Raw genomic sequence first — 57417 nt, 5'->3', positions numbered from 1 at the left:
CCACGTCTTCCGGTGGCTGCCCGGCATCGACTTCATGATCGTCGAGCGCAGGGACCACGGCATGATGGCGTACAACGGGGTGAAGATCTTCCTCCAGAAGATCTCCTTGCCGCCCTTGGCGGGGCGGGGTGCGGCCGTGCCGAGCCGCTGGGACATCTTCTGCTGCGAGTCGACGAGCAGGTAGTGCTCGGCGTTGTGGCGCAGCCACCCGAAGAAACCGCCCGAGGCCATGTCAGGTCAGCCCTTCTGCGCGTTCGCGACGCCGTTGGTGGCGGCGACGACCATGGGTTCGTTGAGCGCGCCGATCGCCGGCGAGTAGACGTTCTCCATCGTCGACATGTCGGTGAGGGTCAGGCCGACCTTGACGGCCTGCGCGAGGAAGTTCGCGCGCTCCTTGATGCCCTCGCCACCGCCGAGCAGCTGGGCGCCGATGAGGCGCAGCGTGCCGGGCTCCGCGAGGAGCTTCACCTTCACCATGTTGACGCCCGGGTAGTAGCGGGCCCGGGAGATGCCCTGGGCCTCGCCCTTGACGTACGCGATGCCCGCCGCCGCGGCCGAGGTCTCGTTGAACGCCACGCCACCGACGACGGAGGCGCCCGCCGCGGTGCTCCACGGGACGCGGACGGCCTTGTAGGCGCGGTCGCCACCGGCGGCGTTGGTGCCCGCGACGCGACCCTCGGCGTAGGCGTGCGAGGTCGTCAGCCCCCGCAGCGGGGCGTCCCCGCCGCCGTGGGCGACCTCGGCGACGTCGCCCGCGGCCCAGACACCGGCCACGGAGGTCCGCATGTGGTCGTCGACGACGATGCCGCCGGGCCCGACGGCGATCCCCGCCGCGGCGGCGACGGAGGTGTCGGCGGCCCGGTTCGTGGCGACCACCACGAGGTCGGCCGGGAGGTCGCCGTCGGAGGTGCGCACCGTGCGCACGGCGCCGCCGTCGCCGACGAGCTCGGAGACCGTGGTGTTCAGGTGCAGGTGCACGCCCATCTCGGTCCAGCCGTCCTGGACGAGCGCGGCGAAGTCGGGGTCGAGCAGTGAGGGCAGGACCTGCCCGGCGGACTCGACGACGTGGGTCTCGACGCCGCGCTTGGCCAGCGCCGTCACGATCTCCAGTCCGACGCCGCCCGCGTCGACGACGACGGCGCTCTTGGTCCGGGCGATGACCTCGCGCCATTCGGAGACGCTGCGACCGCCGCTGACGTGGAAGACGCCCTGCAGCTCACCGCCGGGTACGCCCGCTGCCGCCGGACCGGTGCCCGCGGCGATCACGAGGTTGTCGTAGGAGACGGGGGCGCCGCCCACGGTGATCGTCCGGCCCGCGGTGTCGATCGCCGTGACGTCGGCGCCGAAGTGCACGGCCACGCCCGCATCGAGGTAGGTCTGCGTGTCGGCGACGAGCAGCTTCTCGAAGTCCTCGACCTCGGCCTCGTCGGCCGGGATGCCGGCGGAGCCGTACACCGACTCGGCCTCCCGGGTGTAGACGACGACCTCCGCGGACGGGTCCGCGGTCTTCACACCGGTCGCGGCGCCGAGGCCGGCCGCTCCTCCACCAATGATCACTGTCTTGCGCGGCACGCGGACCCTCTTCCACCGGTCTGACGACACTGCCTCTGGCAGCATTCACTATCGGAGACGGAAAGCACCATACTCAACGCTCGGGTGATGTCAATCACCGGGTCGAGGTGCCCTTACCTGCGACGACCCGGGTCTCTGGCGGCGACGATCACCCACCGTGATCCATCTCGATCCGGCCATCCGGCTCACCCGGCCACACCGCGCGCTTGGACGAGCAGCTCCTGCTCGGCCCGGTCGAAACCGGCGGTCCGCGCGGCGGCGTACGCCGCCAGTTCGTCGAGCTCGGCGCGCAGCCGCGACACCATGTCGGCCACCGCGGCCTGCGCCGCGCCACCCTCGGCGCGCCGCGACGCCACGATACTGACCGGGTCCAGCACCCCGGACAGGTCCTCCCCCGCCAGGCCCCAGCTGCGCCCGGTGTGTGCGACGGCCGCCTCGTCGATCATCGCCCCCGTGATCTGGGCGCCCGGGACCCCGGCCCGGCTGGCCGCGCGCACGGTGTTCCCGACGACGACGTAGGCCGTTCGGTAGTCGACACCCAGCCGCTGCACGAGGTGCTCGGCGAGGTCGGTCGCCTGGGTGTATCCGCGGTCGAGCTCCTCGCGCATGCGCACCGGGTTGACCTTCAGCGTGCGGACGACGCCGCTGGTCAGCCGGGTGATGCGCAGGCTCAGGTCGAGCGCGCGGGGCACCTCGCCGTAGGCGAAGATCAGGTTGTCGCTGCGTGCCGACGGGCTCTTCGTCACCGCGAGGAAGCCCGTCAGCCGGCCGATGACCACGCCGTTGGCGCCGCGGATGATCGACAGCGCGTACGGGTTGCGCTTCTGCGGCATCAGGATGCTCGACCGGGTGTAGGCATCGGCCAGGTCGACGAAGTCGAACTCGCTCGAGGAGAAGATCTCGAGGTCCTCGGCGAGCTTGGAGAAGTTCGACAGCAGGCTCGCCGCCGTCGCCAGGATGTGCACCAGGCCGTCGACCTGCCACATCGCGTCGCGGGTGTGCGGGATGACCCCGCGGAAACCGAGCGCCGACGCGACCGGGCCGCGGTCGTCGAGCAACCGGGTGCCGTTGACACACCCCGCACCGCCCGGCGACGAGTCGACCCAGTCGAGCTCGTCGAGCAGCCGTCGCGCGTCGCGCACGGCCGGGTAGACGAACGACAGCAGGTAGTGACCGAACGTCGACGGCTGCGCCTGCTGCAGGTAGGTCTGGTCGGGCAGCAGCGTCGAGGCGTGGGTCTCGGCCGTGGCCACGGCGTCGCGCGCGAAGGCCACGGCCTCCTCCACCAGCTCGGTGAGCTGACGGCGCAGGTGCAGCCGCAGCGCCACCCTCGCGGCCTCGCGGCGCGGCCTGCCGGCGTGCAGCCAGCCCGCGACGTCGCCGATGCGCGAGACGAAGAAGTGCTCGCGGGAGTTGTACGGCTCGCCGTGCGACGGGTCGTACGGGAAGTCGTCGGCGTCGACCTCGGTGACCTCCAGCAGCAGTGCCAGCAGCTCGCGCGCCGCGTCCTCGGGGACGATCCCGCGGCGGCGCAGGTCCAGCACGTGCGCGATGTCGGCGAGGTTCAGCCCGCGGTGCAGGAAGCTCGCGTCGGCGTTCTCCAGTGCGAAGCCCGACTCGACGAGCTCGGGGGCGGGACCGGTCTGCGGGAAGCCGAGAGCGCGTCCCGCGGACCGGGTCGGGGTGGTCATGCTGGTCCTTTCAGCAGGGAGCCGACGGCGGGCAGCAGCCCGCCGGTGTGCCACCACAGGACCGGGCCGTCGGCGGGTGGGTCGACCAGGTCGACCACCGCGGAGAAGGCCTCGGCCCCGTACGTCTCGTCGAGCAGCAGGCCCTCGGCCCACAGCGCCTCGCGGGCGTGGGCGCGCTCGCGCTCGCTCGCCGTGCCGAAGCCGGGGCCGCGGGCGTCGACCAGCGTCAGTGCGCCCGGATCGGGTGCGGCGCAGCCCAGCAGCGCGGCGCAGCCCGCGGCGAGCTCGAGCACCTTGGCCCGGATCTCGTCCAACGGGCGGCTCACCGACACGCCGAGCACCGGCACGTCGAGCCCGACGGCGGCCAGTCCGGTGAGCAGGCCCGCGACGCTGCCGCCGGAGCCGACGGGCAGCACGATCAGCCCGGGCCGGACGTCCGCGGCGGCGAGCTGGGCGGCGACCTCGGCCGCGCCCGCGGCGAACCCGACGGCGCCCAGCGCCGTGGAGCCCCCGCGCGGGACGCCGTAGGCACTCGCGCCGAGCTGGGCGACCCGGGCCATGACCTGCTCGTCGACCTCCTCGCGGACGCTGCCGCCGGTCGGCACCAGGGTGGCGCCGGCGGCCGTCGCGAGCGCGAGGTTCGCCGACCGCGGATCGCCCCAGACGTGCAGCTCGCAGGCCAGCCCCGCGGCGCGCGCGGCCATCGCGGCCGCGGCGCAGAAGTTGGAACCGGGCCCGCCGCCGGTGACGAACACCCGCGCGCCCTGCTGCACCGCGGCGCCGACGAGGAACTCCAGCGGCCGGGTCTTGTTGCCCGCCACGCCGAAGCCGATCAGGTCGTCGCGCTTGACCAGCAGCGGGCCGATGCCGAGCGCGGCCTCCAGCCGGTGCGCACGCACCAGCGGCGTCGGTCCGGCCGCCAGCGGGAACCGGGCGAGCTCGGCCCACGGCAGCGCGGTGGTCCTCACGAGGCCGCTCACGCCCACTCCTCGGGCTCGTCGGAGCGGGCGGCCTCGGCCCGCGCGACCACGACGTCGACCATGGCGGCGGCGGCGTCGACGGCGGGGCCGTTGCCCCACGCGCGCACCTGCTCCGCGGTGGCGAGCCCGCGCGCGACGAGGCCCGCCGACAGGTCGGCCCCCTCCTCACGCAGCACCTCGTGCAACGCCTGCTGCGCCCGGTGCTTGCCGATCTCGGCCGACAGGCCCGCCAGCACGCGCTCGGACTCCAGCCCGCCGCCGTAGCGGCCGACGTTGGCGGCCATGGCCTGCGGGTACACCTCGAGACCGTCGAGCAGGGCACGGCCCAGCCGCAGCGCCGTCGCCGTCAGCTGGCAGACCTCCGGCAGCGCGATCCACTCCGCCTTCCAGGCCCGCCCGTCGCGCTCGTGCCCCGCGACGAGGCCCTCGACCAGCACCGCCGACGACGACCGCGCCAGCCGGGCCAGCGTGTCGAGGTGCTCGGAGCCCTCGGGGTTGCGCTTGTGGGGCATGGTGATCGAGCTGACCGCGCCCGACGGCGCCGCCTCGGCCAGCTCGCCGATCTCGGGCCGCGCGAGCTCGTAGACCTCGGTGCCGATGCGCGCCAACGTCCCGCAGACCATCGCGAGCACCGTGCCGAACTCCGCGACCCGGTCGCGTGCGGTGAGCCACGAGATGCCGGGGTCGCCCAGGCCGAGCTCGGCGCAGAACCGCGCGCGCAGCTCGGGACCGTCGGCACCGAAGAAGGCCAGCGCGCCGACCGCCCCGCCGAGCTGCCCCACGACCCAGCGGGGCCGTCCCTCGCGCAGCCGCTCCAGGTGCCGGCGCACCTCGTCGGCCCACGAGGCGACCTTGAACCCGAACGTGATGGGCGCGCCGGGCTGGCCGTGCGTGCGGCCGGCCATGACGTCGTCACGGTGCCGGCGGGCCAGCCCCAGCAGCGACGCCTCGATCGCGCGCAGGTCGCGCCACGCGATGGCCCCGACGTCGCGCATGACGATGCCGAACCACGTGTCCGAGACGTCCTGGACGGTCGCGCCCATGTAGACGTGCTCGCGGACGTCCTCCGGCAGCACCCGCAGCAGCCCGCGGATCAGGCCCAGCGTGGAGTGGGAGGTGGCGCGGGTCTGTTCCGCGACGTAGTCGAGGTCCAGCGACTCCACCTTCGCCGCGGCGGTGATCGCCGCGGCCGACGCCGCCGGCACGATGCCGAGCGACGCCTGCGCCCTGGCCAGCGCGCCCAGCTCGTCGAGCCAGGTCTGCAGCATCGCCTTCTCGTCGAAGATCCCCGCCGTCTCGGGCGTCCCCCACAGGTGCGCGTAGAGGGTGGACGAGCTCAGACGGGTGCCCACGGGGGATCCTCCTGTGCGGCGAGCAGGGCGAGTGCCTCGCGGATGTGCTCCAGCGACGCCCCCCACGGGACGCTGGCCCACCCCGGTCCGGACTCGACGTGCTCCTCCTGCAGGCAGCACTTGGTGAGGACCATGCCGCCGTCGGCGGGCGGCTGCGCCTCCAACGAACGCTTGGGGCAGAAGTCCACACGCGGCGGGTCCTCGCCGTAGAACCAGTGGTGGATCTGGCGCGACCGCTCGCAGCCCAGCAGCGTCCAGTCGGCCTTCGGGGGGTGCTCGTCGAGATAGGACACCGTCGCGCCGGGCACCTCGCCGCCGGAGCCACGGCACGGCAGCAGGTAGTGCTCGTCCGGGCGCTGTGCGGCAAGGTCGGCCAGGTCGACCAGCTCGCCGACGAGGTCCATCGGCGGCAGCTGCTCGGACACCGCGAGGATGCGCCGGGCCTGGTCGAGCAGCTTCGCCGGCTCCGGCGGCACGACCTCGCGGACACCGACGTGGAGCATCCGCGGCTCGAGCACGAAGCTGATGTGCGCGTAGCGGCCCTGGATCACCGCGACCCGCGCGTGCGGGGCCCGTTCGCGGGCGCAGCGCACCAGGTCCGACGGGATGCCGGTGTCGACCGACTCGTCGACCACGAACGTGCACTCGTCGGGACGCGCGAGCATCGTGACGGCGGTGACGGGCGAGAACAGCTCGCCCTGCGTGTCGTGCTCGACGTGCAGCAGCGCGACCTGGGAGAAGTCACCCTGGCGGCGCGCGACGACGAACCGCGTCCGGCGGTAGGCGTCGCGGCCGGTGAGGTACTCGCGCAACGCCTCCTCGGTGAGCGGGACGTCGTCGGGGACCGGGGTGACCGACACTCCGCGGTACCGGTTCGGGATGAGGTTGGGCCCGCGGAACCCCGCGACGGCCGGCGTCGGGCGCGCCGCGGTACCCGCCGGGTCGGTGGCGGGGTCGGGCCCGGCAGCGGGGTCGGCGGCGGGGTCGGCGGCGGGACCGTCGTGCGAAGCCGTGCGGGACAGCGGGATCCTCCGGGTGTCGGCCGCCGTCACGCGGTGTCCGATCCGGCTTCGTCGCGGCGGACGACGGCGGCGGTGTCCGAGCGCAGCCCCAGCCGCAGCGTCTCCGCGGACAGGACGTCACCGACGGCCACGTTACCGAGGTTGACGTCGGCGCCGAACCGGCGGACGAACCACGCCTGCTGCGACGCCTTGGGCGCCTCGAACACGATGCGCGTCACGCCGACCGCGCCCGCGACCGCCTCCACGACGTCGGGCCGCACCCGGCCGGCGGCGTCGAACGTGCCCACGGTGCCGCTCTGCCGGCCCTCGGTGACGACGAGCCACGCCCCCGCCTCGAGGTCGGCCACGGCCTCGCCCGGCCAGGTGCGCGCGGCGAGGACCTCGCCGGGCGCCTTGTCGCCGACCTCGGCCAGCACGGTGAAGTCGCGCGCCGCCCGTCGGATCAGGGCGCCCTTCTCGGCGAGGCTCATGTCGACCGTCCCGCGCGAGACCTCGACGTGGGAGAAGCCCGACTCGCGCGCCCAGGCCAGGCACGCGTCCGCGCGGCCCTGGGCCCACGCGATCTCCAGCAGCGTGCCGCCGAGGCAGACCGCGACGTCGTGCGCGGCGAGCAACGCGATCTTGTCGCCGAGGGCCGAGTCGACGTAGGCGGTTCCCCAGCCGATCTTCCAGATGTCGATGTGGGCCGACGCGGACGCCAGCAGGTCCCGGGTGGCGAGGACGCCCGACCCGGGATCGATGACGTGCGTCAGGCCGGCCACCCTCGGCTTGACCGAGCGCGGCGGGAGGTCCAGGAAGTCCGGCGGCACCGGCGAGGACACGTGGTCGGGCGGGATCAGCTGCGCACCAACTCGATGACGGTGGCCAGGCTGGACGCCACGTCCGCGGCGGCACCGGTCCCGGCGATGCGCCTGCCGACGATGTCGACGGCGAGGCTGAACGCGCGCTCGGCACGGTCCGGGAACACCCAGTCGTGGGTCGCGGCGAAGTCGAGCCACCCGGCCGGGCCGATCACGGCCTCGTCGGTGTAGTCGAGCTCGTGCCAGGTCACGGCCAGCTCCAGCAGCGCGAGCAGGGCCTCCGGGTCCCGATCGACGGCGAGCAGCAGCTCGTGGTGATCGGGGTAGCGTGCGGCGGCCGGGCACTCGCCCCGGCACGTCATCACCTGGATGGGCGCGTGAGCGACGGTTGTCATCGACAGCTCCCCGTGTTCGATTCCGGCGTGTGACGGTGGCCACCGTGCACCATGCCGGTTGCACCGGTGTTGCAGCAGTTCGGAGGAGGTATTCGTGGGAGCCACAGAGCGTACCGTGCACGCTCGCTGGAGCGGCGGGTTGCGGTCGGTCGTGGACGCCGGCGGCTTCGAGGTCGTGTCCGACGAACCGACCGGGGTCCCCGGCGGAACCGGAACGGGGCCGCAGCCGACCGAGCTGCTGCTCGCGTCCATCGCGTCGTGCTTCACCACCGCCGTCGCCTACAGCGCCGCCAAGCGCAACGTGGCGCTGTCGGGGCTGCGGGTCGACGTCACCGGCCGCTACAAGGGTCCGAGCTTCGACGCGTTCCGCATCGACGTGCACGCCGACGCCCCGCAGGGCGAGGAGCTCGACAAGCTCGTCGAGGCCGCGAAGCGGGTCTGCTACGTGACGCGGACGCTCGCCTCGCCGCCACAGCTCGACTACACGACGTCGTCGGGTTCCCCGGACGTCGCGCCCGCGGCGTCGGGGACCGGGCCCGCCGCGTCGTCGAGCGAGGCCGCGGCCGGCTGAGCGGCCGCCCCGGCGCGTGCCGCCACGGCACGCAGCGGCAGCCCCAGCGCCGTGGCCGCCGCCACCACGTCGTCGTGCTCGGGTTTGCTCCCCCACGGACCCGTCTTCACCCGCACCCGGTGCCCGCCGACGTCCACAGTGGTCGTCGTGCGCGGCAGGGCGACGCGGTCGACGCTCGTCCGGCGCAACCCCAGCGATCCTGTCTCGGCCAGCACGATCCGCTCGCACTCCGCGACCGCCGACGTCGCGGCCAGCACATGGACCGTGTGCGCTGGCCGCGACTTCTTCATGACGACGGGCGCGACCCAGGCGTCGGCGGCGCCCGCCGTGAGCAGCCGCTCGACGAGATGGCCGAGCACCTCACCGGTGACGTCGTCCACATTGGTCTCGAGATGGACCATCCGCTCGACGGTCCCGCCCTCGCGCCCCGCCGTCGCGGGCGCGGGCCCCGTCGGCCGCACGGTCGCGCCCGCGGGCCGCGCGATCGTGTCCCCGGTGGCCGCGGCGCGCTCGCGCGAGGCCGCGATCCGGAACGCGGCCATGGCCGCGGAGAACCCGGAGTCGATGTTGACGACGGTCATCCCCGCCGCGCACGACGACATCATGGCCAGCAGCGCGGTCACCCCGTCCAGGGTGGCGCCGTAACCGATCGACGTCGGCACGGCGATCACCGGCGCCCCGACCAGGCCGCCGACGACGCTCGGCAGCGCCCCTTCCATCCCCGCGACGCACACGACCGCGTCGGCCGCGGCGATCTCGTCCCGGACCGCGAGCAGCCGGTGCAGGCCCGCCACGCCCACGTCGGCGAACCGGCGCACGGTGAGCCCGACGGCGCGGGCGACCTCGGCGGCCTCGGCCGCGACGGGTCCGTCCGACGTCCCGGCCGAGACGACGGCGAGCACGAACCCCCGCGGCGCCGCGGGCCGCCAGACCAGGAGCCGACCGGCCGGCACGTGGGCGCCCCCGGCACCGACGTCGGCGAGCACCGCGTCGGCGACGGCCGGCTCCACCCTGGTCACCAGCACCGGGCCGGTGTTGGCGGCGAGCAGGCTGTCCACCACCGCGACGATCTCCGCGACGGTCTTCCCGGGGCCGTAGACGACCTCCGGCAGGCCCGTCCGCGCCTCGCGGGCGGTGTCGGGCCGGGAGTGGCCCAGGTCCTCGAAGCCGTTCGTCACGACGATCCCGCGACCGCCGGGAGACCCAGCAGCACGTTCATCCGGCCGCTGCGGAATGCCTGCAGGTCGACGGCGCAGAACGCGAACCCGGCCCCGCGGACCGCGGCGTCGATCTCGGCGCGCAGCGTCGTGACCCGCGGGTACTCCGCCTCGGGGACCTCCAGCCGCGCGACGGTCCCGTCGGCGTGCGCCCGCACCCGGCAGCTCGCGAACCCCAACGCGCGCAACGCCTCCTCGGCGGCCTCGATACGTGCCAGGACCTGCTCGGTCACCGGGTCCCCGTAGGCCACGCGCGACGAGAGGCACGCCGCCGCCGGCTTGTCGGCCGTCTCCAGGCCCAGCAGCGCGCTGACCGCCCGGACGTCGGACTTGGTGAGCCCGGCGTCGACGAGCGGCGCCACCGCGCCGCGCAGCGCGGCCGCGCGCTGGCCGGGGCGGTGGTCGCCCAGGTCGTCGAGGTTCGTGCCGAGCGCGATCGCGGCCCCTGAGAGCTCCGCGAGCGGGACCAGCGCGTCGAGCAGCGCGGACTTGCAGTGGAAGCACCGGTCGCCGGAGTTCGCGACGTACTCGGGGCGGTCGAGCTCGTCGGTCGCGACCTCGACGTGGGTGATGCCGTGGCGACGGGCGAAGTCGCGCGCGGCCCGGCGTTCGCGCGCGGGCAGGCTGGCGGACACGGCCGTGACGGCCACCGCGGCGGGTCCGAGTTCCTCCGCGGCGACGGCCGCGACCAGCGCGGAGTCGGCGCCGCCGGAGTAGGCGACCAGCAGCCGGGGCTCGGCGCGCAGCCGCGTGCGCAGGGCCTCGAGCCGGGCGGCCGGACCGTCCTGTGGCGTCGCGTCGGACATGCACCCACCTCCCGCATTCACTGTAGTGACCGGCGATCACCCGGCCTGCTCGTCGCCGTCGGCCGGGGACGGCCCGGTCGCGCAGAGTGGTCGCCGTCACTGGAAGTAGGCTCCGCCGAATCCGAGGTGCCGGGCACGGTCGCTCCCTCGCCTCCCGGCGAAATCCGGGTGGTCGGCCGACGCGCAGGTAACCTCGACACGACGAGGGGGGTGACCTGCGGTTGGACGATCTGGACCCACGCGACCGCGAGCACCGTCCGGACAATCCGCCCTCGTCGTCCGGCCCGTCGCCGTGGCCACGCCGCGCCGAGCGCGAGCAGGCGCAGCGCAACGAGCTCTGGGGTCGCACCGGCGCGCCGCGCACCCGCCGTACCGGTGACGCTGTGCAACCATTCGCGAGCGGACCGGACGCGTCGGCGGGCCGCCGCCCCGGACCCGGCCGGCCCCGCCCGCCCCGGCCGCCGGACGAGGGCACCCCGCCCCGCCAGAGCGCCGACGGCGGACCGCCGCGCACGCCCGACAACGGACCGCCGCGCACGGCCCACAGCGGACCGCCGCGCACGCCCGACAGCGGACCGGGCGGGCGCCCGGGGGCCGGCGGTGCCGCCCCGCGTCGACCCGGATCCGCGCCCGCCGACCGGCCGCCCGCCGACCGGCCGCCTGGCGCCCCGGGGCCCGACCGCTCGCCCGGTGCCCCGCCGCCCCCGCCGCCCGACCGGTCCCCCGGCGGCCCGCGCCGGCCCGCCGACCCCGCCCGGCCGGCGGGCGACGGCACCCCGCGGCCGCCCGACGCCCCGGCGCGCCGCGCCGACGGGCCGAACCGCCCCTCCGGTGCCGCCGCGCGGCGCGGCCGCCGGCCCGGCCCACAGCGCCCTCCCGGCCCACTACCGGGCGCCGACGACGCGCGCCCGACCGTCCCGGCGCTCTCCCGGGCCGCCGTCCTCCCGGACGACGGTTCCGGCACCGACACCGGTGCCGACACACCCGGGCGCGGACCGGGGAGCCGCGCGGCCGCCGTCGACGACCAGCCGACGTCCCGCGTCACCGACGGCCCCGCCCGCCGCGACGGCCCCGACGCCGACCGCCCGGCCCGCCCGGAACGGCTCCGCGGGGCCGGTCCCACCCGGCCGCCGGCGCGCGCAGGCACGCCCCCGGCCCGGACCGGCCCCGGCGGCCGCCGCCGCGGCCTCGGCGCCGCACTCGGCATCACCGCGGCGTCGACGCTCGTCCCGGGCTCCGGGCACCTCATCCTCGGCAGGCGCCGCGCCGGGACGGCGATCCTCACCGTCTTCCTGCTGGCGATCGCGGCGCTGGTCACGCTCGCGCTCGTCGGACGCTCGACGCTGATCGAGTCGGCGCTCTCGGCGCGGGTGCTGGCGGGGGTCGCCGTCGTCGTCCTGGCCGCCGCGCTGGGCTGGATCGTCGTCATCGTGCGGACGTGGGCGCTGGCCCGCCCGCCCGGGATGAAGACCGGCCAGCAGGCGCTCGGCACGCTCGTCGTCGTGGCGTTGTGTCTGGTGGTGGCGGCGCCCTTCGGCTTCGCGGCCGACATCGCGAACTCCCAGCGCAACCTGCTCAACGAGCTGTTCAAGGGCGGCGGGACCAGCGCCGAGGAGGCCATCAACAAGCCGCGGCTCAACGTCCTGATGATCGGCAGCGACGCCGGGCCCGACCGGACGGGCACCCGCACCGACACGATGATGGTCGCGAGCATCGACACGCACACCGCGAAGACCATCCTGTTCGGCCTCCCGCGCAACATCCAGCGTGCCCAGTTCCCGCCGGGGTCCCCGATGGCGGAGCGCTTCCCCAACGGGTTCCGCGACCCGCGCGACCCGCTCTCCGGGAACTACCTGCTCAACGCCGTGTACGCCTACGCGCACCAGAACCCGGGGGTCGCGCCCGCGGGCCCCAGCGCCGACCCCGGCATCAACCTGCTGATGCAGTCGGTGACGTACATGCTGGACCTGCCGCTGGACTACTTCCTCGAGGTCGACATGGAGGGCTTCTCCGCCCTCATCGACGCGCTCGGCGGGGTGACCGTCGACGTCGGCCCGGTGCCGCTGCCCATCGGCGGCGTGCTGCCCGACGGCCGGCACGTCCGACCCGACGGCTACATCCAGCCGGGGGTCCAGCGGCTCGACGGCGAGCAGGCGCTCTGGTTCGCCCGCTCGCGCCGCGACTCCAGCGACTACGACCGGATGGGCCGGCAGCGCTGCCTGATCCAGGCGGTGCTCGACCAGAAGAGCCCGGCGTCGCTGCTGTCGAACTTCCAGACGGTGGCGAAGGTGGCCACGCAGAACATCGACACCAACATCCCGCAGGCGCTGCTGCCGCACCTCGTGTCCCTGATCGACGACAAGGGCGTGAACCTCAGCAGCGTCACGTTCGACCCCACGCTGCCCGACCCCAACGAGCGCGACGGCCACTTCAACCCGGGCGCGCCCGATCCGTCCTACATGCGCGAGGTCGTGGCCGCCTCGATCGACGGGAAGCCGCTGCCCGCGCCGACGACGACGCCCACGACGTCGCGGTCCACCCGCTCGGCCGCGCCGACGACCGCGCCGACGACGACCCCGCAGTCCACCGCTCCGGTCTCGCTGGCGGCCTCGTGCTCGGCCTCGGACAGCCCGCAGCCGCCCGCGACGCGCTGACCTGGGGATGCTCGACGTCCCACGGTCGGGTGGCGCGACGGGCCGCATCCGTCCGCTGAGCGCATCGGAAGGCCCGCGAATCGCACCTGAGCAGGGGTTCTCGGTACGTCGTCGGGCCCTTCTGCCAGTCTGTGCGGCGAAGATGAGCCCTGTTCGACCTGGACGGGGACTTCACCGAGTAGAGGAGTTCGACACATGGCACTGCCCACGCTGACTCCCGAACAGCGTCAGGAGGCCCTGAAGAAGGCCGCCGCCGCGCGCACGGCCCGCAAGGAGCTGCGCGACGCGATCGCCCGGGGCGACGAGACGATCCCCGCGGTCCTCGACCGCGCGAAGTCCGACGCGATCGTCGGCAAGACCAAGGTGGCGGACCTGCTGAAGAGCCTTCCGGGCTACGGCCCCGCCAAGGTCAGCGCGCTGCTGGAGAAGACCGGCATCGACGCGTCCCGCCGGGCCGCGGGCCTGGGCGACCGGCAGCGCCAGGCGCTGCTCGACGCGCTCAAGTGAGCTCCGGCCCGGCACGGCGGCACGTCCGCCGCGTCGGGCCGCTCGCTCGTCCGCGCCGGGTCCCGGTTGCGGCGCCGTGCACAGCCGTTGGCAGGCTGGGCGAGTGGAACGTTTCGTCGACGTCGCCGACGGCGTGCGGCTGTGGTCCGAACGGCTGGCCGGGCCGGCCGGGGCCGACCCGCTGCTGCTGATCATGGGCGCGAACGCCTCCGGGCTCGCCTGGCCGGAGACCCTGCTCGCCCGGCTCACCGCGCACCATCCCGTGATCCGCTACGACCACCGGGACACCGGCCGCTCGACCTGGGCGTTCGACGAGCAGCCCTACTCCGTCGCCGATCTCGCCGACGACGCGGTCGCCGTCCTCGACGCCTGGGACGTCGAACGCGCGCACGTGGTGGGGATGTCGATGGGCGGCACGCTCGTCCAGCTCCTGCTGCTCGACCATCCCGACCGCCTGCTGTCGGCGACGCTGCTCTGCACAGCCGCGCTCGACGCCTGGGACGTGCCGGACATGCCCGGTCCGTCCCTGTCCCTGCTGCGGATGTGGCAGGAGTTCGACGACCCGCGCGACGACGCGGGCGAGCTCGCGTGGCGCGTGGAGCACTGGCGGCTGCTCAACGGCACCACGATCCCCTTCGACCCCGACGAGTTCCGTGAGCTCGAGCGCCGCGTCATCGCGCACACGGGGCGGCCCGACACCCCTGGTGCCCACGCCAGGGCCGCCCAGGACGGCCTGGAGCGCGCGGCGGAGCTCGGGAGCGTGACGGTGCCGACCCTCGTCGTCGAGGCGCCCGACGACCCCGTCAACCCGCCCCCGCACGCCCGCCATCTCGCCGACACCATCGCCGGCGCCGAGCTGACGACCGTCCCGGGCATGGGACACGCGCTGCCCGCGGCCGTCGTCGACCCGCTCGCCGACGCACTGCTCGCCCACACCGCGGGCGTCCGCCGCTGACCGGGCGGGACCGATGGAGCTGGGACCCGCCGACCCGTTGCCCGCACGACCCGCCCGCGTACTGGTCGCGGGCACGTCGGGCTCGGGGAAGACGACGCTGTCCGCGCGTATCGCCGCGCTGACCGGTGCACCGCACGTCGAGATCGACGCGCTGTTCCACGGCCCCGGCTGGACCCGGATCCCGACGTTCGTCGCCGACGTCGAGGCGTTCAGCGCGCAGCCGGCGTGGGTCACCGAGTGGCAGTACTCCGCCGTCCGTGACCTGCTCGCCGACCGCGCCGACCTGATGGTCTGGCTCGACCTGCCCCGCGCGACGGTGATGCGTCAGGTCTCGGTGCGCACGATGCGGCGCCGGCTCGGCCGCGAGGTCCTCTGGAACGGCAATGTCGAGCCGCCGCTGCGGACGATCCTCACCGACCGCGAGCACATCGTGCGGTGGGCCTGGGACACCCACCACAAGACGGCGCTGCGGATCACGGCGCTGGCCACCCGCAGGCCGACGCTGCCCGTCGTACGGCTGCGTCACCGCCGGGACGTCGACCGCTGGGTCGACGGCCCGTTGCGGCGGGCCGCCGGCCCGGCCTGAGCCGGTCCGGCGGGAACTGTCGGACCCCGCCGCTAACATCGAACACATGTTCGAGACGACGAGCGGGGTCGCGCCGGTCGCGCGGTCAGTCCTGCAGCAGTGCCTCCGGCACGTCCACGAGGCGGCTGCGCACGTACTCGCCCAGGCCCTTGGCCTGCGGGTCCGGTCGCGTCGTGGAGGCGACGCCCTCGCCCAGGATCCCGTGCACCACCACGTTGAGCGCTCGCAGGTTGGGCAGCTCGAACCGTTCGATCCGCAGGTCGGCGGCCTCGGGGCCGATCAGCCCGCGGATCGTGTCGACGTCGAGGTGGGCCGCCATCCAGGCGTACCCGGCGTCATCGCGGGCCCAGAGGCCGATGTTGGCGTTGCCGCCCTTGTCCCCGGAGCGCGCCGCGCACACCGTCCCCAGCGGCACCCGCCGGGTCGGGCCGTCGGGCACCGCGCCGCTGCCCGGGCGGGCGCCGGCCGCGGCCCCGGTGGGCGCCGTGACGTCCGCGGGCCCGGTCGGCGGGTCGGCGACGACCCGCCGCGTCCCGTCGGGCAGCACCACCGTCTGGGTGACGGCGCTGCGCGCGACGGTGGCGGGCCGGTAGATGCCGAACGCCGACTCGCTGGAGGGCGGGGTCGTGGTGTGGAAGCCGGGGTAGCCGGCGAGCGCGAGCTCCATCGTCGCGTTGGAGAACGCGCGGCCGACCAGCCGCGGGTCCTGGTCCTTGACCGTGACCCGCAGGTGCGCCGTCGCCTGCTCGTTCGTGGGGGCGTCGGGTTGGTCGAAGCGCAGCAGCCTGACGTCCACCTCGGCGAACCGGTCGCGCCCACCCAGGATCCCGAAGAGCATCTCCTCGGCGAAGGCGGCCTTCTCCTCGATGTCCAGGCCGGTGAGGACCATGGTCATCGAGTTGCGGTAGCCGCCGTTGTCGTTGAGCGCGACCTTCAGGGTGTCCGGCGGCGCGCTGCCGCGGACCCCCGAGATGCGGGTCCGGTGCTCGCCCTCCTGCTCGAGGGTGATCGTGTCGAAGTGGGTGGTGACGTCGGGGCCGAGGTAGGCCGGGCCCTGGATCTCGTAGAGCAGCTGCGCGGTGACGGTCCCGGTGGAGACCAGGCCGCCCGTTCCGGGGTGCTTGGTGATCACGGTCGAGCCGTCGGCGGCCACCTCGGCGATGGGGAAGCCGGGGTAGCGGCGGTCGGTCACCTCGGAGAAGAACGCGTAGTTGCCGCCCGTGGCCTGCGGCCCGCACTCGATCACGTGCCCGGCCACCACCGCGCCCGCGAGCGCGTCCCAGTCGGTCGGACCCCAACCGTGCCACCAGGCCGCAGGCCCCACCACCAACGAGGCGTCGGTGACCCGCCCGGTGACCACGACGTCGGCCCCCGCGCCGAGGGCCTCGGCGATGCCCCAGCCCCCGAGGTAGGCGTTGGCCGACACGGGCTTCCCGGCGACCGGCGGGACGATCGCGCCCAGGTCGCCACGCAGGTCGTCGCCCTCGACGTGGGCGACGGCGACGTCGAGACCGAGCTTGGCCGCCACCTCCCGGATCGCGTCGGCCAGCCCGGCGGGGTTGAGCCCCCCGGCGTTCGACACGATCTTGATGCCGCGCTCGAGGCAGGTCCCGAGGATCTGCTCGACCTGGGTGAGGAACGTCCTGGCGTAGCCGAGCGCGGGGTCCTTGGCCTGCGCCTTGGCGAGGATCAGCATCGTCAGCTCGGCGAGGTAGTCGCCGCAGACGACGTCGACGGGCCCGCCCTCGACCATCTCGCGCGCGGCGTTGATGCGGTCGCCGTAGAACCCGGAGATGTTGCCGATGACGATCGGCCTGCGCGGCGTGCTCATGCGAACTGTCCCGGCTTGCGGCCGGTGCCCGCAGCACCGGCGAAGGCCTGCGCGAACGACATCCACTCGTTGGCCACCGGACCGGTGATCTGCAACGCGGTGTCGTCGCGGTGTCGGCGCTGGGTCACCGCCAGGCAGAAGTCCAGGGCCGGTCCGGTGACCCGGTCGGCCGCGCCCTCGGGGCCCCACGTCCACGTGGAGCCGTCCGGCGCCGCGAGCTCCACCCGGATGGGCGCCTCGGGCATCGCGACGCCGTTCACCGCGTAGCTGTAGGCGCGGGCACCGATGCCGATGTGGGCCACGTGGCGCAGCCGGGCCGACGGCTCACGCGTGACGCCGACGGTGTCGGCGATGTCCTGGGTGTGCGCCCAGGTCTCCATGAGCCGGGCGGTGAACGACGACGCGGCGCTCATCGGCGGCCCGTACCACGGGACCCGCAGGGCCGGGTCGAGCCCGCGGAAGGTCTCGATCAGCCGGGTGCGCTCGCCGTCGAACCAGCGCAGCATCTCCGCGCCCGTGAGGTCGCGGTACTGCAGGGCGACGGCGTCGGGGTCGATCGGCGGGGAGTTCTCCAGGTCGGCGCGGAACCCGTCCGGGTCGACGGCCGACTTCACCGCCGTGGCGTCGAAGTGCGCGAGGTGGCTCACCTGGTCGGCGATGGTCCAGCCGACGGCGGGGGTGTCACGTCGCCAGTCCGGCTCCGACAGTCCGGTGAGGATCTCGCGCAGGACCGCGGTCTCGGCCGTGATGTCGTCGGCGAGCGCGTCCATCGACACGGGCATGGCCTACCGTCCCTTCCACTGCGGGGTGCGCTTCTCACGGAACGCCGCGGGGCCCTCCTGGGCGTCGGCGGACATGTACACCGGCTCCCAGATCTCCTCGGCCCTGGCGTAGGCCTGTTCCATCGGCAGCTGCGCCGACAGATAGGCGGTGCGCTTGCTCGCGAGCACCGACAGCGGCGCGTTGGCCGCGATCCGCTTCGCGAGGTTCTGCGTGTGGTCCCGGAGATCGGCGAGGTCGACGACGTGGTTGACCAGGCCGAGCTCACGGGCCCGGTGCGCGTCGACGGGGTCGCCGGTCATGAGGATCTCCAGCGCCAGCCGCGGCGGCACCAGCCACGACAGCGGCGCCGCCCACGGCGACCCACGACCGACCTTGACCTCGCTGACCGCGAACGTGGCGTGCGTGGCGGCCACCACGAGGTCGCACTGCTGGGCCAGCAGGAAGCCGCCCGCGAACGCGACCCCGTTGACCGCGGCGATCGTCGGCTTCGGGACGTCGATGTTGCGGCCGAACTGCGGCAGGAAGTCCGGCGGCGGGACCTGCAGCGAGGTCTCCGCCATCTCCTTGAGGTCACCGCCCGCGCAGAACGCCTTCGCGCCCGTGGCGGTGAGGACGAGGACCTTGGCCGAGTCGTCGTCGTTGAAGGTCCGGATGCCGTCCCAGAGCCCGTCGCGCACCGCCTTCGACAGCGCGTTGCGGGCCTCGGGCCGATCGATCGTCAGCCAGCCGACGCCGTCCTCGACCTCGTAGTGGACCGGTCCGGTCACGGGAACTCCTTGCGCAGCTCGGGGCGGTTGAGTTTGCCGGAACCCGTGCGCGGCAAGGCATCCACGATCTCGATGCGCCGCGGACGGTGGATCCCGCGCAGGTCGGGGTGGGTCGAGGCCCACTCGGCGATCGACTCCGCGGTGACGCCCTCCTTGGCGGGCACCACGATCGCCGTCACCTGCTCGACCCAGCGCTCGTGCGCCGTGCCGATGACGGCGACCTCGGCGATGTCGGGGCACGCCGCGAGGTGCTCCTCGACCATCTGCGGGAACACGTTCTCCCCGCCGGAGATGATCATGTCGTCGATCCGGTCGACGTAGTAGAGGTAGCCGTCGGCGTCGGCGGACATGAGGTCACCGGTGCGGAACCAGCCGTCGTCGGACCACTTCTCCGAGCCGGCGCCGGGCTCGAGGTCGGGCCGGTTCCAGTAGCCGGGTGTGACGGCGTCGCCGCGCACCCACAGCTCACCCACCTCGCCGGAACCCGGCTCGATGTCGGGGCCACCCGCCGGCGGGACGAGCCGGGTCTGCACGACCTGGGAGAGCGGCCGCCCCATGGAGCCGGTCCGGCGCTGCTCGCCCGGCCGGTAGCTGATCGCCAGCCCGTTCTGCTCGGTCTGCCCGTAGATCTCCACGCCGTGGATGCCGGTGCCCTCGGCGAGCCGCTCGATCGGGGTGTTGGGCGTCCTGGAGCCGCCGAACATGCAGATGCGGAACGAGTCGAGCACGACCGGCGAGCCGACCGTCCGGTTGCCGACGTCGATCAGCATCGTCGAGATCAGGCCGCCGTAGGTGGGACGCAGGGTCGTCGCGAGGTCGAGCCACACCAGCGGGTCCCACTTGCCCATGAACGTGATCCGGCCCCCGCGCAGCAGCGTCGGCAGGCTGACCAGGTGCAGGCCGCCCACGTGGAACAGCGGCATGCAGTTGAGCGCGTGGTCGTCGCCGGTGAGCTCGTACCAGTCGATGACGGCTTCGACCTGCGCGGTGACGTTGCGCTGGGTCTGCCGCACGCCCTTGGGCACCCCCGTCGAACCGGAGGTGTACATGATCAGCGCGTCGTCGTCGTCGTAGCGCGGGACGACGTCGGTGGCCGGCTCGCTCGCCGCGACCGCCGCGGTGAAGCTCCCGTCGGGCCCGGTCGTGAGCAGCCGGACGGGCGCGTCCCCGAGCAGGTTCTGCAGCCGCGCCACGTCGCCGGGCAGCGCGACGACGGCCGTCGCGCCCGAGTCGAGGATCGCGTGCCGCAGCGGCGCGTCCGGGAACAGGTAGTTGAGCGGGACGCCGACACCGCCCGCCTGCCACACACCGAGCAGGCCCGGTAGGTAGTCGAGCGTGTTGGGCAGGAAGAACCCGACGCGCTCGCCGGGCTGCAGCCCCTCGCCGAGCAGGTGCGTCGCGAACCGGGCTCCCGTCTCGGCGAACTCGCGGTAGGTGAGCGTGACGTCGTCCAGCCCCGTCGCGATCCGCTCGGCATGGTCGGACGCGCTGCGGCGCAACAGCATCGCGATGTTCATCGACGATCCTCCGTCCTCCGGCGACTCTGCCGGAACGCCTCGAAACCCTCGGTGGCGGCCTTCGACCGCAGTGCGGCCGCCTGGCTGACCGCCTCCAGCTCCAACGAGCTGCGCAGGTCGCTGTCCAGGCTGTGGTTCACGAGCTTCTTCGTCAGCGCGACGGTGTAGTCGGGCATCGACGCGAGCTCCGCGGCCTTCGCCACGGCCGTCGCGAGCGCGGCGTCCGGGTCGGGCTCGACGATGTTCGCGATGCCCCATTCGAGGGCGCGGGCGGCGTCGATCTCCGGCGCCAGCAGCATCAGCTCGCGGGCCCGGTGCACCCCGACGATCCGCGGCAGCAGGTAGGCGCCGGCGACGTCGGGGACGATGCCACGCCTGGCGAACACCTCGCACAGCCGCGCCTCGGCCGACATCACGACGAGGTCGCAGGCCAGGGCCAGGTTGATGCCGCCGCCGTAGGCGACCCCGGACACCGCCGCGACCACCGGCAGCCGCGACTCCCAGATCTCGACGACGACCCGGTGGAACGCGCGCATCATCGTCAGCAGCGCGGTGTCCTCACCGGAGATGGCGCCGAGGATGTGGTCGACGTCCCCGCCCGCGGAGAAGTGCCCGCCCGCGCCGGTCAGCACGACCGCGCCGATCGTGGAGCCCTCCGCGGCGTCGCGCAGGGCCTCCTCGATCTCCCCCACGGTCTGCGGGGTCAGCGCGTTGCGCCGGTCGGGCCGGTCCATCGTCAGGATCCGGACCCGGCCCTCGTCCTTCACGTCCACGTGGCGGTCGGTCACGACACCCGCTCCTTCTCGTCCGCGCCGCGTTCGGCGAGCAGATGACGTTGTAGCTTCCCGGTGGTGCTGCGCGGGAGCTCGGCGGCGTCGACGAACTCCACGAAGTGCGGCCGCTTGAACGCCGCGAGCCGGTCGCGGCACCAGGCGACGACCTCCTCGCCGCTCACGTCGGCCCCGGGGGCGCGTACCACGACGACCTTGACGGTCTCGCCCCAGCGCGGGTCGGGGACCCCGTAGGCGCAGACCTCCTCGACCCCGGGGTGGCCCGCGATCGCCTGCTCCACCTCGGCCGGGTAGACGTTCTCGCCACCGGTCTTGATCAGGTACTTCGCCCGGTCGACGTAGGACAGCGTGCCGTCGTCGTGCCGGACGAGGACGTCGCCGGTGTGCAGCCAGCCGCCCGCGAACACCTCGGCGGTGGCCTCGGGGTCGTCGAGGTAGCCGGCCATCGTGGTCGGGCCGCGCACGACGCACTCCCCCGGAACCCCGACGGGCGTCTCCTGCAGCTGGGCGTCGACGATCCGGACCTCCATCAGCGGGGTCGGCATCTTGCGCAGGTGCGGGTCCTCGCCGGGCCCGCTCCAGCCGTGCGCGAGGACGTAGCTGGTCTCGGTCTGGCCGAACGCGTCGTTGAAGTCCACGTCGAGCGCCGCCGTCAGCTCCTTGACGACCGTCGGCATCATGTTGGCGTACCCGATCACGAACCGCAGCGTCGACAGGTCGTAGTCGGTGCGGCGCTCGTGGTGCAGCACATCGGTGATCACGCCGGGCAGCAGCAGCGTCCACGTCAGCCGGTGGCGCTGGACGGCCGCGAACATCGTCTCGGTGTGGGCGGTGGCCAGGGCGCAGAAGATGCCGCCGGTGAGCAGCGTGGCGTTGAGCGACTCGTCGCCGCCGGTGTGGAACAGCGGCAGCCAGCCCACGAACCCGTCGTCGGGGGTGAGCGAGTACCACTGCGCCAGCCGCAGCGCGCGGATCGCCGCCGCCTGCTGGGTGATCATGGCGCCCTTGGCCCGGCCGGTGGTGCCGGAGGTGTAGAGCACGTTGTGCACGTCGGAGGGCTGTGCGACGTCGGCCGGCACGTCGCCGTCGGCGGGCAGCGCGGAGTAGGGCTCGAAGCCGGCGGCGTCGCCGGTGTCGTCCATGCAGTACCAGTGCCGCACCGACGGGCAGCGGTCGCGCACCGCCGCGGCCCGGTCCGCCCCGAGCCCCGACGTCACGAACGCGACGGGTCGGGCCACGCCGACCGCGTGCGCGATCTCCTCGGCGTGCCACCGGATGTTGAGGGTGATGGCGGTGACGCCGAGCCGCGCCAGCGCCACGTAGAGCTCGACGAACTCGGGCCGGGTCTCCGACAGCACCGCGACCCGGTCGCCGTGCCGGACCCCGCTCGCGGCGAGGCCCGCCGCCAGCCGCCCGGCCCGCTCGCCCAGCTCGCGGTAGGTCCACACCGGACCGTCCGGGTCACCGGTGGTGACCGCGGTGCGGTCGGCGAAGATGCGGATCGAGCGCCGGTACAGCGCGTCGAGGGTCGTCCCCGCCGCGGCCGCGACGAGCCCGGCCGTCACCGAACATCCCCCTGTGAGCAGCGATGGTCACCGGAGCGACCATCGCCACTCACGACACGAGTCGGCCCGGTCATCCTGCTGTCGCCTCCGCGGCCACTTCCTCCACGACCGCCAGCACCTGCCCGGTGTCGACCTGGTCACCCTGCGCCACATGGATCTCCGACACGACGCCGTCGACCGGTGCCGCGACGGTGTGCTCCATCTTCATCGCCTCCAGCACGACGAGCGGCTGCCCGGCGGTGACCTCGGCCCCTGCCTCGGCGAGGACCCGCACCACCCCGCCGGGCATCGGCGCGAGCAACGAGCCGGCGGCGGCGAACGCGTTGGGATCGGCGAAGCGCGGCACCTCGGCCAGGGCGACCGAACCGTCGGGACCGTCCACATACGACGTTCCCCCGGCCCGGACGACGCTGTAGCGCCTGCGCACGCCGTCGACCTCCAGGACCACGGCCTCGGGCCCGGCCGTCGCGACGACGGCGGTGCCCAGGCGCGCCCCGTCGACCTCGACGTCCAGCGCCCCGCGCCGGTACCGGTAGCTGACCTCGATCTCGGTGTCCCCCACCGTGTAGGCCACGCGCTGCGGCGCCCCGCCGACGTTGCGCCAGCCCGACGGAACCGCCGCCAGCACCCGGGCGCTCGCCCGGTTCGAGGCCTGGGCGGCCAGTGCGGCCGCGGCGGCGTGCCGCGCGAGCCCCCCGGCGGGCGCCGAGAGCGCGGCCGGGTCGTGGCGGGTCAGGTAGCCGGTGTCGGTGCCGCCCGCGAGGAACTCCGGCTCGCGCAGGATGCCGACGAGCAGGTCGCGGTTCGTCGTGACGCCGTGGATACGGGCGGTCGCCAGCGCGCGGGCCAGCGCGCGGGCGGCGTCGGTACGGGTGGGCCCGTGCGCGATCACCTTGGCGAGCATCGGGTCGTAGTGGGGCGAGACGACCGAGCCGTCGACGAACCCCGTGTCGACGCGGATGCCGGCACCGGCGGGGATGGCGAACGAGTGCAGGGTGCCCGTCGCGGGCAGGAAGCCGGCCGCCACGTCCTCGGCGTAGAGCCGCACCTCGATCGCGTGGCCGGTGATCGTGGCACCGGTGACCTCCGGCGGCAGCGGCGCACCCTCGGCGACGCGCAGCTGCTGCTCCACGAGGTCGAGCCCGGTGACCAGCTCGGTGACGGGGTGCTCGACCTGCAGCCGGGTGTTGACCTCCAGGAAGAAGAACCGCCCGTCCTGGTCGAGCACGAACTCGACGGTGCCCGCACCGGTGTAGCCGATCGCCTTGCCCGCGGCGACGGCGGCGGCGCCCAGCTCGGCGCGCAGCGCGTCGTCGACCGCCGGGGACGGCGACTCCTCGACGATCTTCTGGTAGCGGCGCTGGATGGAACACTCGCGCTCGAACAGGTGCACGACGTCGCCGTGGGTGTCGCCGAGGATCTGCACCTCGACGTGCCGCGGGTCGACGACGTAGCGCTCCAGGAACACCGTCCCGTCGCCGAACGCCGACGCGGCCTCACGACGGGCGCCGTCGACCGCCTCCCGCAGCGAGTCGGCGTCGTGGACGATGCGCATGCCGCGTCCGCCACCGCCGAACGCGGCCTTGACCAGCACGGGGAACCCGATCCGGTCGGCCTCGACCGACAGGTCGGTCTCGTCGGTGACGGTCGCGCCCGGAAGCACCGGCACGCCCGCGGCCTCCATGAGCGCCTTGGCCTCGAGCTTGGAACCCATCGACGCGATGGCCTCCGGCGTCGGGCCGACGAAGGTCAGCCCGGCCGCGGCGCAGTCGCGGGCGAAGCCGGCGTTCTCGGAGAGGAACCCGTAGCCGGGGTGCACGGCGTCGGCACCGGTGGCCTGCGCGGCGGCGATCACCAGGTCGGCCCGCAGGTATGTGTCCGACGGGGCGGCCCCAGGGAGCCGGACCGCCTCGTCGGCGAGCTGGACGTGGGGAGCGTCGGCGTCGGGGTCGGAGAACAGCGCGACCGTCGCGATGCCGAGGCGGTGCGCGGTGCGCATGACCCGCGCGGCGATCTCCCCGCGGTTGGCGACGAGCAGCTTCTGAATGGTCTTCTGCGTGGACATCGACGGGCTCACATCCGGAAGACGCCGAAGCCGCGACGGCCGGCGATCGTGTTGGAGTGCACGGCCGACAGCGACATCCCGAGCACGGTGCGGGTGTCCCGGGGGTCGACGATGCCGTCGTCGTAGAGCCGGGCGGTGACGTAGAAGGCGTGCGACTCGGCCTCGATCTGGGCCTCGATCGCCGCCGTGCGCTTGGCGTCGGCCTCCTCGTCGAAGGGCTTGCCCTGCGACGCGGCCGAGGCGCGCCCGACGATCGACATGACGCCCGCGAGCTGCGCCGCACCCATGACGGCGAGCTTGGCGCCGGGCCAGGCGAACATCAGCCGGGGGTCGTAGGCGCGGCCGGACATGCCGTAGTTGCCCGCGCCGAACGACGAGTTCATGTTGATCGTGAGGTGCGGGACGGCGCTGTTGGTGACCGAGTTGATCATCTTGGCGCCGTCCTTGATGATCCCGCCCTGCTCGTACTCGGTCCCCACCATGTAGCCGGTGGTGTTCTGCAGGAACACCAGCGGGGTGTCGGTCTGGTTGGCGAGCAGGATGAACTCGCTGGCCTTCTTGGCCTCCTCGCTGAACAGCACGCCGCGGTGGTTGGCCAGGATCCCGACCGGATAGCCGTGGATCTGCGCCCAGCCGGTCACGAGGGACGTCCCGTAGAGCGGCTTGTACTCGTCGAAGTCGGAGTCGTCGACGGTGCGGGCGAGGATCTCGCGCGGGTCGAACGGGACCTTGATGTCGGAGGAGACGATGCCGAGGATCTCCTCCGGGTCGTAGCGCGGCGGCAGCGGGTCGGCGGCCGGCGCCGGACCCAGCTTGTGCCAGTTGATCCGGGAGATGATCTCGCGGCCCAGCCGGATCGCGTCGAGCTCGTCGACGGCGAAGTAGTCCGACAGGCCCGAGATGCGGCTGTGCATGTCCGCGCCACCGAGCGACTCGTCGTCGGCGTCCTCGCCGGTGGCCATCTTGACCAGTGGCGGACCGCCGAGGAACACCTTGGCGCGGTTGTCGACGAGCACCGCGTAGTCGCACATGCCCGGGACATAGGCCCCGCCCGCCGTCGAGTTGCCGAAGACCAGCGCCACGGTCGGGATCGCCAGCGACGACAGCTCCGTGAGCTCGTGGAAGATCCGCCCGGCCGGGACGAACAGGTCGGCCTGCGTGGGCAGGTCGGCGCCACCGGACTCGACGAGGTTGATCACCGGCAGCCGGTTGAGCCGGGCGATCTCCAACGCGCGCAGCGTCTTGCGCAGGGAGTACGGGTTCATCGCCCCGCCGCGGACCGTCGGGTCGTGGCCGATGACCATGCACTCGACTCCCTCGACCACGCCGATGCCGGTGAGCACCGACGCGCCGACGGTGAAGTCGGTGCCCCAGGCCGCCAGTGGCGCGAGCTCGAGGAAGGGGCTGTCCGGGTCGAGCAGCAGCTCCAGCCGCTCACGGACCGGGAGCTTGCCGCGGTCGCGATGGCGTTGCATGTACCGCTCGCCGCCGCCCGCGATGACCAGCTCCAGCTGCTCGTTGAGCTGGTCGATCATCTCGAGCTGGTACTTGCGGTTGCTCTGGTAGGTCTCGGACGCGGTGTCCACCGCGGTCCTCAGCACCGGCATCAGCCGCACCTCGCGACCGGTCGTGCAGTGCTCCCACAGACGTCCACGGCGACTCCCGGAGTTACTAGCCATTCACTACTTGCGAACTCTACCGACGGAGCCGGGCCGTGACCAGACCCCGGCCCCCGCGCATCCGCCGTGGCCGACCGTAGCGGTCGACAGCGTGCGCGGCAGCCGCTGCGACGACGCGTTCCGGACGGCGTTGACAGGGTCGGTTCTGGTACATCATGGTTCACTACGACGGGCCGATCGGCCGGTCGCGGCGGCGTGCCGCGACCCCTCCCGGCCCGTCGCCAGAGCTCGCGCCGCCCGGCCGCGCGCGGCGGACCCAGGCGAGAGAGGCGTGCCGTGTTCAACGCGATGACCCCGGCCCAGCTCACGGCCGTGCTGTCCGGGACGCTGCGCGAGTCCGCCGACTGGGCGCGGCCGTTGGACGGGTTCCAGCGCGGCCAGCTGAAGTCGGCCGGCAGCATCGGCCGACATCTCGCCGCCGAGCTCGCGGGTGGCCCGGCCGTGGCCGCGCGGTTCCGCGCGGACCTGCGCGCGCTGCTGTGCGAGCCCCGACCCGCACCCGCGACCACGCGCCCCGCCGCCGGCACGTCGCCCGCCGGCGCCGTCTCGGCCGCGGTCGATACCGTCGTGGCCACCGCGGCGGACACGGTCCTCGGCGCCGCCGCCGAGGCCGTCGTCGCGGCCATCGACGGCGACCCCTCCGGCGACGTGGCCGCGCTCGGCGCCCCGATCGGCGACCTGCTGGCGGCCTGCCGCGCCGCGGGCCCCGACGGCGCCGCGCTCGCCGCGGACGTCCACAGTCTCCTGCGCGACCTCGTCGACGCCGAGATCGACCTGCTCTCCCGGCCCACCGAGACCCGCCCGGCCGCCCCGCCCGCATCCCCGACCGGAGGCACCCGATGACCCGGACCAGCCCGACCTACCGCCCGAGCGACCTGCCCGCCGACGTCGCGCGCCACGACCGCGTCCACCCGCCCGGCGACGACCGGCGCTGGCGCGAGAGCTACTACTTTTCCTTCTTCGACGCGCGCCACGGCATCGGCGGCTTCTCCTCCATCGGCCGGCGCGTCGCGAGCGGCCACTCCGGTTCGGTCAACGTGCTGTGGGGCCCCGACCGGCACAGCCTGGTCGCCTCGGAGTGGGACTCGTTCGACAAGCTCGAGGACCACGTGCACGTCGCGGGCATGACCTACTCGTCCGACGAGCCCTTCGGCGACTGGCGGCTGCAGTTCGGCGGCAAGCTCAACGACGGCGGCGACGGCGTCGAGTGCGACCACGCGGCGCTCGGGCCCGTCGCGAAGAGCGCGGCCGACTCGGTCGAGGTGTCCTACGACCTGACCTTCTCCCCCACCCACCCGCCCTACGTCTACCGCGAGGACCCGCGGTGGTCGGAACTGTTCACCGGGCACGTCGACGAGGTCGGCCTGGTCACCGGCACGATCACCATCGACGGCACGACGATCGAGATCGACGGCCGCGGCGGCAAGGACCACTCCTGGGGCGTGCGCAACTGGTTCGCCCCCGACGACTGGCGCTGGATCGACCTCGTCTCCGACGGCGGACCGGAGATCGCGATGTGGCGCGCCGACCTGGGCGGCTGGATCGGCGACGGTGCCGTGTTCACCGACCCCGCGGCCGGGCCCGAGCGGGCCATCGTCGGCTACACCGAGACCGTCACGACGGTCCCCCGGCCCGACGTGCCCGGCAAGGCGATCCCGACCGGGCTGACGGCCGAGATCACGACCGGCGCGGGCACGCATCACCTGGAGGGCACCGTCGTACGGGTGCTTCCGGTGCTGTTCGACCGGCGCGTCGACGGCACCCTGCAGCGCTCGTGGAACGACCGCTCGCTGCTGTCGACGACCGTCGACGGCCACCCCGGCTGGGCGAACGTCGAGTTCGCCGGGCGCGTCGAGAACCCGTGACCGCAGTCGTGCCGGCCGACACGGCGGTCCCGCCCGACACCGTCCTCGACGTGCTGGTCGAGGCCGGGCGGCTCGACGCGCGCGACCGCGCGCGGCCGTGGGCGTTGCGTCAGCTCGCCGGCGGCTGGAGCAGGCACACGTGGCTGCTCAGCGCCGGGGATCCGGAGCCGGGCAGGGCGTTCGTCGTCCGCGTCAAGCCGCCCGCGTCGCTGCTCGACTCCGATCTCGAACGCGAGTACCGGCTCTACGCGACCGTCGCGGCGGCAGGCGTCCCGGTGCCCACGCCGCACGGCATCGAGCACGCGACCGACACCCCGCTCGGCGGGTCCTGGTTCGTGATGGACTGGGTGCCGGGCTCGGCGCCCGTGACGTGGCTGCGCCGCGACCGCGAGGCGCTCGAGGCCGACTGGGCCGACGGCGGGCGGCTGGGCCGCGACCTCGTCGAGACGATCGCCGGGATCCACGCGATCCCGGCCGCGGACCTCGGCTTCCTCGGCCCGCCGCGCAGCTACGCCGACGCCGTCGACCGCTGGGCCCGCACCTACGCCGAGGACCGGCTGGTCCGCGACCCCGTCGTGGAGGACGCCTTCGCGTGGCTGCGCGAGCGTGAACCCGATCCGGTTCCGCCAGCGCTGGTGCACGGCGACTACCGGATCGGCAACACGATGATCCACGAGGGCCGGATCGCGGCCGTCGTCGACTGGGAGCTGGCCTACCTCGGCGACCCGCGCTACGACCTGGGCTACGCCGCGCTGGACTACCTGGCGGGCAAGTTCATCGAGCCGGGGTCGGCGCTGCTGGAGGCGGTCTGCGACCGCGACTGGTTCTTCCGCGCCTACGAGCAGCTGCGCGCCACGACCGTCGACCCGGAGGTCGTGCGCAGCTACTCGGTGCTGGGGGCGCTGGCGCTGATCTGCATCCTGCTCACGGGCATCCGCACCTACGCCGACGGGCGCACCACCGACGTGCGGATGGCCTGGAACCGCTACGCCGTACCCGGGCTGCGCCAGGACCTCGTCCGCCTCATGGGCTGGTGAGCCCGCCCGGGACCGCACGCCATCGTGAGCGGCGATGGTCGCCGCAGCGACCATCGCCGCTCACGGTCAGCCGTAGTGGCCCTGGTGCTGGTCGCGCACCACGTTCTTCTGGATCTTCCCCGTCGACGTCCTGGGCAGCTCGTCGACGACGATGACCGCCTTGGGGATCTTGTAGCCGTCGAGGTGCCCGCGCAGCGCGGTCCTGAGCTCCTCGGGGTCGATCGACTCGCCCGGCTTCGGCACGACGACCGCCGTGATCGCCTCGGTCCAGCGCTCGTGCGGGAGCCCGACGACGACGGCCTCGGCCACCCGCGGCTCGGCGGCGTAGACGGCCCGCTCCACCTCGAGCGACGCGACGTTCTCGCCGCCGGTCTTGATCACGTCCTTGTAGCGGTCGGCGAACCAGAGCACGCCGTCCTCGCCGAACCAGCCGACGTCGCCGGAGTGGAACCAGCCGTGGGCGAACGCCTCGTCGGTCGCCTCCGGGTTGTCCAGGTAGCCGTTCATCGTCGACGGGCCGCGGTAGACGATCTCGCCCTTCTCCCCCGCGGGCAGCAGTGTGCCGTCCGGCCCCATGATCGCCACCTGGACGCCGGTGATCGGGGTGCCGACGGCGCCGATGTGGGTGAGCTGGTGCTCGGGCCGGAACAGCGTCGTCACCGGGCTCATCTCCGTCTGCCCGAACAGCAGCGCGAACTCGCAGCCGAAGCCCTCGAGGCAGGCCTTGATCAGCGGCTCGGGCATGGGCGCCATGGCGTAGACGGCCCGGCGCAGGCTCGACAGGTCGCGCGCCGCGAACGACGCGTGCTCCAGGGCCGCGCGGTACATCATCGGCAGCCCGAACACCTGGGTGATCGACTCGCGCTCGATCGTGGTGAGGAAGGCCTCCGCGTCGAAGCCGCGCTGCACGTGGATCGTCGCGCCGACCATCAGCGCGGGTGTGCAGAACGCGTTGAGCTGCGCGGTGTGGAAGAACGGCATGAGGCACAGGAAGCGGTCGGTCGCGTTCCACCCCGAGTCGAGCGCGCCGGACATCGACTCCAGGTAGATCGCCAGGTGCGAGCCGACGACGCCCTTGGGGAACGACGTCGTGCCCGACGTGTAGAGGTAGCTCAGGCCGTCGCGGTCCTCGACGTGGTACTCGGCGGGTGAGGAGTCCTCGGACTCGACGTCGGCCAGCGCCGACCACGTCCGGTCGGCCGGGGCCGCCTCCCACTGTGCGCCCAGGCCGGGCGCGACGAACACGTCGGCGACGTCGGAGACCTTCTCGATCGCCTCGCCGACCGTGGCGACGAGCTGCGACTCGACGACGATCCCGCGCGCCCTGGAGTGGCCGAGCACGTAGGCGACCTCCCCTGCCTTCCAGCCGAGGTTGACCGGCACGCAGACGACGCCGAGCTTGGCGCACGCGTAGTAGACGGCGAGGAACTCCGCACTGTTGCCCGAGGCCAGCCCCAGCGCGTCGCCACGGGCGTAGCCGCGGGCCGCGAGCCCGTGGGCGAGGCGGTTGACCCAGGCGTCGAACTCGGCGTAGGTCCAGCGCCGGTCGCCGTCGACGACGGCGAGCTGCGCCGGGCGGGCGGCGGCGGAGCGGGTCAGCGAGTCACCGACGTTGACGCGCTGGATCAGGTTGGTCGACATCGTCGTCACTCCCGGGTCGGGACCTTGCTCGTGGTCGGCTCGTGGTCGGCTCGTGGTCGGCTCGTGAGGATCAGCTCGGGCTCAGTAGGACTTCGGCAGGCCGAGCGTGTGCTGGGCCACGAAGTTGAGGATCATCTCCCGGTTGACCGGGGCGATCCGCAGCAACCTCGCCATTCCCCAGTAGGGCAGCAGCCCGTACTCGCGCGCAAGGCCGTTGCCGCCGTGGGTCTGGATCGCCGCGTCGAGCGCGTTCAGCGCGGCCTCGGCGGCGGCGTACTTCGCCATGTTCGACGCCTCGCCCGCCGGCAGGCCGTGGTCGTGGCACCAGGCGGCCTTGCGCGTCATCAGCGCGGCGAGCTCGGTCTCGATCGCGGCCTTGGCCAATGGGTGCGACACACCCTGGTGGGCGCCGATCGGGGTGTCCCACACCCTGCGGTCCCCCGCGTAGCGGGCGGCCTGCGCCAGCGCGTACCGGGCGACGCCGACGCACACCGCCGCTCCGGTGATGCGCTCGGGGTTGAGGCCGTGGAAGACCTGGCGGAACCCGGCGCCCTCCTCGCCGATCAGGTTCGCGGCGGGCACCCGCACGTCGTCGAAGTGCAGTACGAACTGCTTCTCCGGCACCTGGATGTCGACGGGCAGGTGGGTGCGCTGGAGCCCGGGTGCGTCGGTGTCGACGACGAACAGCGACAGCCGGGCGTTGCCCGCGTCGTCACGGCCGCTGCGGGCGACCACGACGAGCGCCTCGGCCTCGTCGACACCGGAGATGTAGTGCTTGGTGCCGTTGAGCACCCAGTGGTCGCCGTCGCGCACCGCGGTCGTCGACAGCCGGTGGGTGTTGGACCCCGCGTCGGGCTCGGTGATGGCGAAGACGACCTTCGTCGACCCGTCGGCCAGCCCCGGCAGCCAGCGCTGCTTGAGCTCGGCGGACCCGAACTCGGCGATCACCTCCGCCGAGATCGCCGACGACACGAGCAGCAGCAACAGCGGCGCGCCCTGCGCCGCGGCCTCCTCGCAGACCAGCGCCAGCTCGACGAGCCCGCCGCCCCCGCCGCCGTACTCCTCGGGGATGTTGACCCCGACGAAGCCCGACTTGCCCAGCGCGTCCCACAGCTCCGTGGTCGGCTCCCCTGCACGTGCCCGCTCGACGAAGTAGGCGCCCCCGAAGTCGCCCGCGACGGCGGCGACGGCCGCCCGCAGATCGCGGTGCTCGTCGGTCTCGGCGAAGTCCACGCGGTGCCTCCGGCCCGTCCCGTCTGCCGATCCGTTCGAATGTGATCAGCAGTTCACTGGTGACGACGGTACCGGGGTCCTGTCATGATGACCAGATGGCCGCTCCACGCCCGCGCAGTCAGCGCGATCCCGACCGCCGGGAGCGGATCCTCGTCGCCGCGGCACAGCTCGTCGCCCGCCGCGGGTACCACACGGTCGGGATGGCCGACATCGGCGCCGAGGCCGGCATCGTGGGCTCCGGGATCTACCGTCACTTCGACAGCAAGGCCGCGATCCTCATCGCGTTGCTCGACCAGGTGATGGACCGGCTGCAGTCCGGGGCCGCACGGATCGTCAGCGCCGCGCCCGACGACGAGATCGCCCTGTCCGCGCTGGTCCGCGACCACATCCGGGTCGCGCTCCAGGACCGCAGCGTGCTCGCCGTCTACCACCGCGAGGTCCACAACCTCCCCGAGGAGGAGCGCAGGCGGCTGCGCAGGCGCCAGCGCCACTACATCGAGGACTGGGTGCACGTGCTCGCGCCGCTGCGCCGCGACCTCGCCGACGGCGAGCAGCGGCTGGCGGTCCACGCGGCCATCGGCGCGATCCAGTCGACCTTGTTCTTCCGCAGCGGACTCGCCGAGGCACGGCTGGCCGAGCTGCTCGACGAGATGGCGCACGCGTGCCTCGGCGTCACCCCGGCGCCGCGCGAGCGGAGTGAACTGCTGATGACTAAGTACTGATCGGTCCCGTCGTCGTCGCGCGCGACGGCGCCGCAACCGACCGCACTGACGCCTCCCGCGCAAAGGAGCCCGGACGTGAACGACCAGCCCCACATCGACGTCACGACCCTGCGTGGCCGCCGCGCGGTCAACCGCTGGGAGCGGACCTCCGTCGGCGACATGTTCGAACGCCTGACCTGGAGCTATCCCGACCAGGTGGCCATCTCGGGCCGTCCGGGGGCCTACGCCGACGAGCAGTTCGCGCGAGTCACCTACCGGCAGGCCGACGCCGTCGCGAGCCGCGTCGCGCACGCGCTCGCCGACGCCGGGCTCGTCCCCGGCGACCGCGTCCTGATGGTGTGCGAGAACTCCGTCGAGGCGTTCCTGGCCAAGGTCGGGATCGCCAAGGCCGGCATGGTCGCGGCGCCCATCAACCCGAACCTCGCGACCGACGTCGTGACGCACCTGATCGGCGTGCTGGAGCCGCGGTTCGCGATCGTCGACGCCGAGATGTGGCCCAAGGTCGAGGCGGCGTTCGCCGCGAGCGACCTGGCCGTGGGCGCGACGATCACCGTCGGCGGCGGCCCGGTGGCCGACAGCCCGTCGTTCACCGACTTCATCGCGGGCAAGCCCGAGACCGAGCCGGACGTCGAGATCCACGGCGACGACATCTGGCAGCTGCTGTTCACCTCGGGCACGACGTCGATGCCCAAGGGCGCCATGCTGTCCCACAGCATGACGCACCTCGCGGCGCTGAACTTCTCGGTGTCGCTGTCGCGGAGCCTGCGCCACGAGAGCGACCTCAAGCTCGTCGTCTTCCTGCCGATCATCTACCACATCGGTGACCAGATCTTCCCGTTCGGCGCCTTCCTCGCCGGCGGCTCGATGGTCCTGGGCCGCAGGCCCACGCCCGAGGCGACGGCCGACGCCATCGCCGAGGAACGGGCCACCGCGCTGTGGAACGGCTCGCCGCAGTTCGCCGCCAACCTCGCCGCCGAGCTCGACCGGCGCCCGGAGCTCGACGTCTCCAGCCTGACGACGCTCGTCTACGGCTGGGGCGCGCTGGAGCCGCGGGTGGTCGAGGACCTGGAGAAGCGCTGCGCGGACGGCTTCGTGACCCTGGGCATCTTCGGCCAGACCGAGGCCATCGCCTGTCACCGCTTCTGGCCGACGAAGTGGCCGGAGGTCTACGCGCGCAGCGCCCCCGCGGTCAACTACGTGGGCGTGCCGAGCCCGATCCTGGCCTCCGACGTCGTCGACGAGACCGGGACGCCGGTACGCGGGGAGCCCGGCGAGGCGGTGTACCGGTCGCCGGTGATCATGGCCGGGTACTACCGCAACGAGGAGGCGACGCGCGAGGCGTTCCGCGGGGGCTGGTTCCACTCCGGCGACAGCGCCCAGATCGACGAGGACGGCCTGCGGATCATGGTCGACCGCTACAAGGACATCGTGAAGTCCGGCGGCGAGAACGTGTCGAGCATGCGCGTCGAGTCCGTGCTCTACGGCCACCCCGACGTCGAACGTGCCGCCGTGATCGGGCTCGACCACCCGCGCTGGGGCGAGGCCGTCACGGCCGTCGTCGTGCCGAAGGCGGGCACGACGCCCGACGCCGACGCGATCATCGCGCACTGCCGCGAGCGGCTGGCCGGCTTCGAGACGCCCAAGGCCGTCGTCTTCGCCGACGCGTTGCCCGACACCGTCGGCGGCAAGGTGCTCAAGTACAAGCTGCGCGCCGAGCACGCCGACCTCTACCGGTAGCCGTGGGTGGCGACGGTCGCGGTCGCGGCCGTCGCCATCCACCTGTCCGCTCGAGTTCTCCGCGACCATCGGCGAGGCCGGCCGGCTGCTCCTGCCCGCGCGCGTGACGATGGCGCTCGGCCGTAACCGGCCGCGGCGGGTGTCTGCACGAAGACCGGGACGTAGGCGTACACCGCGAACATCGACGCGCCGGACAGCAGCGCGACCAGGTTCGTCGTCCAGACCCCGCGCAGCCGCATCACCCGCATGTCGATGACGGGGTGGCCGGACCGGGACTCGGCCACGACCCACGCGGCCAGCAGCACGACGGACCCGACGAGCGGCGCGATCACCGCGGGTGAGGCCCACCCCCACTGGTCGCCCATGCTCAGCGACACGAGCAGCGCGACCAGCCAGGCCGCCAGCAGCGCGGCGCCGAGCCAGTTGATGCGCCCGCCGGCGCGGACCGGCGAGGCCGGGACGAGCAGGTGCGCGGCCATCGCCGTCAGCGCCACGACGACCGCGGGCAGCCAGAACAGCGCCCGCCGGCCGCCGAGGGCCACGACCGGCGTCGAGTACGACGAGGCCGGCCAGCGTGAGCGGGTCCTCGGGATGGCCCTGGACGGACTGCGCGCCCGCCCGCGCTGACCCGGGGACGGGCGTCAGCCCACCCGGACGCGCTCGCCGAGCCCGGGCGGGGTCTCGGCGGTGCGCAGCCGCGGGAGGAACCGCCCGGTGCGCAGCACGTAGTCCGCGTACGCGGCGCCGTGGGCGGCCGCCAGCCGCGGTTCGCGGATCGCACGGGCCTGCACCTGCACCGCGACGACGATCAGCACCATCGCGAGCACGCCCAGCACCGTCGGCACCATCAGCAGCAGCCCGCACGTGGCGACGACGATGCCCGTCATACCCGGGTGCCGCACGCGGGCGTGCAGCCCGACCGTCGAGAGCCGGGGGCCCCTCTCGGGCGGCGTGGCGTGGGCCGCGTACGACGCGATGGCCGCCCGCCAGAGCGCGCACCCGCCGAGGAACGCACCGGCTCCGGCGGCCGCGACGCCCGGATCGCTGAACAGCGAGATCGGCTCGATGACGTCGGTGGCCACCAGCAGCGGGGCGGCGAGGCCCAGCACGACGGCCGCCGCCGACAGCACACGAACCCACCAGGTCGCGACGCCGACGCGGCTCGGCCGCGTGACCAGACGCCTGCGCGTGAGGACACCGAGGACGATCCCGGCGAGGGCCAGCGCGAGCGCGCCCCATCCCGCGGCGTGATGGTCGAGCAGCGCGGCGACGGGCTCGCCGGTCAGCTGGGAGACCGCGTCGACGGCGAGCCAGATGCCGAAGAGCCCGAACAGGCCCGCGGCGCCGTAGCGGATGGTGCGCTCGGGCAGCCGCCTGCCCAGCTGCCGGCCGATGACGATCGCGATCGCATCCGCCACGACCATGCCGAGGGTCGACCCGAGCCACACCCCGAACCAGCCGTGCTGGGTGGCCAGCGTGATCGTCGCCAGCATCGTCTTGTCGCCGAGCTCGGCCAGGAAGAACGCCGTCGACGCCGCGACGACCGCCGAGCGCGTCACCCGCGTGGCCTTTGCATGCTCCTCCGCGGTGAGGGCGTCGCCGCGGAGGGTCCACGCGCCGAACCCGAGGAACGCGACGGCGGCGATCAGCGCGATCCAGCCCGTCGGGAGTGCGGCGCCGAGGCCGTGCCCGACGGCGACCGACACGAGGTGCACCACCGACGTGGCGATCGTGATCCCGACGAGTACGGGCACAGCGCGGTGGCGGGTCGCGAAGGTCAGGGCCATGAGCTGGGATTTGTCACCGAGTTCGGCGACGAAGATCACCCCGAAGCTGAGCGCGGCAGCGACCAGCACGTCGTACATCGAGCACCCCTCGATCTCGGACCGGATCGAGGACTGCGGACCTCGACCCGGTGCCTACCGGATCGAAGGTCTCGCTCGCCTGGTGGCGCAGGCCGTGCGGCCGGGCCGCCCGAGGGCGTCCAGTATGTCGACCGCGACGTTGGGAGCTACTCCCCTTCGCTGGCCGTCACGATACAGGCCGGGTGCCGCGATGATCACGCGCCAGTGGCGCGCGACACGGGAACTCAGGCGTTGCCGTAGACCCGGGTGGGGGTCATCAGCACCGCGGCCCGACGCTCCTCGCGCATCACGCGGTCGTAGGCGTCCCAGTCGTCGTGACTGCCGCCGGCACCGGCGAACACCTCGCGCAGCAGGAGCCGCAGCCGCTCGTCGTCGACACCGTCGGCCGGGTCGTCGGGGCCGATGATCTCGCAGGTGCCCTCGATCGTCGCCCACTTCCAGCCGGAGCGGAACGACAGCGCCGAGGCGGGCCGCTCACGCAGGTTCGCGAGCTTGACCCGGCCGTACGTCACGTAGCCGACGACGGCCTCTCCCGTGACCGGGTGACGGACCGGGCCGGCGTTGACCAGCGACGAGTGGACCGATCCGTCGGCGCGGGTGATCGAGACGACCGCCAGGTACGACTCCCGGGCGGCCAGGGACCAGACGGCGTTCAGTTCTGTCACGGGGTCGACAGTAGGCCACCCGGGACCTCGCCGGTGCCGTAGCGGTCGAGAACGCCGGCGACCGGCCGGGCCCAGCGTTCGTGCGCCGACTGCCGCGTCGTTCCGGCGGCCCGGGCGATGGTCTCCCACGTGGTCCCGACGCGGCGCAGGCCGACGAGGTCGGGCAACGGGTCGAGCCCGGCGGCGAGATGGATCCGGAACTGCAGGAGCTGCCAGGCGACCTCACGGTCGCGCTCGCCGGGCACGCCGACGCCGTCGAGCAACGCGTCGGCCTGACGGCCCGACTCGGCGACGGCGGCCACGCGCACGGCGTCGACGGCGGCGGACACGTCCGCGGAGAGGGCTCGGTCGAGAGGCTCCATGCCTGTCAGGCAACTCCTGACATACCCATCGTGTCAAGTTGACCCTGACAGGCGCCGCGTCCTCACCGAATCCGCGCGAAACCACGCGACTATTCCCAGCAGGCCCACAGGGACGTCTCAGGTTCTCCCAGCACAGTCGTCACCATGACCGACGAGCAGCGGGGGTACGGCCGTTCCGACGCGGACGCCGATCCGGCCGGTCGACCCCCGACCGAGCAGACCTCCGTGCCGCCCGAGGGCGGCCGGTCCACCGACGACACCCCGGCCGCGGGTTTCCCGCGCGCCGCCGAGGGCGGCCGGCCCACGGCTGCCGACGCGGCCGCGGACACGGTCGCCGACGACGGCACCCATGCCGACGCCGGCATCGGCGCCGACGGCGGGGCGGCCGCCGCCGAGCACCCGACCCAGCACCTGGGCGCCCCACGGTACGAGCCGTACGCCGGGGCGGCCGCGCAGGCCGGGAGCCCGTGGAACCGGACGGGCTGGAACCAGCCGGGCTCGACGCCCGGCCCGTACGGGGCCCACCCGTCGGGCAACCCGGGCAGGCCCGGCCCGTACGGCGCCCCCTACGGCGTGGGGGCACAGCCCCCCGCGGGTGACCCTGCCGGTACGCCCTCCGGACCGGGCGCGACCGCCACCATGGCGCCGCCCGCCCCGCAGCCGAAGGCGCGCGCGTCGCGGCCGATGATCGGCATCGTCGCGGCCGCGCTCGTCGCGGGCCTCGTCGGCGGCGGTGCCGGCTTCGGCGCGGCCTACGCGGTGTTCGACCACGGCGGCGGTGCGGTCACCCTGAGCAGCAGCCCGGCCAGCACCTCGAACGTCGCGGCCGTCAACGGCACCGTCGCGGCGGCCGCCGCCAAGGCCATGCCGTCCACCGTGGACATCCGGGTGGCCATGGCGCAGGGCGAGGTCGAGGGCAGCGGGGTCGTCCTCACCTCCGACGGCAAGATCCTCACCAACAACCACGTCGTCGCCGAGCAGGGCCAGATCACCGTCACCCTGTCCGACGGCTCGCAGCACCAGGCCACCGTCGTCGGCACCGCGCCGAGCTACGACCTCGCGGTCCTGCAGCTCAGCGGCGTGTCCGGGCTGACCCCGGCCACCCTCGGGCAGTCCAAGGACGTCCAGGTCGGCCAGCAGGTCGTCGCGATCGGCTCGCCGCAGGGCCTCACCGGCACGGTGACCAGCGGCATCGTGAGTGCGCTCAACCGGACCGTGTCGACGCAGGGCGAGGACGGCTCCGCCGTCGTCTACAACGGACTGCAGACCGACGCGCCCATCAACCAGGGCAACTCCGGTGGCGCCCTGGTCAACCTCGACGGTCAGGTCGTCGGCATCAACTCGGCGATCCAGACCGCGGGCAACTCGACGGGCAGCATCGGGCTCGGCTTCGCGATCCCGGTCGACCAGGCCAAGCGCGTCGCCCAGGAGATCATCAACACCGGGCACGCCACCAAGCCGGTGCTCGGGGTCCAGGGCTCGACGTCGGGCCGCCCCACCGACGTCAGCGGCGCCCAGATCGCGGCGGTGCAGGACGGCTCGCCCGCGGCGGCGGCCGGTCTCAAGGCGGGCGACGTGGTCACCAAGGTGGGCAACACGACCGTCAACGACTTCTCCGACCTCGTCGCCCAGATCGGCTCCTACGCCCCCGGCGACAAGGTCACCCTGACCGTCGGGAGCGGCGGCTCGGCGCGGACCGTCGACGTCACGCTCGGCAGCCAGCAGGACCAGGGCGCGTCGACCAGCACCGGCGGCTCGGACTCCGGCGGCGGGTCCGGGCAGGAGAACCCCTTCGGCAACGGCCAGAACCCCTTCGGCCGCAACCCGTTCGGCAACGGCGGCAACTGACCCGCAGGCAGGCCCGTGAGCGGCGACGGTCGAGGCGACCGTCGCCGCTCACCCGCGTTCGAGCCAGGCCCGGATCTCCGCCGAGTCCGCGCCGAGGGCAGGCGGGCTGCGCCGGTAGGTCGGTGGCGTTGCGGAGTAGCCGACGGGGTTGCGGACCGTCGGGACCGCCGACGCCGGATCGCCGGGCCACACGACCGGGTCGAGCCCGAGACCCTCGGCCAGCGCGACACCCTGCGCGACGTCGTTGATCGGTCCGCACGGCACACCCGCGCCGGTGATCAGCGTGAACCACTCGGCGGCGCTGCGGGCCGCCAGCGCCTCGACCATGAGGGGCCGCAGCTGCTCCCGGTTCGCGCTGCGCACCCCCGGGGTGGCGAACCGGGGGTCGTCCGGCAGCCCGGGCAGCCCGATGACCTCGCACAGCTTGCGGAACTGGCCGTTGTTCGCGGCGATCACGATCAGCTCGCCGTCGCCCGTCGGCATCGGCTCGTAGGGATAGACGCTGGGGTGCTCGTTGCCCATCCGCCGCGGGACGACGCCGCCCGCCACCACCGCCGAGGTCTGGTTGACCAGGCACGACATGGCCACCGACAGAAGGTTGGTCTCCAGCAGCTGGCCCTCGCCGGTGGCGTCACGGTGTCGCAGCGCCGCGAGGACCGCGACGGCCGCATGCAGGCCCGTCATGACGTCGAAGACCGCCGCGCCGGCGCGCAGCGGGCTGCCGTCGGCCTCGCCGGTCACGCTCATGAACCCGGAGGTGGCCTGCACGAGCAGGTCGTAGCCCGGCAGGTGCGCGCCGCCCGCGGTGCCGAAGCCGCTGATCGAGCAGTAGACGACGGACTCGTTGCGGGCCCTGACCGCGGCGTGGTCGAGGCCGAAGCGCACCAGCCCGCCGGGCTTGAAGTTCTCGACCAGGACGTCGGCACGGTCGGCGAGGCGGTGCGCCACGGCCAGGTCCGCGGGATCGGTGAGGTCGAGCACGATCGACCGCTTGTTGCGCTTCATCGACAGGTAGTAGGTGGCGACGCCGTCGCGGGTGGGCGGGGTCCAGGTCCGGGTGTCGTCGCCACCGGGCCCCTCCACCTTCACGACGGTCGCGCCCAGATCGGCGAGGATCATCGTCGCGTACGGGCCGGCGAGGACCCGGGAGAAGTCGGCGACGAGCACGCCGTCGAGTGGCCCGCCCGTCGGCCCGTCGAGATCGTTCACGTCCCCCGTGCCGCCGGCGCCACCCACGGCCCGAGACTACGTCGCGGCGCGCGCCCGCCGGACGGGCGCCCGAGCCGGCGTCAGAGGACCAGCGCGAGGACCACCACCACGATCCCCACGACGACCAGCGCCGCGCCCAGCCGCGAGCGGAACCGCTGCCGGCCCCGCGCGGCGTCGGTGAGCTGCTGCTCGGTGCTCGTCGACATCACGAACGGCTGCTTCGGGTCCGCGGGCGGCGCGATCACGAGCGGGCCGATCGCGTCGTGGACCTCGCCCAGCACGTACATCGGCGTCCCGGGGCGCAGCACCCACTCGGTGTACTGGTAGCCGATCGTCTCGTCGCGGTCGGAGCCGACGAGCGCACCGACGACGTCCGCCCAGCCGTTCGACGGCTCCTGCGTCTGCTCGAACCGGTCGGTCACCTGCTCGACGCCGTCGGGCCTGCGGCCGGCGTGGTCGACGCCGATCGTGCGGCCGTCGCGCAGCAGCGCGAACCCGGGTCCCGACGTCTGCTCGGCGACTGTCTCCGTCCGCGTCGTCACACGGGTGCTGCCGTCGCGGTCACGGTCGTAGTGCTTGTAGCGACGCTGCACCCGGTGGCTGTGCCACACACACTCGACGCCGCTCAGCTCCGAGCGCAGGACGCCCTCGGGGCTGGGGTGCGCCGCGCCGACGACCTCGCACACCTTGCGGAAGCTCCCCCGCGCGCCGAGGTCGTCGGACACCCGGCGCAGCTCCTCGAGCTCGGGTACCGACAGCGTCTCCGCCGCCAGCATGGCGTGCACGGACCGCTGCGCCCGCACCGCCGACCACAGGAACCCGGCGCCGACCAGCACGACGACGACCCCGATGACCCACATGACCTGCTCCCCCTCGCCGCTGCGTCCTCGACCTCCCGGACGCTACGGCCCGCAACGATCCGGATCGGCCCGGCCAGCACCACGATCCCGCGGTGGTGCTGGCACCCCTTCCGGCCGCCGGCCCCGGGTCACAGCAGCCCGTGCCGGCCCAGGAAACTCGTCGCGACGGAGAAGCCCTCGTCGTGCGCGGGCAGGGTCGGCAGCTGCAGGTAGGCGTGCGGGACCCCGGCGGCGACGTGCAGCTGGTGCGGGACGCCTGCCACCGCGAGCCGCGCGGCCATCGACTCCGACTCGCCGCGCAACGGGTCCAGCTCGCCGACGCTGAGCAACGTCGGCGGGAACCCGATGACCTGGCGCTCGGGGGCGCACCGCGGGTCCCCGCGCAGCGCGTCGAACTCCTCGGGCGGCAGGTAGAGCTGGGAGGCCGCGTCGGCCCCGCCCAGCAGGTCCGACAGGATCGGCAGCGCGCGGTGGTAGTCGTAGATGCCGTAGAACAGCAGCGCGGCGCGGACGTCGGCACCTGCCCCGGTGGCCAGTGCGGCCGCCGCGAGGTTCGCGCCCGCCGAGTCACCCCCGATGATCAGCCGGTCGGGGTCCCCGCCGTGCTCCGCGGCGTGCGCGCGCGCCCAGTCGAGCGCCGCGGCGACGTCCTCGACCGCGCCCGGGAACCTGTGCTTGGGGGCGCGCCGGTAGTCGACCGACGCGACGAGCAGCCCGCGCGAGGCCAGCTCCGCCGACAGCCGCCGGTGTGTCCAGGGCGAGCCCATGACCCAGCCGCCGCCGTGCAGGTACACGACCGTCGGGAAAGGCGGTTCACCGAAGGGGACGTGCACGTCGACGCCCAGGCGCCAGCCGCCGGACTCCCGGATCGGGACCCCGGTGCGGACCTCGGCGACCTCCGGGGCGCCGCCGTTGGTGTACTCGTCGAACGACCGGAACAGGGCGACGGGCGGCTCCCCGCCGCGCGGCACCCGCAGCGTCGTCTGGAACTCCAGGAGGGCGGGCGGCACCGATGCCGGCGCGGTCATGACGGGACTCCTGCACGGTCGGGGGAGCGATCTTCCCCCCGGACGCTAGGTCGGCCGTGTCGCGCCCGTCAACGCTGCCGCCGCGGGGCTACCTCACAGTAGGTTCCGTGCAGACCCCCCGACGACCAGCCCGGAGCCGACGATGACGAACCTGGCCGCCAACCTCGTGGCGACCGCCCAGGCCCACCCCGACCGCACGGCGATCAAGCTCGACGACGTCGAGCTCAGCTATGCCGACCTGCACCGGGCGTCCGCGGCCGTCGCCGGGATGCTCGTCGAGCGGGGCATCTCGCCCGGCGACCGTGTCGGCATCGTGCTGCCGAACCTGCCGGCGTTCCCGATCCTGTTCCATGGCGCGCTGCTGGCCGGCGCCGCCGTCGTCCCGATGAACCCGCTGCTCAAGGACCGCGAGGTCGAGTACTACCTGCGCGACTCGGAGATGTCGCTGGTGTTCGGCTGGGACGCGGGCGGTGACGCGGTACCCGCCGCGGCGCAGGCCGTCGGCGTCCCCGCGGTGCTCGTCGGCCCGATGGGCCCCGACGCCGAGCAGCTCGGCGGCGCCGCGCCGGTCCCGGAGCCGGTCGAGCGCGACGACTCCGACACCGCGGTCATCCTCTACACGTCCGGCACCACCGGCCAGCCCAAGGGCGCCGAGCTCACCCACGCGAACCTGCGCACCAACACCGCGACGACCTCGAAATCCGTCCTCGTGATCAGCCACGAGGACGTCATCATGGGCTGCCTGCCGCTGTTCCACGTCTTCGGCCTGACCTGCGGGCTCAACGCGGCGGTCGACGTCGGCGCGACGCTGACGCTCATCCCGCGGTTCGACCCCGCGAAGGCGCTGGCCGTCGTCGCCCGCGACCGGGTCACCGTGTTCGAGGGCGTCCCGACGATGTACGCCGCGATGCTGCACCACCCCGACGCCGACAACGCCGACATGTCGACGCTGCGCACCTGCGCCTCCGGCGGCTCGGCCATGCCGGTGGAGATCATGCGTGCCTTCGAGGAGAAGTTCGGCTGCATCGTGCTGGAGGGCTACGGGCTGTCGGAGACCTCGCCCGTCGCCTCGTTCAACCAGCCGCACCGCGAGCGCAAGCCCGGGTCCATCGGGTTCGAGATCCCCGGCTGCGAGATGCGGGTGGTCGACGACGAGGGCCGCGACGTCGGGCTCGACACGCCCGGCGAGATCGCCATTCGCGGCGAGAACGTCATGAAGGGCTACTGGCGCCGTCCCGACGCCACCGCCGAGGCGATCCCCGACGGCTGGTTCCGCACCGGCGACATCGCCACCAAGGACGCCGACGGCTACTACTTCATCGTCGACCGCAAGAAGGACCTGATCATCCGCGGCGGATACAACGTCTACCCGCGCGAGGTCGAGGAGGCCCTCTACGAGCACCCCGCCGTCGCCGAGGCCGCCGTCATCGGCATCCCGCACCCGGAGTGGGGCGAGGAGGTCGGCGCCGCGGTCGCGCTCAAGCCCGGGGAGAAGGCCGACCCCGAGGAGCTGCGCGACTTCGTCAAGGAGCGCGTCGCCGCGTACAAGTACCCGCGGCAGGTCTGGCTCGTCCCCGAGCTCCCGAAGGGCCCGACGGGCAAGATCCTGCGCCGCGAGGTGCGCGCGCCGGAGTGAGCCGGCCCAGGCGTCGGCCTTCTGCACGAACGGCCCTTTCCTGCAACTGAGCTGCGGGAAAGGGCCGTTCGTGCAACCCGGCGGCGGCCGCTGCAGGGCGCGTCCCCCTTGCACGAACGGCACAGTCGTGCCATTCAGTTGCGCGACAGGGCCGTTCGTCCGGAATCGGGGTGCGTCGTGGCGGACGCCGCAGCGGGTTCGGGGTGGCCGAGGTGGGTCAGCCAGCCGCGCAGGACGCGGTGCAGGGCCTCCGCGCCGACGATCTCGCCCGGTGCGGGCAGGTCGGCGGGGTACAGCAGGAAGCCGCGCGACTGCGGGCCGCCCAATCCGCCGTGCGACCCGACGTGCGGCTCGAAGGGCGGCGCGTCGTCGGTCCCGGGCTCGTAGCGACTGTTGATCATGATGTCGGCGCAGTGCGGGAAGCCGTCGACGCGGCGGACCAGGTCGGCGGCGTGCGGACCGTAGGCCGTGAGCGGGTCGGCGCCCTCGACCGCGTCGGTCGCGAGCCGCCGCGCGCCGTCGCGGCCCAGCACGACGGCCCCGTACTCCCGGCTGCGCACCAGCACGAACCCCACGCCGGGATGGTCGACGAGCGCGGGCAGCAGGGCGGGGAACTCGCGCTCGATCGTCTCCAGCTCGACGCGTCCCTCGTGTTCGGTGAACGACACCATCGCGACGTGCCCCGACGCCACGACCACGACGCCGGGGGCCGCCCGCGCGACCGCGCCCGGGCGCCCGCTCTCGGTGCGGGTGCGGTGCTCGGCGGTGCCCGCCCGCTCGACGCGCGCCCGCAGCCTGCGCGCGATCGGCCCGGTGCCCGACGTCGCCTCCGCGAGCACCGCACCGGCCTGCCAGCCCTCGGCGGGCCGCCGCGAGTCGTGCCTGTTCGAGGGCTCCCCCTGCGGGGCTCCGCACTGCCTGCCGACGAACTGCTCGATCGACTCCCCGAACCTGTCGGCGAAGGCCCAGCCCTGGGTCTGGCCGTGGTCGGAGAGCACGACGATGCGGTACGGACGTGGGGCGAGGTGCGTGGCCCGGTGCAGCCTGCCGATCTGGCGGTCGATGCCGCGCAACACCTCCAGCGTGTCGAAGCGCTCGATGCCCGAGTGGTGGGCCACCTCGTCGTAGCCCAGGAAGTCGGCGTAGACGACCGAGCGCCCGGCCATCATGTCCTCGATGATCGCCGAGACGACGATGTCGCGCGAGATCACCGTCGTACCCGGCCGGGCCAGCGGGTACCAGCCGCCGCGGCGGGTGCGCGGCCGGACGTCGGCGCGGCGCTGGCGGGCTGCGGCGAGCAGCTCGCGGCCGACGTCCACCAGCGAGGCGACGAACGTGCGCAACGCGTTCACCGGGTTGGCGAAGTAGGCGTAGTAGCCCGCCCAGAGCCTCTCGTGGCCGCGGCCGCGCCTGCGCCGCTTCTCGACGAGCGGGATCGCGCTCATCGTCAGCGAGACGTGCTCGGCGTCGCCGGTGAACAGGTTGCCGCGCGCGGCCCCGTCGACGGCGAGCAGCCCGCGGCCGTCGGAGTGACGGCGTTCGATCTCGGCGGCGTCGCCGGGGTGCGCGCACGCCATGACGTGGTCGCGGTCCTTCTCGTACCAGCGGAAACCGAGGATGTCGGTGTTGTCGCCGCGCAGGATGCCGCAGACGCTCGCGCCGGTCTGTGAGCTCCAGTCGCAGTGCCAGCCGGTCAGCTCGTGTCCGCCCTCGGCGAGCCAGCGCGCCAGCGTGGGCATGTCGCCGTCGCGCACCGCGCGTCGGACGACGTCGTGTCCGAGGCCGTCGACCTGCAGGAACAGCACGCCCGGTACCTGGTCCGGATCGGTGGCGGCGGCGCGGCGGGCCCGCCGGGCGGCGCGTCGGAAGAAGATCTCGTCCTCGTCGAGAGCGAGCAACGAGGAGATGACCGCCCCCACCGCGGCGAGCGCGACGGCGACGACCACGGCGGCGCGGAAGTCGTGGATGTGCACGCCGGGCACGACGAGGAACACCGCCGCGACGCCCGCACCCATCAGCAGGAACCCGCCGACGCCGAGGGTGAACAGCGCCAGCGGCAGCACGAGCCGCGCGACCGGTGGCCAGCCGATGGCCGTCAGCAGCCCGAGCAGCAGCGCACACACCACCGGCTGCCACCACGAGTCCATCTCGAAGCCCGGCAGCAGCCGGTCGAGCATGACCAGCGCGACGGCCGTCGCAGCCCACACGCACACCACCCGCACCGCGGCCCGGCCCCCGCGCAGCAGCCGGCCCCGCCCGTGCGGGAGTCCGGGCTCGGTCGCGCCCACGAGCGCGCTCCTCTCTCCCGTGCTGTCGGTGGGTCGTGCGCGGCGATCGCCGCTCACACGGGCTCTCCGGCGGCGCGCCACCAGCCCGCTCACCGCGCCGACGAGCAGCACCAGCACGGTGGCGACGAGCGTCGCGACCAGCGGGGAGTCGAACAGCCCACCGCTGACGACCCCCAGCACCGAGTACGCGACCGCCCACAGCAGCGCCGCGAGCGCGGCCGCCGGGACGAGCCGGCGCCACGGATGCCCGAGAGCCGCCGCGGCGACCAGGACCGGGATGCGGCCCGCCGGCAGCAGACGTCCGACGACGACCAACTGCCAACCGCGGCGGGCGAACGTCGCGCGGGCGGCGTCGAGGCGTTCGACGGGCTGGCGGCGGGTCACCCAGCGCACGGCGGCGTCGCTGCCCAGCCGCGCGACGCCATAGGTGATCAGGTCACCCGCGAGCGCGGCGACGGTCGCGACCAGCACGACCAGCGGCAACGACAGGTGCGGCGTCGTCATCGCGACGGCGGCGGCCGCCCCGACGACCGCGCCCGTCGGGACGACGGGGATCACCGACCCGACGAACACGCCCAGCGCGAGCAGCGGGTAGCCGATCCGCGCGGGGTCGGTGAGGTCGTCGAGGGACAGCGCGATCGCGCTCACACCCGGCCACCCGGTTCGACCACGGCCACCCGCGTGGGCCCCCCGCCCGCGGCGACCGCCGACGCGAACTGCCGCGGCGGCTCCACGAGCAGCCTGCGCATCCTGGCCCCCGCCCCGCCCGGCGCCCGGACCAGGCCCGGCAGCGCGAGCGTGCCCCAGTGCACGGGCACCGCGAGCCGCGGCCGCAGCCGTTCGACGGCGTGCGCCGCCCGGTCGGGGTCGAGATGGCCGGGCCCGAGCGTCGGACCCCAGCCCCACACCGGCAGCAGCGCGACGTCGAGGTCGCCCAGGGTGTCCATCACCGGGTGCAGGTCGGTGTCGCCCGCGACGTAGACCCTGCCGTCGTCGGCCTCCAGCAGGTGCCCGACGGCCGGGGCCTGCGGGCCGTGGGTGAACCGCGGTCCCCAGCGGTGCCCGCTGTGCGCGGCGGGCAGCGCCGTGACACGCAGGTCGCCGTCGCGCAGCACCTCACCGATCCCGAGCTCGACGACGTCATCGATCCCCTTGCTGCGCAACCACTCTCCGGCACCACGGGGAACGACGACGCGCGGGCCGCCGCCGGTGCGGCCGCCGAGCATGCGCAGCGACGGGAGGTGCAGGTGGTCGCCGTGCAGGTGCGAGAGCAGGACGAGGTCGACGCCGGAGTGGTGGGCGGGGTCGGGGAGGTCGACGACGCGGGTGAGTCCGCCGACCCGCCGGGTCAGCACCGGGTCGGTGAGCACGACCCGCCCGCCCAGCTCGACGCGCACCGTCGAATGGCCGAGGAAGCGCAGGCCGGGGAGCGCGTCGGACACGCCGCGAGCCTATGCGCCGCGGCGATCGCACGAACGGCACAGTGGCGCAACCGAATGGCACGAACGACCCGCTCGGGTGATCCGCGTCGGTCCCGGCCGGGTCGCACGAACGGCCCTTTCGCGCAACTGAGTGGCGGCAAAGGGCCGTTCGTGCGGGAAGGAGGGGCAGGGGCGGAGGGGCGCGGAGGGGCGGGGAGGGGGCTCAGGCCAGCTGCGGGGGCTGGCCCGTCGACTCCAGGACGGACATCCACAGGTCACCGTGCGGGTCCACCTGATTGCGCCTGCTCACCGCGAGCCGCATCGGGATGTGCACGAACCGGCGCCGGTACCGTCCGACGACCATCGCCGTCCGGCCCGACATCGCCGCGTGTACGGCCGCCTGCGAGAGCCGGGTGCAGTAGACGCTGTCGTAGGGGTTGGCCGGCACGCTGCGGATGGCGTAGCTCGGGTCGATGTAGCGGACGGCGGTCTCGATGCCCGCGGCCTCGAAGTCGTCGACGATCCGCCGGCGCAGGTACGGGCCGATGTCGGTGAGCCGGGCGTTGCCGGACGCGTCGGCGACGGTCGGGCCGGTCGCCACCAGGTCCTGACCCGCACCCTCCGCCACGACGACGACGGCGTGCCCGCGCTCGGCGACGCGCCGCCGGACGTGGGCGAGCAGCCCGCCGTCGCCCTCGAGCGCGAACGGCACCTCGGGGATCAGCACGACGTCGGCGTCGCTGCGGGCCAGCGCCGCATAGCAGGCGATGAAGCCCGAGTGCCGGCCCATCAGCTTGACCAGCCCGACGCCGTTGGCCGTCGACTTCGCCTCGACCCGCGCCGCCCGGATGGCGTCGCTCGCCAGCACGAACGCCGTCTGGAAGCCGAAGCTCTGGTCGATGTAGGGGATGTCGTTGTCGATCGTCTTCGGGATGCCGACGACGGCGATCCGCAGCCCTCGCTCCCGCACGACGCGCGCGATCTCCATGGCGCCGCGCATCGACCCGTCCCCGCCGACGACGAACAGGACGTTGACGTGCGTGTTCTCCAGGCAGTCGACGATCTCCTCCGGGTCCTGGTGGCCGCGTGAGGTGCCGAGGACGGTGCCCCCGTCGACGGGGATGTCGCGCACGGAGTCCGGGGTCAGCTCGACGACGTCGTGGCCGTAGGCGGGGACGAACCCCTGGTAGCCGTTGCGGAAGCCGATCACCCGCCGCACCTTGTAGTGGTACGTGAGACTGCGGACGAGGCCCGCGATGACGTCGTTGAGCCCGGGGCACAGGCCGCCGCAGGTCACGATCCCGGCACGGGTCTTCGACGGGTCGAAGAAGATGCTCCGCCGCGGCCCGCACGGTTCCATCCCCGGTAGGTCCTCGAGCCGGCCGCCGCGCGCGGCGATGCCCGCGACGGTGTCGTCGAGCAGGACGCGGTCGTCCTCGTCGACGTAGTGCTCGCTGGTCCGGCGGGCGTGCAGCAGTGGCTCCAGCGGCGAGACGATGCGGCCGGGGCCGAGGGTCTCGATCGAGAGGTCGGGTGCGGTCCCGGCGCTCGTCGGGGGTGGTCCGACCAGGTCGAGGTGGGGGGCGGCTTCGCTCATGGGCGTCCCTCGCGCGCCCGTGGCGCACGCAGCTCGTCGGGGCCACGTCGCGACGCCGGGACGCGGGTCTGAACCGTTCCAGTCTGCCGCAGGACAGCCGCGCTCGACAGGGGTCAGCGCATCCCGAGCATCCGGTCGAGCGTGATCTCGACGACGACACGGCGCGGGTTGACCCGCGGGACCCGGTAGCGCTGCGCGTAGCGGTGCTCGGCGTCGGCGACCGAGTCGCGGTCGGTGCGCAGCACGGCGACACCCTCGAGGCTCGACCACCTCGGCCCGTCGACCTGCGACACGACGGCCCGCACCCCCGCCGCCCCACCCGCCGCGACGTTGCGTGCCTTCTGCGACGTCCCCGAGCAGATGACGCGCGCGATCCCCTGCTCGACGTCGAGCGTCACGCCGACCGGCACCACGTGCGGGCTGCCGTCGCGACGCGGCGTGACGAGGACGCAGAGATGGCGCTCGGTCCAGAACTGCCGGAACTCCGGCGACGGGTCGACGATCACCCGTCCAGCGTCGCTCACCCCTGACCGGTGCGCGCGTCCGGGGGTGATCGTCGACGCAGCGTCGCCCACCACATCGGGCGATGCCGTATCGGGTGACATCGACGCTGGTCGCGGGCCGTCGACGCTAACGTTCCGCCACCGATACCGACCCGCAGCTCCCCCGACCCGACGACCGAGGAGGGGTCTCTTCGTGCTACCCGGAAACCGGACCGGACGGCTGACCGCGACGACCGTGCTCGCCGTCGTGGCCTTCCCGCTGACCGGCGCCGTCCTGGCGGGTCCGGCCGCCGCGGACCCCGCCCCCACGTCGACCCTCGCCGCCGTCGCCGCCCCCGCCACCGCGCCGGCCCTCGCCGGCACCGTCGCGGCCCCCGCCGCCGCGCCGGCCCTCGCCGGCACCGTCGCGGCCCGCGCCGCCGCGTCGACACTCGCCCGCACCGTCGCTGCACCCGTCGCGGTCGCGGTGCTCGCCCCCGGCGCGGCACCCGCCACCGTCGCAGCGCGCGATCTCGCCGCGCGAGCCCCTGCCCAGGCGCCCGGCTGCGCCGAGTTCCCCGACCAGGCCGCAGCGCAGGCCGCCCTCGACTCCGGCGCTGGCGACCGGGCGCTCCTCGACCCCGACCACGACGGTCGTGCCTGCGAGGACCACCCGTACCCGGCGCCCGTCTCCGTGCCCCCGGTGGCCCCGTCCTCGTCCGCTCAGGTGCCGCTGATCCCGCTGGGAGCGGTCCCCGCCGGTGACGGGTCGGCCGCCGCGGCGGCCGACCCGAGCACGTCGATGACCGTGACGCTCGACCGGGCGGGCGGCGCCGCGTTCGTCGGCGGGCTCGCGATGGTCGTCGTGCTGGCGATCGTGGGGATCGCGACGGTGGTGGCGTCGGGACGGATGCTGATCGCGGGCGTCCGGGGCAGGACCGTGACCACCACGTCGCCGGCGGACCACGAGCGCCGTCCCCCGGCTGCCCCGATCCCCGCCCCGCGCCGCGGGCCCGACGACACCGCCGAACCGACGCCCGACGAGGTCGCGCCGGCGCCCGGCCAGGTCGCGCCGACGGCGCACGACGAGGTCGTGAGTGGCGATGGTCGCCAGGGCGACCATCGCCGCGCACAGCGGCCGGAGCACGCCGGGGAGCGCCGCTGAACCGTGCGTGGGCGGCGGTCCTGTGTGCCGCGGCGCTGGCACTCGCACCCCTCGCCACCTCGGAGGGGCCACTGGCGGGCGGGGTCGCCTCCCCCGAGCGTCCGACGACGCGCCCCGCCGCCGCACCGCTGGTCCCCGCCGTTCCGGCGCGGGTCACCGCCCCGGCGATCGGTCTCGACGCACCGGTCGTCCCGCTCGGCCTCGACGCCACCGGAGCCCTCGCCCTGCCGCCGGACGCCGCGGTCGCGGGCTGGTACACCGGCGGCCCGGACCCGGGAGCGCTCGGGCCCGCGGTCGTCGCCGGGCACGTCGACTGGCACCACCGGGTCGGTGCGTTCGCCCGGATCGGCGCGTTGACCCCGGGCGACCTCGTCGACGTCGCCCGGCTCGACGGCTCTGTCGCGACGTTCGAGGTGCAGACGGTGCGGCGCGTCGCCAAGGACCGCTTCCCCACCGCGCAGGTCTACGGCGACCTGCCGGGCGCCGGGCTGCGGCTGGTCACCTGCGGGGGCCGGTTCGATCCGGGGACGCAGGGTTACGTCGACAACATCGTCGTGTGGGCCGCGCTGGTCGGAACGTGACCTTGTCCGCGATGCCGGTGCCCGAGTTGTGCGAAGTGTGCGGGACATGGTCCTCTATCAGGTGAACTCGTGTTCACCCGAATTGGAGCACATGTGGCGACAGTCGCGCCCCGCCGAGCTCGTCCCGCCGTCGTCACCGCCGTCCTGTGCTCGAGCGGCCTCGCGGTCGCGCTCGTGCAGACCCTCGTCGTGCCGCTGCTGCCGCAGTTCCCGCAGCTGCTGCACACGACCGGCTCGACGGTCTCGTGGCTGATCACGGCGACGCTCGTCGCGGGTGCGGTGTCGGCCCCGGTCCTCGGCCGGCTCGGCGACATGTACGGCAAGCGCCGGATGCTGCTGTCGTCGTTGGTCCTGGTCACGGCGGGATCGGTGCTGGGCGCCGTCGCCCCGACCATCGGGGTGCTGCTGGTCGGGCGGGTGCTGCAGGGGGCGTCGTTCGGCGTCATCGCGCTGGGGATCAGCATCCTGCGCGACGAGCTCCCCGAGGAGCGGGTCGGCGGCGGCATCGCGCTGATGAGCTCGTCGCTGGGCATCGGCGCGGCGGTCGGGCTGCCGCTGGCGGGCGTCGTCGCGGAGGTCGTGTCGTGGCGGTACCTGTTCCTCGGCGTCGGGCTGCTCGGGCTGGCGCTGACCGTCGCGGTGAGGACCGTCGTCCCGGAGTCCGCGGTGCGCAGCGGCGGCCGGTTCGATCTGCTCGGGGCCGTCGGTGTGACGCTCGGCCTGGTCTGCGTGCTGCTGCCGATCTCCAAGGGCTCGGAGTGGGGCTGGCGCAGCCCGGTCGTGCTCGGACTGCTCGCGGCGGCGGCCGTCGTGTTCCCGCTGTGGGGCCGTCACCAGCTGCGGACGCCGGGCCCGCTCGTCGACCTGCGGGTCACCGCACGCCCCGCGTTGCTGCTCACCAACATCACGACGGTGCTCGTCGGCTTCGCGATGTTCGCCTCGTTCGTGATGACGACGCAGATCCTGCAGGCCTCCCCCGCGAGCGGCTACGGGTTCGGGCTCTCGCTCGTGGCCGCCGGCGTCGCGATGCTGCCGATGGGGGGTGCGATGGCGCTGCTCTCGCCGGTGTCGGCGCGGATCTCGGCCTGGCGCGGCCCCCGGACGACGCTCGTGCTCGGCGGCATCCTGCTGGTCGCCGGCAACCTCGCCTCGGCCGCCCTGCCCCGGGGACTGGGCATGGTCATCGTCGCGATGACGATCATCGCGATCGGCTGCGCGATGGCCTACTCGGCGCTGCCGCTGCTGGTCATCCGGGCGGTCCCGCAGTCCGAGACCGCCGCGGCCAACAGCCTCAACACGCTGATGCGCCAGCTCGGGACGTCGACGTGCACGGCTGTCATCGCGGCGATCACGTCGGCGATGACCCTGCACGCGGGCGGGCTCGCCGTCCCGCCGCGGGCGTACACGATCGTCTTCGTCGTGGCCGCGGCGACGGCGCTGGTCGGGACGGCGCTGGCCGCCGTCACCCCGTCCGCCGCGGGCGAGGACACCGGCGACGACCACACCGGTAGCGACGGCCCCGGCGACTGCACCACCGGGCACGGCGGCACCGGACACGGTGGCACCGGACACGGCGACCCGGCGCGGGCGACGCTGAGGGCGGCATGAGCGGCACGGTCGCGGCCACCCGGCCGGCCGGGGAACGCCGCTGTGCCGCCGACACCCGGGAGGCGCTGCTGCGCGCCGCGCGCCGGCACTTCAGCGTGCACGGCTACGCCGGTGCGACGTTGCGCGCCATCGCCGCCGAGGCCGACGTCAGCGCGGCGCTGCTGGTGAAGTACTTCGGCAGCAAGGAGGGCCTGCTCACCGCGGCGGCCGACCTGGAGGCCGAGACCGCCGCGCTGCTCGACGCCCCGAACGCCGACCTCGGCCGGCACCTCGTCGCGGCGCTGCTCGACATGCACGACCGCGCTCAGGTCGATCCGCTGCTGCGCGTGGTGCTGACGGGCCCGCGGCCGGGCGGGGAACGCATCGTCGAGGAGCTGGAACGGCGGCTGGTCGGTCCGCTCGCGGCCCGGCTCGCCGGCCCGGACGCACGGCTGCGCGCGGAACTGGTGTGCGCGCAGCTGATCGGGCTGGGTGCCCTGCGACTGCTGCTGACCGCGCCCGGGATGGTCGCCGAGTCGCCGGCGGCGCTCGTCGACCGGCTCGGACCGATCCTGCAGGCCTGGATCGACCCGCCCGCGTAGGGCGGTTCGCGGCCGGCGCCCGGGGTACCCGCGGGCCATGGGCGACTACGAGCACCGCACCACCGTCGCGGCGGACCCCGACGCGCTGTTCGACTACCTCTCCGACGTGCACCACCTGCCCGACTACTTCGCGGCGATGCGCGAGGCCGAGCCGACCGGCGAGCGCTCCCACGGCCACGAGGAGGTGCGCGTCGTCGCCGAGGTCGAGGGGACCCGCCGCGAGGGCGAGGCGTGGATCGACGCCGACCGCGACGCCCGCACGCTCTCATGGGGCTCGGAGGGCCCGAACGGCTACGGCGGCGCGCTGGAGGTCGGCGGCACGCCGGGGGACGCGACGGTCACCGTGCGGCTGCACACCGAGCGGGCCGACGGCCCCGGCATCCGCGCCGGCCTGGAGCAGACGTTGGCCGAGATCAAGACCGCGGTCGAGGGTACGTCGACGTCCTGAGAAGAGGCGACGTGCCCAGGTCGTGCGTGGCGATGGTCGCCCTGGCGACCATCGCCGCTCACAGCGGGCTCAGCGGACGTCGCGGCGGATCGGGTGCTCCGGCGGTACCTCCACGATGACGATCCGGGTGCCGTCGGGGTCGGCGATCCACATCTCGTCGAGACCCCAGGGCTCGCGGCGGGGTTCGCGCAGTACGCGCACGCCCCGGTCGGCGAGCCCGGTGTGGGTGGCGGCGAGGTCGCGCACCTGCAGCCACAGCCGCAGCCCGGCCCCCTCGGCGTCGGGGGTCGCACCCTCGGCGCCGGGTTCGGCGGCGTGCGCGGACACCTCCAGCAGCCCGTTGCCCAGGAAGAACACCGTGCCGCCGGGGAACTCGCGGTACACCGCCAGCCCGAGGACGTCGCGGTAGAAGCGCAGCGCGGCGTCGGGATCGGCGGGCCGCAGGATCGCGCGGCTGCTCAGGATCTCCACGCCGCCAGAGATTAGGGGGCTCAGTACGACCGCGGCAGCCCCAGCACGTGCTCGGCGACGTAGTTCAGCACCATCTCCTGCGAGATCGGGGCGATCTTCATCAGTCGCGACTCGCTCCACCAGCGCCCGACGTCGTACTCGTCGGCGTAGCCGAAACCGCCGTGGGTCTGCATCGCGCGGTCGGCCGCGTAGTGCCCGGCCTCCGCGGCGAGGTACTTGGCGGTGTTCGCCTGCTCGCCGCACGGCAGGCCGGCGTCGTAGCGCCACGACGCCTCACGGATCGCGAGCTCCGCCGCCCGCAGCTTCATGTGCGCCTCGGCCAGCGGGAACGCGATGCCCTGGTTCTTGCCGATCGGACGGCCGAACACCTCGCGGCCGTTCGCGTACTCGACCGCCCGCCGCACCGACACCCGCCCGATGCCGAGGGCCTCGGACGCGATGAGGATGCGCTCGGGGTTGAGCCCGTCGAGGAGGTAGCGGAAGCCCTTGCCCTCCTCGCCGACGCGGTCGGTGACGGGGACGCGCAGGTCGTCGTACCGGGTCTCGTTGGACGCGACGGCGTTGCGGCCCAGCTTGGGGATCGGCCGGATGTCGACCTCGGGGACCTGCAGGTCGGCCAGCAGCAGCGTCATGCCGTCGGTGCGCTTGGCGCACTCCTCGATCGGCGTGGTGCGCACCAGCAGCAGGACCTTCTCGCAGTCGCCGGCCTTCGACGTCCACACCTTCTGGCCGCGAACGACGTAGTGGTCGCCGTCGAGCCGGGCCCGCGTCGTGATCGACGTCGTGTCGGTCCCCGAGTCCGGCTCGGTCACCCCGAACGCGACGTGCAGGTCGCCCGACGCGACCCGCGGGAGGTAGCGCTCCCGCATCTCCTCGCTGCCGTACTTGACGACGGGGTTCATCCCGAACACCGACAGATGGATCGCGCTGGCGCCGTTCATCCCGGCGCCGGACGCGGCGACCTCCTCCAGCACGATCGAGGCCTCGGTGATGCCGCGCCCACCGCCGCCGTACTCCTCGGGGATCGCGATGCCGATCCAGCCGCCCTCGGCCATGGCCTTGTAGAAGTCCCACGGGAAGCGGTGCTCGGCGTCGCAGGCGCGCCAGTACTCGTCGCCGAAGTCACGGCAGACGGTGCGCACCCCCTCACGGATTGCACGGTGATCGTCGTCCTCGGCGAAGTCCACGCCGCCGATGATGCACGCCCGGCGTCCGCGGCGCAGCCTCCCGACCGACCGGACGGTCCGTTGTTGCGCGACGGTGCCCGATTTGGTGGGGTCGGGAGCCGACAGGGGGTGACCGGAGTGACGGTCAGGGCGGAGAAGACCGGGTTCTGGCGGTCGCACTACGCGGTGACGCTCGACGGCCGACCCGCCGCGACGTTCGACAGCAGCACGTGGAGGGGCGGCGGCACGTTCGAGACGCGCGACGGACGGTCCTACCGCGTGGTCGCCCGCCGGTTCGGCAGCCACTACGAGCTCTGCCGCGTGCTCGGATCCGACGACGTGCTCTCCGAGCCGCTGGCCGTCGCCGAGCGGGTGGGCCGCAGGAACTGGTCGATCAGCGAGTCCGACGGCACGACCTACCGGTTCCGCCGCCGCTCGTTCTGGGGCAGCGAGCAGGACCTGCTCGGCCCGGACGGCATGCCGGTCGGTGAGGTCCGCAGGCTCAGCGTGTGGCGCGGCGGGGCGCGCGCCGAGCTGCCGAGGATGGCCGAGGAGCTGCAGGTGTTCGTCGTCGCCGTCGTCATCTGCATGTGGGACGCACAGGCCGCGGGAGCGACCGCGGCCGCGGGATGACGCGTCCCGCGACCGGGTGCCCGGGCGCCGGGCGGTCAGGTGCTGGCGCGGATCGCGCCGAGCTCCGCGGCGTCGTCCGGGTCGATGCGCAGGGCCGTCATCATCCGGGCGAGCCCGAGGTAGTGCCCGGCGAGCAGCATGACCTCGACGATCTCGCGCTCGTCGAGGTGGGCCGCGAGCGCGGCGTAGCGGTCGTCGGGGACCTGCCCGTCGCGCACGAGGTCGGCGACGACGTGCAGCGTCGCGGTCTGCCGGGCGTCGAAGCAGGGCGCGGTGAGCTCGCCGCGGTCGAGTGCGTCGACCTGCTCGTCGGTCGCACCCGCGGCCCGCGCGATGCCGACGTGCTGCTCCCACTCGTAGCGCGCGGCGAGACGGCCGACCTGCATGATCACCAGCTCCCGCAGCAGCGGGTCGACGGACAGGTCGTTGAGCAGGACGCCGCCGTAGCGCAGCCACGGCCGCAGTGCCGAGGACGCGTTCGCCACCATCCCGAACACGTGCAGGTCGGGGAGCCTGCGCAGGGCGGCGGCGACGCCGTGGGGGTCTCCGTCGGGGACGGCGTCGGCGCTGACATAGGACACACGGGCCATCGCCGCAGACTATGTCGCGCCCGGCCGGGGTCGCCCACACGGACGGTTGTGCGACCCCCGTCACATCGGCTCGGGTCGCCGGAGCGGCCCGTCAGGGCTACCGATCAGTACGGACGTGAGCTGCGCGGGCCGGGGTGCCACCGGGGACCGATCCGTAGGAGCATCACCGTCGACTCGACGAACACACCAGGACGAGCCCGAGGATGATCGCTGCATGAACCCACGGACCAGCCGACCCTTTTCGCGACTGGCCGTCGTGAACCGCGGAGAACCCGCGATGCGACTGATCAACGCCGTCCGTGAGTGGAACGCCGAGGGGCACCCGCAGCTGCACGTGATCGCGGTCCACACCGCGGTGGACGCGCGGGCGATGTTCGTGCGGGAGGCGGACGAGGCCGTCCTCATCGGGCCCGACGACCCCGACCACATGGGGCCGAGCCCGTACCTGGACTACGCCGAGCTGGAGCGGGCGCTGCGCGCCTGCGGTGCCGACGCGGTGTGGCCGGGCTGGGGCTTCGTGTCCGAGCGGGCCGACTTCGTCGCGCTGTGCGAGCGGCTCGGGATCACGTTCG

53 protein-coding genes (2 of these 53 only partly in view) are annotated in these 57417 nt (G+C 73.9%); 19 read left to right on the top strand and 34 right to left on the bottom strand.

The genetic code is table 11. The features are described from left to right. From PSED_RS08265 to PSED_RS08230, 8 genes are all read right to left on the bottom strand, one after another. Nucleotides 1-231, bottom strand: the start of a protein-coding gene (locus PSED_RS08265) for an MSMEG_0572/Sll0783 family nitrogen starvation response protein (RefSeq protein WP_013673793.1). The gene continues 597 nt to the left of window position 1, outside the view; the window shows 231 of its 828 coding nt (coding positions 1-231); it begins with the start codon at nt 229-231; its stop codon lies off the left edge, out of view. Nucleotides 232-237: 6 nt separating this feature from the next. Further along, nucleotides 238-1572, bottom strand: a complete 1335-nt coding sequence (locus PSED_RS08260) for an FAD-dependent oxidoreductase (protein WP_013673792.1) — start codon at nt 1570-1572, stop codon at nt 238-240. A 185-nt stretch (nt 1573-1757) separates the two neighbouring features. Continuing rightward, nucleotides 1758-3263: an argininosuccinate lyase gene (gene argH, locus PSED_RS08255; protein ID WP_013673791.1), complete on the bottom strand. Its 1506-nt coding sequence runs from the start codon at nt 3261-3263 to the stop codon at nt 1758-1760. Further along, nucleotides 3260-4243 carry a 1-aminocyclopropane-1-carboxylate deaminase/D-cysteine desulfhydrase gene (locus PSED_RS08250; RefSeq protein WP_013673790.1) on the bottom strand — a complete coding sequence of 328 codons (984 nt, stop codon included), beginning with the start codon at nt 4241-4243 and terminating at the stop codon, nt 3260-3262. The genes argH and PSED_RS08250 overlap by 4 nt, the downstream gene beginning before the upstream one ends. After that, nucleotides 4240-5595 (bottom strand): class-II fumarase/aspartase family protein, encoded by a 1356-nt coding sequence (locus PSED_RS08245; RefSeq protein WP_013673789.1) that lies wholly within the window; start codon nt 5593-5595, stop codon nt 4240-4242. Before PSED_RS08245 ends, PSED_RS08250 begins: the two co-directional genes overlap by 4 nt. Further along, nucleotides 5580-6647 (bottom strand): XcbA family protein, encoded by a 1068-nt coding sequence (locus tag PSED_RS08240; RefSeq protein ID WP_013673788.1) that lies wholly within the window; start codon nt 6645-6647, stop codon nt 5580-5582. Before PSED_RS08240 ends, PSED_RS08245 begins: the two co-directional genes overlap by 16 nt. Then, on the bottom strand, nt 6644-7438 hold the full coding sequence (locus tag PSED_RS08235; RefSeq protein WP_013673787.1) for a phosphosulfolactate synthase: 795 nt from the start codon (nt 7436-7438) through the stop codon (nt 6644-6646). The genes PSED_RS08240 and PSED_RS08235 overlap by 4 nt, the downstream gene beginning before the upstream one ends. Before the next feature lie 14 nt (nt 7439-7452). After that, a complete protein-coding gene (locus PSED_RS08230; protein WP_013673786.1) occupies nt 7453-7812 on the bottom strand; it encodes a hypothetical protein in 360 nt (119 codons plus the stop codon). A 94-nt stretch (nt 7813-7906) separates the two neighbouring features. Between PSED_RS08230 and PSED_RS08225 the strand changes: the two genes are divergently transcribed. Next, nucleotides 7907-8383, top strand: coding sequence for an OsmC family protein (locus tag PSED_RS08225; protein ID WP_013673785.1), 477 nt, complete (start codon nt 7907-7909; stop codon nt 8381-8383). Here the strand turns inward: PSED_RS08225 and larB are convergent. Further along, nucleotides 8293-9561: a nickel pincer cofactor biosynthesis protein LarB gene (gene larB, locus PSED_RS08220; RefSeq protein ID WP_013673784.1), complete on the bottom strand. Its 1269-nt coding sequence runs from the start codon at nt 9559-9561 to the stop codon at nt 8293-8295. The genes PSED_RS08225 and larB overlap by 91 nt on opposite strands. Next, on the bottom strand, nt 9558-10406 hold the full coding sequence (gene larE, locus PSED_RS08215) for an ATP-dependent sacrificial sulfur transferase LarE (protein ID WP_013673783.1): 849 nt from the start codon (nt 10404-10406) through the stop codon (nt 9558-9560). Before larE ends, larB begins: the two co-directional genes overlap by 4 nt. 221 nt (nt 10407-10627) lie before the next feature. Here larE and PSED_RS08210 point away from each other — a divergent pair, with 221 nt between their 5' ends. From PSED_RS08210 to PSED_RS08195, 4 genes are all read left to right on the top strand, one after another. Further along, on the top strand, nt 10628-13060 hold the full coding sequence (locus PSED_RS08210) for an LCP family protein (protein ID WP_049803336.1): 2433 nt from the start codon (nt 10628-10630) through the stop codon (nt 13058-13060). 195 nt (nt 13061-13255) lie between these two features. Continuing rightward, nucleotides 13256-13567, top strand: a complete 312-nt coding sequence (mihF, locus tag PSED_RS08205) for an integration host factor, actinobacterial type (RefSeq protein ID WP_013673781.1) — start codon at nt 13256-13258, stop codon at nt 13565-13567. 103 nt (nt 13568-13670) lie between these two features. After that, complete coding sequence (locus PSED_RS08200) at nt 13671-14522, top strand: alpha/beta fold hydrolase (protein ID WP_013673780.1); 852 nt, start codon at nt 13671-13673, stop codon at nt 14520-14522. A 13-nt stretch (nt 14523-14535) separates the two neighbouring features. After that, nucleotides 14536-15108, top strand: coding sequence for a P-loop NTPase family protein (locus PSED_RS08195; RefSeq protein ID WP_013673779.1), 573 nt, complete (start codon nt 14536-14538; stop codon nt 15106-15108). 85 nt (nt 15109-15193) lie between these two features. On the opposite strand, the gene PSED_RS08190 is transcribed toward PSED_RS08195, so the two are convergent. The 8 genes from PSED_RS08190 to PSED_RS08155 form a co-directional block, all read right to left on the bottom strand. Then, on the bottom strand, nt 15194-16939 hold the full coding sequence (locus PSED_RS08190; protein WP_013673778.1) for an acyclic terpene utilization AtuA family protein: 1746 nt from the start codon (nt 16937-16939) through the stop codon (nt 15194-15196). Beyond that, entirely contained in the window at nt 16936-17721 is a 786-nt protein-coding gene (locus PSED_RS08185) for a TIGR03084 family metal-binding protein (protein ID WP_013673777.1), read from the bottom strand. Before PSED_RS08185 ends, PSED_RS08190 begins: the two co-directional genes overlap by 4 nt. Before the next feature lie 3 nt (nt 17722-17724). Further along, nucleotides 17725-18489, bottom strand: coding sequence for an enoyl-CoA hydratase/isomerase family protein (locus PSED_RS08180; RefSeq protein WP_013673776.1), 765 nt, complete (start codon nt 18487-18489; stop codon nt 17725-17727). Then, entirely contained in the window at nt 18486-20006 is a 1521-nt protein-coding gene (locus PSED_RS08175; RefSeq protein ID WP_013673775.1) for a class I adenylate-forming enzyme family protein, read from the bottom strand. Before PSED_RS08175 ends, PSED_RS08180 begins: the two co-directional genes overlap by 4 nt. After that, nucleotides 20003-20794, bottom strand: a complete 792-nt coding sequence (locus tag PSED_RS08170) for an enoyl-CoA hydratase/isomerase family protein (protein ID WP_013673774.1) — start codon at nt 20792-20794, stop codon at nt 20003-20005. The genes PSED_RS08175 and PSED_RS08170 overlap by 4 nt, the downstream gene beginning before the upstream one ends. Continuing rightward, nucleotides 20791-22362 carry a class I adenylate-forming enzyme family protein gene (locus PSED_RS08165; protein WP_013673773.1) on the bottom strand — a complete coding sequence of 524 codons (1572 nt, stop codon included), beginning with the start codon at nt 22360-22362 and terminating at the stop codon, nt 20791-20793. The genes PSED_RS08170 and PSED_RS08165 overlap by 4 nt, the downstream gene beginning before the upstream one ends. A 70-nt stretch (nt 22363-22432) precedes the next feature. After that, entirely contained in the window at nt 22433-24427 is a 1995-nt protein-coding gene (locus tag PSED_RS08160) for an ATP-binding protein (protein WP_013673772.1), read from the bottom strand. Between the two features lie 8 nt (nt 24428-24435). After that, on the bottom strand, nt 24436-26034 hold the full coding sequence (locus tag PSED_RS08155) for an acyl-CoA carboxylase subunit beta (protein ID WP_013673771.1): 1599 nt from the start codon (nt 26032-26034) through the stop codon (nt 24436-24438). Between the two features lie 348 nt (nt 26035-26382). Here PSED_RS08155 and PSED_RS08150 point away from each other — a divergent pair, with 348 nt between their 5' ends. The 3 genes from PSED_RS08150 to PSED_RS08140 are packed head-to-tail and all read left to right on the top strand — an operon-like array spanning nt 26383 to nt 29008. Beyond that, complete coding sequence (locus tag PSED_RS08150) at nt 26383-26949, top strand: hypothetical protein (protein WP_013673770.1); 567 nt, start codon at nt 26383-26385, stop codon at nt 26947-26949. Beyond that, complete coding sequence (locus PSED_RS08145; protein ID WP_013673769.1) at nt 26946-27971, top strand: DUF7064 domain-containing protein; 1026 nt, start codon at nt 26946-26948, stop codon at nt 27969-27971. The genes PSED_RS08150 and PSED_RS08145 overlap by 4 nt, the downstream gene beginning before the upstream one ends. Continuing rightward, nucleotides 27968-29008 carry a phosphotransferase family protein gene (locus PSED_RS08140; protein WP_013673768.1) on the top strand — a complete coding sequence of 347 codons (1041 nt, stop codon included), beginning with the start codon at nt 27968-27970 and terminating at the stop codon, nt 29006-29008. Before PSED_RS08145 ends, PSED_RS08140 begins: the two co-directional genes overlap by 4 nt. A 66-nt stretch (nt 29009-29074) precedes the next feature. Here PSED_RS08140 and PSED_RS08135 read toward each other — a convergent pair whose 3' ends face one another. Further along, on the bottom strand, nt 29075-30649 hold the full coding sequence (locus PSED_RS08135; protein ID WP_013673767.1) for an AMP-binding protein: 1575 nt from the start codon (nt 30647-30649) through the stop codon (nt 29075-29077). 81 nt (nt 30650-30730) lie between these two features. Then, nucleotides 30731-31882, bottom strand: a complete 1152-nt coding sequence (locus PSED_RS08130; protein ID WP_013673766.1) for an acyl-CoA dehydrogenase family protein — start codon at nt 31880-31882, stop codon at nt 30731-30733. Nucleotides 31883-31977: 95 nt separating this feature from the next. Here PSED_RS08130 and PSED_RS08125 point away from each other — a divergent pair, with 95 nt between their 5' ends. Both PSED_RS08125 and PSED_RS08120 read left to right on the top strand, forming a co-directional pair. Beyond that, on the top strand, nt 31978-32604 hold the full coding sequence (locus PSED_RS08125; RefSeq protein WP_013673765.1) for a TetR/AcrR family transcriptional regulator: 627 nt from the start codon (nt 31978-31980) through the stop codon (nt 32602-32604). A gap of 75 nt (nt 32605-32679) precedes the next feature. Beyond that, entirely contained in the window at nt 32680-34341 is a 1662-nt protein-coding gene (locus PSED_RS08120; protein WP_013673764.1) for an AMP-binding protein, read from the top strand. On the opposite strand, the gene PSED_RS08115 is transcribed toward PSED_RS08120, so the two are convergent. The 4 genes from PSED_RS08115 to PSED_RS08100 form a co-directional block, all read right to left on the bottom strand. Further along, the gene (locus PSED_RS08115; protein ID WP_041759406.1) at nt 34332-34883 is read right to left on the bottom strand and encodes a hypothetical protein; all 552 of its coding nucleotides are present in this window, start codon (nt 34881-34883) and stop codon (nt 34332-34334) included. The genes PSED_RS08120 and PSED_RS08115 overlap by 10 nt on opposite strands. A gap of 99 nt (nt 34884-34982) precedes the next feature. Further along, entirely contained in the window at nt 34983-36206 is a 1224-nt protein-coding gene (locus PSED_RS08110) for a TMEM165/GDT1 family protein (RefSeq protein ID WP_013673763.1), read from the bottom strand. Nucleotides 36207-36430: 224 nt separating this feature from the next. Further along, nucleotides 36431-36871 carry a TIGR03618 family F420-dependent PPOX class oxidoreductase gene (locus PSED_RS08105; RefSeq protein WP_013673762.1) on the bottom strand — a complete coding sequence of 147 codons (441 nt, stop codon included), beginning with the start codon at nt 36869-36871 and terminating at the stop codon, nt 36431-36433. Beyond that, nucleotides 36868-37233: a hypothetical protein gene (locus PSED_RS08100; RefSeq protein WP_013673761.1), complete on the bottom strand. Its 366-nt coding sequence runs from the start codon at nt 37231-37233 to the stop codon at nt 36868-36870. The genes PSED_RS08105 and PSED_RS08100 overlap by 4 nt, the downstream gene beginning before the upstream one ends. A gap of 144 nt (nt 37234-37377) precedes the next feature. On the opposite strand from PSED_RS08100, the gene PSED_RS08095 reads away from it, so the two are divergent. Further along, nucleotides 37378-39081: a trypsin-like peptidase domain-containing protein gene (locus PSED_RS08095; RefSeq protein WP_013673760.1), complete on the top strand. Its 1704-nt coding sequence runs from the start codon at nt 37378-37380 to the stop codon at nt 39079-39081. A gap of 48 nt (nt 39082-39129) precedes the next feature. On the opposite strand, the gene PSED_RS08090 is transcribed toward PSED_RS08095, so the two are convergent. The 3 genes from PSED_RS08090 to PSED_RS08080 all read right to left on the bottom strand — a co-directional run bounded on the left by PSED_RS08090 (nt 39130) and on the right by PSED_RS08080 (nt 42178). Further along, the gene (locus PSED_RS08090; protein ID WP_013673759.1) at nt 39130-40317 is read right to left on the bottom strand and encodes a CaiB/BaiF CoA transferase family protein; all 1188 of its coding nucleotides are present in this window, start codon (nt 40315-40317) and stop codon (nt 39130-39132) included. 53 nt (nt 40318-40370) lie between these two features. Continuing rightward, nucleotides 40371-41150: a GIDE domain-containing protein gene (locus PSED_RS08085; protein WP_013673758.1), complete on the bottom strand. Its 780-nt coding sequence runs from the start codon at nt 41148-41150 to the stop codon at nt 40371-40373. Between the two features lie 128 nt (nt 41151-41278). Beyond that, nucleotides 41279-42178 (bottom strand): alpha/beta hydrolase, encoded by a 900-nt coding sequence (locus PSED_RS08080; RefSeq protein ID WP_013673757.1) that lies wholly within the window; start codon nt 42176-42178, stop codon nt 41279-41281. 142 nt (nt 42179-42320) lie between these two features. On the opposite strand from PSED_RS08080, the gene PSED_RS08075 reads away from it, so the two are divergent. Further along, a complete protein-coding gene (locus PSED_RS08075; protein WP_013673756.1) occupies nt 42321-43814 on the top strand; it encodes a long-chain-fatty-acid--CoA ligase in 1494 nt (497 codons plus the stop codon). A gap of 134 nt (nt 43815-43948) precedes the next feature. Here the strand turns inward: PSED_RS08075 and PSED_RS08070 are convergent, their stop codons facing one another. The 4 genes from PSED_RS08070 to PSED_RS08050 all read right to left on the bottom strand — a co-directional run bounded on the left by PSED_RS08070 (nt 43949) and on the right by PSED_RS08050 (nt 49626). Then, complete coding sequence (locus PSED_RS08070) at nt 43949-46750, bottom strand: phage holin family protein (RefSeq protein ID WP_013673755.1); 2802 nt, start codon at nt 46748-46750, stop codon at nt 43949-43951. Next, nucleotides 46747-47544, bottom strand: coding sequence for an MBL fold metallo-hydrolase (locus tag PSED_RS08060; protein WP_013673754.1), 798 nt, complete (start codon nt 47542-47544; stop codon nt 46747-46749). Before PSED_RS08060 ends, PSED_RS08070 begins: the two co-directional genes overlap by 4 nt. Before the next feature lie 202 nt (nt 47545-47746). Beyond that, the gene (locus tag PSED_RS08055; RefSeq protein WP_013673753.1) at nt 47747-49120 is read right to left on the bottom strand and encodes an ATP-dependent 6-phosphofructokinase; all 1374 of its coding nucleotides are present in this window, start codon (nt 49118-49120) and stop codon (nt 47747-47749) included. Nucleotides 49121-49233: 113 nt separating this feature from the next. After that, nucleotides 49234-49626 (bottom strand): TIGR03618 family F420-dependent PPOX class oxidoreductase, encoded by a 393-nt coding sequence (locus PSED_RS08050; RefSeq protein ID WP_013673752.1) that lies wholly within the window; start codon nt 49624-49626, stop codon nt 49234-49236. Between the two features lie 190 nt (nt 49627-49816). Between PSED_RS08050 and PSED_RS08045 the strand changes: the two genes are divergently transcribed. The 5 genes from PSED_RS08045 (at nt 49817) to PSED_RS08025 (ending at nt 53985) form a co-directional block, all read left to right on the top strand. Beyond that, the gene (locus tag PSED_RS08045) at nt 49817-50767 is read left to right on the top strand and encodes a hypothetical protein (RefSeq protein WP_013673751.1); all 951 of its coding nucleotides are present in this window, start codon (nt 49817-49819) and stop codon (nt 50765-50767) included. After that, nucleotides 50764-51348, top strand: a complete 585-nt coding sequence (locus PSED_RS08040; protein ID WP_041759403.1) for a class F sortase — start codon at nt 50764-50766, stop codon at nt 51346-51348. The genes PSED_RS08045 and PSED_RS08040 overlap by 4 nt, the downstream gene beginning before the upstream one ends. A gap of 93 nt (nt 51349-51441) precedes the next feature. Further along, entirely contained in the window at nt 51442-52956 is a 1515-nt protein-coding gene (locus tag PSED_RS08035) for an MFS transporter (protein ID WP_013673750.1), read from the top strand. Further along, the gene (locus PSED_RS08030) at nt 52953-53537 is read left to right on the top strand and encodes a TetR/AcrR family transcriptional regulator (RefSeq protein ID WP_013673749.1); all 585 of its coding nucleotides are present in this window, start codon (nt 52953-52955) and stop codon (nt 53535-53537) included. The genes PSED_RS08035 and PSED_RS08030 overlap by 4 nt, the downstream gene beginning before the upstream one ends. A gap of 37 nt (nt 53538-53574) precedes the next feature. Then, the gene (locus PSED_RS08025) at nt 53575-53985 is read left to right on the top strand and encodes an SRPBCC family protein (protein ID WP_013673748.1); all 411 of its coding nucleotides are present in this window, start codon (nt 53575-53577) and stop codon (nt 53983-53985) included. 69 nt (nt 53986-54054) lie between these two features. Here the strand turns inward: PSED_RS08025 and PSED_RS08020 are convergent, their stop codons facing one another. Both PSED_RS08020 and PSED_RS08015 read right to left on the bottom strand, forming a co-directional pair. Continuing rightward, nucleotides 54055-54456: a VOC family protein gene (locus PSED_RS08020; RefSeq protein WP_013673747.1), complete on the bottom strand. Its 402-nt coding sequence runs from the start codon at nt 54454-54456 to the stop codon at nt 54055-54057. 20 nt (nt 54457-54476) lie between these two features. Further along, entirely contained in the window at nt 54477-55643 is a 1167-nt protein-coding gene (locus tag PSED_RS08015) for an acyl-CoA dehydrogenase family protein (RefSeq protein ID WP_013673746.1), read from the bottom strand. A gap of 117 nt (nt 55644-55760) precedes the next feature. Between PSED_RS08015 and PSED_RS08010 the strand changes: the two genes are divergently transcribed. After that, nucleotides 55761-56255, top strand: coding sequence for a hypothetical protein (locus PSED_RS08010; RefSeq protein ID WP_049803334.1), 495 nt, complete (start codon nt 55761-55763; stop codon nt 56253-56255). 35 nt (nt 56256-56290) lie between these two features. Here PSED_RS08010 and PSED_RS08005 read toward each other — a convergent pair whose 3' ends face one another. Beyond that, nucleotides 56291-56845 (bottom strand): carboxymuconolactone decarboxylase family protein, encoded by a 555-nt coding sequence (locus PSED_RS08005; protein ID WP_013673744.1) that lies wholly within the window; start codon nt 56843-56845, stop codon nt 56291-56293. Nucleotides 56846-57059: 214 nt separating this feature from the next. Here PSED_RS08005 and PSED_RS08000 point away from each other — a divergent pair, with 214 nt between their 5' ends. After that, nucleotides 57060-57417: the 5' portion of an ATP-binding protein gene (locus tag PSED_RS08000; RefSeq protein WP_013673743.1), read on the top strand. Its footprint extends 5264 nt past the window's final position; only the first 358 of its 5622 coding nucleotides appear in the window; its start codon is at nt 57060-57062; its stop codon lies beyond the right edge, outside the window.

This window comes from Pseudonocardia benzenivorans CB1190, from assembly GCF_000196675.2.
Taxonomy (GTDB): domain Bacteria; phylum Actinomycetota; class Actinomycetes; order Mycobacteriales; family Pseudonocardiaceae; genus Pseudonocardia; species Pseudonocardia benzenivorans.
Note: the sequence above shows the minus strand (reverse complement) of the source record. Positions and strands in the feature narration are given on the sequence as shown.

Bases quoted from the DNA above. Each gene is read 5' to 3' on its own strand.
- argH (WP_013673791.1), bottom strand. From the start codon at position 3,263: ATGACCACCCCGACCCGGTCCGCGGGACGCGCTCTCGGCTTCCCGCAG.
- PSED_RS08230 (WP_013673786.1), bottom strand. From the start codon at position 7,812: ATGACAACCGTCGCTCACGCGCCCATCCAGGTGATGACGTGCCGGGGC.
- larE (WP_013673783.1), bottom strand. From the start codon at position 10,406: ATGTCCGACGCGACGCCACAGGACGGTCCGGCCGCCCGGCTCGAGGCC.
- mihF (WP_013673781.1), top strand. From the start codon at position 13,256: ATGGCACTGCCCACGCTGACTCCCGAACAGCGTCAGGAGGCCCTGAAG.
- PSED_RS08195 (WP_013673779.1), top strand. From the start codon at position 14,536: ATGGAGCTGGGACCCGCCGACCCGTTGCCCGCACGACCCGCCCGCGTA.
- PSED_RS08190 (WP_013673778.1), bottom strand. From the start codon at position 16,939: ATGAGCACGCCGCGCAGGCCGATCGTCATCGGCAACATCTCCGGGTTC.
- PSED_RS08185 (WP_013673777.1), bottom strand. From the start codon at position 17,721: ATGCCCGTGTCGATGGACGCGCTCGCCGACGACATCACGGCCGAGACC.
- PSED_RS08175 (WP_013673775.1), bottom strand. From the start codon at position 20,006: ATGAACATCGCGATGCTGTTGCGCCGCAGCGCGTCCGACCATGCCGAG.
- PSED_RS08160 (WP_013673772.1), bottom strand. From the start codon at position 24,427: ATGTCCACGCAGAAGACCATTCAGAAGCTGCTCGTCGCCAACCGCGGG.
- PSED_RS08155 (WP_013673771.1), bottom strand. From the start codon at position 26,034: ATGCCGGTGCTGAGGACCGCGGTGGACACCGCGTCCGAGACCTACCAG.
- PSED_RS08145 (WP_013673769.1), top strand. From the start codon at position 26,946: ATGACCCGGACCAGCCCGACCTACCGCCCGAGCGACCTGCCCGCCGAC.
- PSED_RS08135 (WP_013673767.1), bottom strand. From the start codon at position 30,649: ATGTCGACCAACCTGATCCAGCGCGTCAACGTCGGTGACTCGCTGACC.
- PSED_RS08125 (WP_013673765.1), top strand. From the start codon at position 31,978: ATGGCCGCTCCACGCCCGCGCAGTCAGCGCGATCCCGACCGCCGGGAG.
- PSED_RS08110 (WP_013673763.1), bottom strand. From the start codon at position 36,206: ATGTACGACGTGCTGGTCGCTGCCGCGCTCAGCTTCGGGGTGATCTTC.
- PSED_RS08100 (WP_013673761.1), bottom strand. From the start codon at position 37,233: ATGGAGCCTCTCGACCGAGCCCTCTCCGCGGACGTGTCCGCCGCCGTC.
- PSED_RS08095 (WP_013673760.1), top strand. From the start codon at position 37,378: ATGACCGACGAGCAGCGGGGGTACGGCCGTTCCGACGCGGACGCCGAT.
- PSED_RS08085 (WP_013673758.1), bottom strand. From the start codon at position 41,150: ATGTGGGTCATCGGGGTCGTCGTCGTGCTGGTCGGCGCCGGGTTCCTG.
- PSED_RS08080 (WP_013673757.1), bottom strand. From the start codon at position 42,178: ATGACCGCGCCGGCATCGGTGCCGCCCGCCCTCCTGGAGTTCCAGACG.
- PSED_RS08075 (WP_013673756.1), top strand. From the start codon at position 42,321: ATGACGAACCTGGCCGCCAACCTCGTGGCGACCGCCCAGGCCCACCCC.
- PSED_RS08055 (WP_013673753.1), bottom strand. From the start codon at position 49,120: ATGAGCGAAGCCGCCCCCCACCTCGACCTGGTCGGACCACCCCCGACG.
- PSED_RS08030 (WP_013673749.1), top strand. From the start codon at position 52,953: ATGAGCGGCACGGTCGCGGCCACCCGGCCGGCCGGGGAACGCCGCTGT.
- PSED_RS08025 (WP_013673748.1), top strand. From the start codon at position 53,575: ATGGGCGACTACGAGCACCGCACCACCGTCGCGGCGGACCCCGACGCG.
- PSED_RS08005 (WP_013673744.1), bottom strand. From the start codon at position 56,845: ATGGCCCGTGTGTCCTATGTCAGCGCCGACGCCGTCCCCGACGGAGAC.